This is a genomic window from Bacteroidales bacterium (assembly GCA_014860575.1).
GTDB lineage: Bacteria > Bacteroidota > Bacteroidia > Bacteroidales > JAAYJT01 > JAAYJT01.
Genome location: JACZJK010000043.1, coordinates 1 through 57,671, shown reverse-complemented (window position 1 = coordinate 57,671; position 57,671 = coordinate 1). Strand labels below are relative to the sequence as shown.

Genomic DNA, 57,671 nt, shown 5'->3' with positions numbered 1-57,671 from the left:
CAAAAGCGCGGCAGAAAAGCTTGCCCTTACTGATAGCCTGCACCTTGAGTTTGGCAGAAGGTTCATAGTTCTACCCAATGCCATGTACGGCGACTGGGAAGGAACTCTTTACAATTATAACTTTGCAATCAGCGACTCAGCCAAAATGGCCATCCGAAGACAATGGATGGAATCATTTTGATATTGTGTGAAGCATTGCGTTAAATGGGAGTTAGATCAGATTTAAAAGAAAACTGTATCCGTTATACGCTGTTTTGCACAGGCTTGTTTTATTTAAAGTTCCTTTCAAAAAGATCCTCGTTTTCAAAATAGTTGTCCGTAGTTAATGAGTAGATACAAGGGTCTTCAAATCCTAAATATCCGTCATATTGCTTTGCGAATACACTTACCACCTGGAAGTGGCTGTCCAAATGAATCCATAGCATTGGGTAATGTCTTGAAAATTTCTGTCGTTTGGTGTAAACTAAAGTCACTCTCTTACAAGCAAGGTCATCTTTGTTCCCTTCACAGCAAAAATCAGTTTCAGAAAACTTTTGATTCACGAGTAGTCTAATATCACAATTAGGATTAATCTCTTCTTCTAATTGTGATTTTTGTCGTTTACAAGTCAGGTTGTGAAGTCCTGCTAGTGAAGTGATTTGGTAAGGTTGTCCCAAAATTTCTTGAACATCTTCCAAATTCATTCCAATTTTAATCTGTCTTATTTCAGTCGCGGAAAATTCTCCTGCCAGGTCTCGTTTATCCATTGACAAGTTAACCGTAATAAATGCGATTACGATGAAGACTGAAATTAATATTGTATGCTTAAGTTTCATTTTTCAGTTTGTGCATTACGTTCCGTAACTATACACAGGGCGGGATTTAACCGATGAACATCCTACGAAGAGTTGCTTTTCAAATACTAGTTTCCTGTCAACGAAGCACTGAATCGCGACTTGTGGATAGTTTGCTGATAGCACTAGTTGTTCTTTCCATGTATTTTCATAAGGTTGTTTTCATAGAGTCCACCAGCGTCCACACGCGTAATATCAGCAATGGAAAGCATAAGCATACCTCTATCTAATGTGGACATTGTTCCAAATTCTTTAATAACAATTGTTTCAGAGTCCATTTCTTGAAGTTGTCCAATAATTGTCCAGGCTGAGTTGATGTCCTGAATTTGAAGGCTCACGTAACCAAAAGCCTTGTCAATTGATTTTATAATGCTTTCAATCGAGTCAACACTGATGTCTGCAAGTTCTTTAATCTGCTCTTGTCTTGTGATTATTTTGGAAGCACTTTTTATTTCGTTATTGCCCCATCGAATTCTGGTAATGTCTTGTCGTCTAAAAATTATGACTCCATTATAAAAACCGTCGTCGCTGTAATTCTCCAACAGAATAAAATTGTTGTTAAAAACTCGAATAAAACCAAAAAACGATTCGTCATAATGGTCTGTAAAGACATCGACAAAGATTCCTTTTGTCTGAAGTGTTTCAAGTGTCTTTTCTGCTAAATTCATGGTTGCTATGTCTTGTTACAATTAGTGCTAACGGCCTATGCTCCTCTAAGTGCGGGATTTCGAGGCACTTCACTTCCCGTTTAGTAGTTAGTATACTTGATGTAATTACTTTCATATCAGCACTTTCGCCCGCATTAAGTATAGCCAATGTTGTGGTGTCGTTATTTTTTAACACCATTCAATTAATTTTTTATCAAATTCAATAATCGGAATTTCCGTACATCCACCAATTTCATCAGCATTCACGTCATTTTCGTTGTCGGCTAAAATCCATTTTCCGCTTTTGTGCTTTAATATCAATCCGCTGAAAATTTTGTTTCCGCCAGTCAGATTTGTGTTTTCGGTTTGCTCGACTATTATTTTATTCCCAGTAATCTCAACTTTACATTCTGCATTTTTCATTCGTCCACCGAATTCGGCAAAGTATAATTCGTAAATGAAGTTACCTTGCGGGATTCCATCTTGTAAACTGTTTTGTGGAATTTCGGCAGAATAGAAGTTGCCAAACAAATCTAAACTATCTTTTGGCAAATCGTAATTTACTAAACTCGCATCTTCTGAAGTTATTACAATTGAAAATCGTTCATTCTCAAATTGTCCGATTGCTACCAGTCCGCGTTCAGATACATTTTTAACTGTCAAGCCTTTTGGTATTCGGAATACGGAACTGTCTGATTGAAAATATCCGATTTCAATATCTTTTTCTAATCGACCAAGTTCGTTTGAAGGACTATTCAACCAATTCCATACGAATGCTAGAATGAACAAAACATTCAACAACATCGATATTCCAAAAATCCATTTTCTCATTCGTAATGATTGGTTTTAATGCACCACAACTGGTAATATCCTCAAATGAATCAATAAACCTCCACTTCAAAGGGCATCCTTGCCTGGATTCCGTTGAAACTGGCTGCGTTTTTCAGGTATTCGTAATAGGTGTAGTATTCGCCCATTTCAGTTTTTACAGCCTTTTTTACGCCTGAACCAGAAAAATCTTCCATGAGCATGGTGAGAAAATCTTTTTGCACAGGAAGTTCTGTTACCCGCCAATCTTCAAGACCGGCAAGCTGAGCTGTTAATTCAATGGCGTCATTCAAACCTCCAAGCTGATCTATAAGGCCGATTTCCAAAGCATCGGTACCTATCCAGATACGGCCCTGTCCAATGGCGTCTACTTCTTCTTTGGTCATATTTCTACCGGCTGCCACGTGGGTGATAAACACTTCGTAAATATTGTCAGTCATTCTTTCCATGATCTTTCTTTCCTGATCATTCATTGGTCTGTTGAAAGGTATGAAATCTGAAAACTCATTGGTCTTAACTTCATCGAATGTGATGCCCAGTTTGTTGTTGAAGAACTTCTGCATGTTGGGGATCATACTGATCACACCAATTGATCCTGTTATTGTTGAAGAAGTGGCCACAATCTTATCAGCGCCACAAGCGATATAATATCCACCTGAAGCAGCTACATCGCCAAACGAAGCAACTACCGGTTTCTCCGCTTTAGCAAGCAATACTTCACGAAGTATCACTTCAGAAGCAAGTGCACTTCCTCCGCCCGAATTCACACGCAGGACAATGCCTTTTACATTTTTGTCTTCGCGGGCCATTCTTATCGTTGCCGAAATTTTTTCAGAACCAATTGTGGTCTCATCACCTTCACCTGGTAAAATGGTTCCCTGTGCATAAATAACGGCGATTTTATCACGCGAACGACTACCGGATTCCCTTGCCACCGGGGCGTTCATATATTTGCCAAGTTCCACAAAGCTTATCTTTTCACTTTCGGCGATTTCGAGTCGTTCTTTCAGATCAAGTAATAACTGATCCTTAAAGCAAAGGGCATCAACAAGATTATGTTCAAGCGCATCTTCTGCTTCTTCAATTTTATAGGCGTCAGCAATTGCGTTGAGTTCCTCAACCGACAAATTCCTTGCTTCTGCCATTTTAGCAAGCATTTGCGACCAGGCGCCATTTACATACGCTGAAAGTTGCTCGCGGTTGGCATCGGTCAGTTTATCGAAAATCAAAGGATCGGCTGCGCTTTTATATTTACCGTAGCTGATCACCTGTGGCTCAATGTTTAATTTCTCGAGCATTCCTTTCAGAAACACAGCCCTGGCAGTCAAACCTTTGAGTTCAAACATTCCCTCAGGGTTCAGATAAATCTTATCTGCTACAGTGGCAAGGTAATAGGTGGTTTGAAAATAGTTTTCGCTGTAGCTTATAACGAACTTGCCACTTTCGCGGAATTTTTCCAATGCTTCACGGATCTCGCTCAATGTGCTGAGGCCAGCCGGAATAAGCATCGGTTCAATAAGAATTCCCTTAATGTTCGGATCGTTCGAAGCTTTTTCAATGTTTTCAAGATAGTCGTTAAGACCCGGGTTGGTCTTAAACCCGCTGAAACTGCTTGATGAAAAAGGGTTTTTTGGTGAGCGGTCAATGATTGGCTGATCAAGCTTCAGGTGAAGAACAGTGTTGGGCTTCACAACGGTAGTTTCTTCCGAGAATGAGGCAATGGAAACGAGGATGCCAATAAAGATAAAAAGCAACAGCAAACCGGCGATGATAAATCCCAGCATGGATGCAAACATGAATTTAAAAAACTGTCTCATAGATTTTGATTATTGAGGTTAATAGAGAAAACGAAAGGATACGATTTATTTTGAGCATCCGAAGATAGGAAGTTTTTATTTGGTGGAAGAACCTACAGCAAAATTTAATATTTGCGCAAGAGTTGTATTTTTGACGCCTACAATTCCCTTATGTTACACAAAGCTTATTTATTGTTGGGAAGCAACCGTGGCGACCGCGTCAGTATGCTCAATGAAGCTAAAGTTTTAATTAGTGATCAAACCGGAAAAATCAGTCAGGTATCATCTGTGTATCAAAGTGTTCCCTGGGGTTTTGCTGATGAAACCAATTTTCTGAACCAGGTTATTTGCATTAAAACTCACCTTTCACCTTTTGATCTGCTTGCCGGACTAATGCGCATTGAAACAATCCTTGGACGTACAAGACATTCTGATGGTTATACCAGCCGTTTAATTGATATTGATATTCTGTTTTACGATAATATAATTCTCATTGACGAAAATCTCACAATTCCACATCCACGGCTGCATGAACGTTTATTTACTTTATTGCCACTGGCTGAATTAGCGGAAGAATTAGTACATCCGGTATTTCACCTGACAGTGGGCGAACTTCTAAATAAATGCGACGATGAGTCTGATGTCCGAATATTCAACAACGAAACGATTCCCGATAAGTCTTAATGAATGATGAAGCAGGACACATTGAATTACAAATACATTTGTGTAGAGGGCAATATAGGCGCCGGCAAAACCTCGCTGGCAACCAGGCTTGCCAATGATTTTAACGGGAAATTGATCCTTGAGCAATTTGAGGACAATCCTTTTCTTCCGAAGTTTTATAAAGAGCCGGCAAAATATGCTTTTCCGCTGGAGTTGTCATTTTTGGCTTCTCGTTATCAGCAGGTGAAGGATCAACTGGCGATGATGGATCTTTTCAGATCCTTTATCGTGTCAGATTATTTTATTAATAAATCATTGATATTTGCTCGCAAAACGCTGCAGGATGATGAGTTTGCTTTGTTCAACCGCTTGTTTAACATCATCATAAGCACGGTTCCCAAACCTGAACTGCTGATTTTTCTTTATGTAGATGTGAAACGCTTGCAGCAAAACATCCGCTACCGGGGCCGTTTGTATGAACAGGCCATTGAAGATTCCTACCTTGAAAAAATTCAATCCGGCTACCTCGATTATCTCCGGCAATTACCGGACAGCAGGATTTTATTAATGGATACCAACTCCCTCGATTTTGTTGGCAACCCAACAGACTACAATCGTTTGTTGGAAGTAATAAACACGAAGTACGAACCTGGAATACACACAATAGTTTTCTAGGATCATGCTAAAAAACAGTGGGTTAGTATCAAAAAAGAGCTCATTAGATTATCGGAATAAATTAGGATTGCAAATTGAAAAAAATATTACTTTTGCAAACCCAATTAAGAACGGGGTGTGGCGCATCCCGATAGCTATCGGGAGGCTAGCGTGTCCCGACTGGAGTCGGGAAGGTCGTGAGTTCAGAAATGAGAAGAAATTAAATCGGGGTGTGGCGCAGATGGCTAGCGTGCTTGCATGGGGTGCAAGAGGTCGTGAGTTCGAGTCTCACCACTCCGACAAAATCAAAGAGCAGAAACCCTGCTCTTTTTTTTATTTTCAGCCTTGTAGAGAAGTTTTAACTTTCGGTAAAGAATTCAATGGTATGTTAATTTTCCTTCTGCGGGTAACCTACTGTTTGCGTGAGGATAATGATCATATTTTCATCCAACGCCATTTCCTTTTTCAGGATTTCCGAGTCGAAAAGAGCACGTACTACTGCAACAAGTCCTTCTGAGGCGCAATAGAGATATACATTTTGTGCAATAAAGCCAGCATTGGTATGTGATGCCAGCAGTTGGCGTTCGCTATGCGGGTTCTGAACTTTTTGCTGGTTGGCCACATAAACAAGGTTAAGGGGCGCTTTTCCTACGTAATCCTGCGAACCTGTGTTCGCACGAATATCGCGGTTATGTATTTGAACCAGGGTGTTTTCCCAGGCATCATATACGTACAGCCCCGAAGCTATTGAAACATAAATTTCAATTTCCTGGTAATTTCTTGAAGTAGGAGCGGTACGTTTTCGTTCCTCAGGACGATTGTAGCCAAATCCAGCCCAGAGCAAATCGGAGAGGGTTTGAAGATCTGGTTCGCGCTCGGAAAATGTACGGCTTGAATGCCGTTCATTGAGCGCTTCCATCAGTGGTTTCCCTCCGGTTTTTTGTGGTTCAGGTAAAACTATGTTTTGAGCGGTAATTGAAATTCCTGATGCCATGATCATAAGGATAAAAAGTTTCTTCATTTGAATAAGATTTTAGCGGCTATGATTTAATTAACCAGTATTTCAAAACTATAAGGTTGTATTGTAACAGTTACATGGTTTTCATTTTTGTCAGCCTTGTTTCCAAAATTATCTTTTAATATTGTTTCGTTAAATATTTCAGGTAGTTCAAATGAAATAGTTGCTGGCTGGTTTCCTTTGTTAAAGGCTACAATGGTTATTTCATCAAAATACCGGCGTGAGTATACCCAAGTGTCGTTGCTGAGATGAAGCACATATAAATCGCCATAAATCAATGAAAGCCTGTTTTGGCGCAGTTTTGTCAATTTTGCTGCAATTTCTTTTGTTTCGATTTCTTTTGGCGCCAGGTTTTCAAAGCGCATAGGCCTGCGTGAATCGGGATCGCCACCACCCGGAATGCCTATTTCATCACCATAATAAATGACAGGAACCCCGGGAATGGTCATTGTAAAGGCAGTGAGCATACTCAGTTTAGCATAAGCATTAGGGTTTCCAACCTTGATATCCCTGCTCCAGCCAGCCTCAACGCCGTCTTCATCAAAGCTCAATGATCCACCTGCAAAGGATATAAAGCGCGGCAAATCGTGGTTGCCGGTGATATTGCCCATCAAATGGTTAGATCCGTAATAGTCAAAGGTTTCCATTAAAGAGTTGTTCATCCTGATGAAACTTTCGTTATCGAGAGCAAAGACGCTACGGGCATCAAAGTAAAGGTTAAAATCAAACTGTCCGTCGAGCAAACCTGATCCAACATAACTTCCAATCAGCTCGCGGCCGCCAAAAGTTTCACCGATCTGGTAAAGCCTTTTATTTTGGGGCAACATGACTTCTTCTTTCAGTTTGCGCGTGAGTGTACGCCAGTATTGTTCGGGAATGTGTTTGGTAGCATCGTGCCTGAAGCCGTCGAGCTTGTATTCTTTGATCCAGTACAAAGCGGAATCAGCCAACAATTCAGCTACTTCCGGGTTGCTTAAGTCGAGCGTTGGCAGGAAAGTGTCAAACCAGGTGGTCAGGCGCTGGTCGTCCCAGAGCCGGATATTTTTTTGTCCGTCAGGCAGTGTCAGCTCCGTAGCCCATGCAGGATTTTCTTTTATAAGTTTATTTTCCTCATGCACATGGTTCGAAACAAAATCTAACAGCACATTAATGCCGTTGGCATGTGCTTCTTTAACAAGTTCATGCATTTCGGCGGAGGTACCGAAGCGGTGGTCAACTGTCGTCAATGTGATGGGCCAGTAGCCATGATAGCCGCTGTACTTGCGTTTGGGTTCAGGATACTCAACATAAGCCTGAAGCGGATTTTGGGTAATCGGCGATAACCAGATGGAATTGATGCCAAGGTTCGCAAAATAACCATCCCGGATTTTTTTTGTGATCCCGGCCAAATCACCTCCCCAATAATTTGTCTTTGAATTTACTTCCGGATCATCAATTGGTTCATCGTTTTCCTGATTGCCATTATTGAACCGGTCAATCATCAGGAAATAAAGGATGGAAGCTTCAGCATCATCGCGGGTGAGCATGCTAAGGCTGTCTAATACCTGTCGCTTATGGAGCGGGATCAACAGATCATTTGAAGCACCTTCTTTGTTGTACGACCAGATACGAATAAAGGAGCGATCTGTATTTTCGGCCGCCTTCGGTATTGTAATGACCAGCTTATTGCTTTGTCTGATTATGAATTCAACAGGCAAACGATGGTTCTGCCAGAATACAAATATTTTCTCCGGATCATTCTCAAAGCCAACCCTGATCTGATCCAACTCTGTGCTAGAAGTAAACAGGCGAGGCACGTTTAAGGAATCACTATTTCCGACGTTCAACACCGAATTGAACCCACCGATGTTGTTATCTGTAATATCCGGATTGTTCAGGTCGAGACTTTCTTTCCCATCAAGCATAAGCAGGTATTGATACCTCCCGGGGTTAAGCTCAAGTTCAGTTTGCCAGAGCCCATCCCTGAAAACCATCGGAGTAGCGCTGCGGTTCCAGTTGTTCATCTGGCCAAACAGATGAACACTACGGTAGGCTTTGTTTTTGGGGTCGAAACTGTAAACAAACTTAACTTTTTTCGACTTCTCCACAAGAATTGAATACTTATATCCTGTGACCCAGATTTTGAGTTCAGAGTATTGTGGAATATCATCGTTTTTAGCAGTGATCAGCACTTCACCCGCTTCCTTATTGTGATGAAAAGTAAAAGCTTCATTGCCATTTACTGAATCTACAATTGCAGGGTCTAAAAAGTAATCGGCCAGCAAAAGCACCGATTGGGGCCCTTGTAGTTTAAAAGGTGAAGCCAGGCCGGGTAAATGGCTTTCTTTTGGAAAAATCTCACTCTGTCTTTGGTCAAGACAGGATGTGAATACAAGTAATAAAAGAGAAAGTGGCAACATCTGCTTTTTCATAGTAGTATCAAGTTAGATCCTTATTGAATGGTTATTTATTAAGAAATCTTTTAGTTACTGATGAAGTGATTCATATCAGATCATGCGTTTTAAGCGGAATGAAGTTCTTATGATTTCATTGTCGCGGTTAAGTACGACAACCACCCTGCTTCCCGGTTTCGACCGCAAAATGTTGTTTATGTCGGTTAAAGATATGCTGATTGCGTTTTTCCCATTTATTGCCACAATAATGTCGTCATTTTTCAAACCCGCATGAAATGCAGGTGAACCCTCTATCACATTGATTATCCTGAAAGTATTGAAATCAACTCCATCGGCGATGATGTCAATTCCACCAAGGTTAAACTCAAAAGGATAACTGTAGGCTCTTGATTTTCTCAGGTAAATCATCCTGCCATTGTAATCAATTACAATGGTAAAGCGGCTCAACAGGTCGCCACCAATCGAGCCATTACGGTTGGTCAGCAAATTCACATCCGGGCTAGAATAATCCTCGGTAAATGAAGCCAGCACATCCTCGAATTCAAACTTGTTAATTGAAAGATTCTTAATCCTGCCGAGTGAACCTTTTAATTCTCCTCCGAGTCCCCAACCAATAATGGTCGCAAGATTGTCTTCAGGTAGAAGAATGTCTTCGTCAGAATCTTTTTCCAGAAGCAAACCATGGCTTGCCCCGGAGTCAATCAAAAGCTTCGGATTAAAAACGGATCCCTCGAATTGGGTCATACTTGCTTCAATATACGGACGGCCTTGCTCAATAGTGATGGGAATAGCTGTGAAATTTCTTCGTGGCTTGAAAACATCCGGGTCATAAACAGTAATCAGGTTGCTTTGGTAATCAATCATTACAACAAAATGGTTGAAAAATTCATAACCGATGATGCCATGAACATTCATGCCCAGGTGGGTTCTTAACTCCAGATAATCCTCCTCGAGTACGATAAGTGATTGTCCCTGCCCGTTAATGCCAGGCATTGATAAAGATACATTAGTTGCAAGGTAGGCATTAAGTTCCCGGATGTGACCTGCGCCGGCGATTGTCACGGATCGGTCGTATGAAATATTAACAATATCGCTGATGGTGCGATCAGTGAGAATGGTGGTTCTGACCCCGGTGTCGAGGATGAAATTCAATGGTAACTGTCCATTGAGCATCACGGGTATAATCACAAGGTTATTTACCTTTTCAAAACCGAATGTTGTTTTACCATTTTGATTTATGATCTCAAAACCAATAATTTGCCCAGAGGCAACAAAGCACATTAGCAGCAATCCAAAGGAAAGCAAGCTGGCGATTATATTGGTTTTAAGTTTCTTCATCGCAAAGTGGTTAAGTTACCTGCATATGAACAAATGTCTTGTAACAAAGGTTCTAAATATCGCCACAACCAGCCTTTGCCCATTCCTTCATGAACTTCAGCAATTCTTCTTTATTGGGCGAATATCCATTTCTCACATAAAAGCCGGAAGTGCTGACACCGGTTGCACAGCATTCGGCTGGCTTAAGACCATACATCCATGCATGACTGAACCCGGCATTGAAATTATCGCCAGCGCCTGTAGTGAGTTTCGGTGAGGGTGTGTATGGCCCTTTTACCCACGCTGATTCAGTTTTGGTTGCAACTGCTGCTCCTTCAACAGGGTGAATTACAATGGCAGCCAGGTCAAGCTGTGAGCGGATTTTTATGGCTCTTTCAATAATATCTTTTTCTACGATCCCAAGCACCGAGGCAATAATGGACGATTCGTTCTGGTTCATGCTTAAAATCACATTGGTTTGCATACGGTTAAGGATTTCCAGCACGATGGCAATATCATCGCCTGTACGTTTTGCCGGATCGGCGAGGTCAATGAACAAATCGGGTTTGATTTTCATTGACTCAAAAAGCGAGTTAAATCCAAGCAACACACTGTTGAGTTTGCCGAGCATAGTCCAGTTATTGCAAGCTACAAGGTGGGTTTTTTTGAGGATTTTCTCAAGTTCCGACTGTTGGATAAATGTCAGGAGCTTGCCCCAGCTTACGTCCTCAAGCTTGTTCATCTTGCCAAGCATTAGTTTACCATCGAGAAATTCAAGTGCATCGGTGTGACCCGGGTCTGCCATACTTATTACTTTTTCACAGGCATCGGCGAATTCACGAAATACATGGTGTACTTCGCCTTCACCCAACGCTCCCATATAAACGATCTTATGGTTTTGAGCCAGCAACATATTGGCATAAATTGGGCCATTACCCCCTAATTTAATCTGGATCGGAACCAGTTCAATATTTCCGCTGAGACCCGAATAAGTAGCGATGCGTTTTGAAAATGCTTCAATGGTTTCAATCCGGTTGAATCGCTGCATGTCCTCGCGTTTATCAACCACGTGAATGATTTCATCAACAAACCCATCAAAGCCTGCCAGAACGCTGAAAGTTTCAATCTGGTTCTCCAGTTTTTTAAATGCCGATTTTACAGTTGCAACCTGATCCATGTTAGTTTTATTTTGAGGTTATTAAGTTATTGTTTGTTATCTGTTTGTTGGTAAATTTTGTAAGCATATAGCTTCATCATTCCGACCCTTCGGCCTTTCGCTCGTCATTCCCTTCGTCCCTCGTCCCTTCGCCCCTCGCTAGACCCTGCCAAAAGTTTTCGTGATCTTTTTAAGCTTAAGTGCATGTTCATCTTTCAGGTTTTCAGCCTGGTAGCGCCACTTCCAGTTGCCTGATGACGTTCCGGGCACATTCATTCTTGCTTCGGATCCCAACCTGAGTACATCCTGTAATGGAATAATTGCAAGATCAGCAACTGATGACCAGGCCAGTTTAATGAACGACCAGCTTATATCTCTTTCGTCGGGGTTAAAATAATCACGAAGGATTTGTTTGTCTTTTTCCTTGCTCGATACGTACCAGCCCAAAGTGGTGTCGTTGTCGTGTGTTCCTGTATAAACAATGCAGTTACGCTGATAGGTATGGGGCAAAAAGTCATTTTCCTCCTCTGAATCGAACGCGAATTGAAGTATTTTCATACCGGGGAAACCAAATCCATCGCGCAATTCAATCACATCCGGGGTAATCACACCCAGGTCTTCAGCGATTATGGGCAAGTCGCCAAGCTGGTCTTTTACAGCCTGCAACAAGTCTCTTCCGGGTGCTGGCATCCACTCGCCTTTGATAGCTGTTTTTTCTCCAAACGGAACTGCCCAGAATGCAGCTAATCCACGGAAATGGTCAATTCGCAAATAATCGTACAAAATGAAATTGGCTTTCACACGCTCAATCCACCATTTGAAATCGGTTTCCTTCAAATATTCCCAATTGTAAAGCGGATTTCCCCAAAGTTGTCCGGTTTCGCTGAAATAATCGGGTGGAACTCCGGCAACATTTACAGGGTTGCGTTGCTTGTCGAACCAGAAATTATCATGATGGCACCATGCATCTGCACTGTCGTGTGCTATATATAATGGCATATCACCAATTATACGAACTCCATTGCGGTTGGCGTAAAACCGAAGTTCAATCCACTGTGTGTAAAAGAAATACTGTATAACCTTTAGAACCTGAATGGAGCTGTTGAGTTCGGAAAAAATATTTTCAATTGCTTCCTGTTTCCGCAAACGAAGGTCAGCATTCCATTCCCACCAGGGTTTGCCATCATGTTTATCCTTAATAGCAATGAAGGTAGCGTAGTCGTCAAGCCAATATATGTTTTCCTGGCAAAACACCTCGAATTTGGTTTGCTCAGCCCACGAAGTCTTCTCGAGGAAACGACTGGCAGCAGCAGTAAGCAAAGGCATTTTATGGGCATAAACTTTGTCGTATTCAACAACACCGGGATTGAATGGCTGATTAATTTCTAGTTCTATTTCTTTCAGATAGCCTTGTTTTACAAGGATTTCAAGGTCAATCAGCATAGGATTGCCTGCAAAGGCTGAGTAACATTGGTAAGGGGAATCGCCATAACCAGTATGCCCCAATGGTAGCAACTGCCAGGTTTTTTGCTCCGATGTAATCAGGAAATCAACAAATTTGTAAGCTTCGTCGCCGAAAGTGCCGATACCAAATTTGCCTGGTAATGAAGTTATGTGCAAAAGAATACCACTACTACGTTTCAGTTTCATAAATAAGTTGTTTTTGTTTGTCCTTAATAATTTTCTCGTCGGCATCTTTTACAAAGAATACCATGATGGCGGCTATCAGGAAGGAGAAACCACCAAGTACTAATGCGTAAATGGCATGTCCACCGGCTAAACGGCTTACAAAGAAGCCCAGGATGCTCGCTGCCAGTATTTGTGGGATCACGATAAAGAAATTGAAAATGCCCATATAGGTTCCCATTTTATGCGAAGGTAGCGAACCGGTGAGGATCGCATAAGGCATGGAGAGTATGCTGGCCCAGGCCAGCCCAACGCCAAGCATGGAAATGATAAGCAGGTATTGATCTTTGAAAAAATATACTGAGATCAATCCCAGTCCGCCGGCAATCAATGAGATCATGTGTGTGACCCTGCGGTTGGTGTAGCGTGCAATTACCGGCAGCAGAAAAGCCACAGTAGCAGCAAAACCATTATAAACGGCGAACATAACTCCGACCCAGTCGGCGCCCTCATTATAAAGTTGGGATTCAGTATCGCTGGTTCCAAAAACATGGCTGGTGACTGCAGCGGTGGTATAAATCCACATGGCAAAAAGTGCGAACCATGAAAAGAATTGCACTATTGCCAATTGCGCCATGGTTTTAGGCATTCTGAAAAGATCGTTGATCACTACCACGAAACCATTTTCTTTTTTCCCGGCATTGATCAACAGGCCTGTAAGCAATTGTATGACCCCAAAGGCAATGATGCCTGCGGTGAGTATGTAAAGTTCCTCTTTTAAATGATAGATATAAACTCCGGAAGTAAGCAATAAGCCAATGATGACCCAGAACCAACTTCCTTTGATGTAATTGGATGCAGGGAGCAATTCTTCGCTATCGTGGATATCAGCAGCACCGTGATGTGATTTTTCAAGTTCTTCAAACGATTTGAGCTGTGCCGGAGAATATTCCCTGGTTCGGATCACAGTCCAGAGCACTGCAAGAAAAAATACGAGGCCGCCAATATAAAAGGAGTATTTCACTGATGGCGGAATTATACCTTCGGGGGCGACATTTGGGATGTTCAACAAGTTTGTCATGATATATGGAAGGCCGGATGCAACTACGGCGCCAATACCAATGAAAAAGCTCTGCATGGCAAAACCCTTGGTGCGCTGCTCAGGTAAAAGCATGTCGCCAACAAAGGCACGGAAAGGCTCCATAGAAATATTGATGCTTGCATCCATGATCCAAAGCATACCGGCTGCAACCCAAAGCGCCGGTGAGTTTGGCATGATAAACAGAGCAATGGATGCCAAAATAGCCCCTACCAGAAAATAAGGCCTTCTGCGGCCAAACCTCGTCCATGTATTATCGCTCATATGCCCGATGATCGGCTGTATAATCAGGCCAGTGACCGGGGCAGCAATCCAGAGTATGGGTATAGCATCAATGCTGGCGCCCAGTGTTTCAAAAATACGGCTTACATTGGCATTTTGCAATGCGAAACCAAATTGTATTCCCAAAAACCCAAAACTCATGTTCCAGATTTGCCAGAAATTGAGACGTGGTCGTGCTTTCATAAGTGTTTGTTATTCAGAAGAACCGAAATGAAATAATATTTAAGTGTGCACCCGGAAAACGACAATTAATTATTAGTAAGCGAATAGAGGCTGTCTCAATTGGTCAAATCTTGTCATCCTGAACGAAGTGAAGGATCTTTATTTGTCTGTAGGATAGATTCTTCGCTGCGCTCAGAATGACAAAAAACAGTAAACTCACTAGTTTGAGACAAACTCATTAAAAAGTGCTAAAATTAGTACTTTTTTAGTAACAAGATTGGTACCGGTATGAATGTGGTTTAAATATTCCTGAATATTGATTGAACTCTTATGAACTATTGCACAGCATTAAAAGAAACACTACTTTTGCAGCCGCAACGAAAGGTCCACCCTGGAAGTAAAGGTTCTCAAAGCCTGGTTATTATTAACGATTGCTTCCTCGGGGTGTTTAAGATAAGATGGAGAAGGGGACTTTAGTCCCCTCTTTTATTAGATATAGCTTATGATTGACGAAAGGTTTATAAGAAAACTTGCTGAAGAAAAGCTCGGTGAAAGCGGGGTTTTTCTTACCGATGTTATTGTAAAACAAGGCAATAGTATCCATGTTTTTATTGATGGTGACCAAGGAGTTACCATTGATGAATGTGTTGCCCTTTCCCGCCATATCGAATCGAACCTTAACCGCGAGGAGGAAGATTTCAACCTTCAGGTTTCGACAGCCGGTGTGGATCAACCGCTCAAATTCGCCAGGCAGTATATCAAGAATATAGGACGTAAGCTTAGCATTGAGCTAAAGAATGGCGAAGCGATTACCGGCAAACTTCTTGCTGCCGATAATGAAAAGATTCAATTACAGACCGAAACACAAAAAGGCCGGAAAACTATTACCGGCGACACCATAGAATTAAATTATACAGAGATTGTAAGAGCCTTGTGCCTGATTTCATTTAAATAGAAAAACAATTTTTTACACCAAACTGAAATGGAACATATAAATCTGGTCGAAACTTTTTCGGAATTCAAAGAGTTCAAAAACATTGAACGCGAAACCATGATGCGCATCCTGGAAGACGTTTTCAGAAGCATGCTGGTAAAAAGGTATGGCAGCGATGAAAACTTTGATATCATTGTGAATATCGACAAAGGAGACCTGGAAATCTGGCGCAGCCGCACCATTGTTGAAGATGGGGAAGTTGAAGATGAAAACATGCAAATAGCATACTCCGAAGCCATCAAGATTGAACCCGACTTTGAAGTTGGTGAAGATGTTTCGGAAGAAATCAAGATGCTGGATTTTGGCAGGCGCGAAATCCTCACCATACGCCAGAACCTGATTGCCAAGATTCAGGAATATGAAAAAGACAACGTTTACAAAAAGTATAAAGATAAAGTTGGCGAAATAGTAACCGGCGAAGTTTACCAGGTTTGGAAAAAAGAAATCATGGTACTCGACGACGAGTTCATTGAACTGGTTTTACCCAAAAGCGAGCAAATTCCATCAGACTTTTTCCGTAAGGGAGATTCCATCAAGGCTGTTGTTTCAAAAGTTGAAATGCGCAACAACCTTCCAGTAATCATCCTTTCACGCACTTCGCCGGTATTTCTCGAAAGGCTCTTTGAAATGGAAGTTCCCGAAGTTTACGATGGACTTATTACCCTGAAAAACATTGTCCGTGTTCCCGGCGAAAGGGCTAAGGTGGCTGTTGAATCATATGATGACCGTATTGATCCGGTTGGAGCCTGTGTAGGTATGAAAGGATCGCGCATTCATGGCATCGTTCGCGAATTGCATAATGAGAACATTGATGTGATCAACTATACCACGAACCCAACGCTTTATATCCAGCGTGCACTCAGCCCGGCCAAGATTACCTCAATTACTTTTGACGAAGAAAACAAACGCGCCGAGGTGTATATGAAACCCGACCAGGTTTCGCTGGCTATAGGCAAGGGAGGTTACAATATCAAACTTGCGAGTAAACTTACCGGCTATGAGATTGATGTTTACCGCGATACCGAAACCTATTATGAAGATGTTGACCTCACCGAATTCTCAGATGAAATTGATGAATGGATCATCAACGAACTTAAAGCCATCGGTTGTGACACTGCAAAAAGCGTATTGGAATTAACTATTGATGAACTTGTAAGTCGTACAGATCTTGAGGAAGAAACCATCAGGGAAGTGGTCAGGATTTTGAAAACTGAGTTTGAATAAGGATTAATGATTGAATGATCAATCAGATAGATAAATTAAGCATTTACTTTTGAACTGCTGTAATTGAAAGCATTTTTTAAAAAGGTGTACTTTTACACAGCCAAAAGTCTTAGAAAATTAAGGAGTTATATGTCGGAAGGAAATATTGCAGTAAGGCTGGCCAAAGCAGCGAAAGAGTTCAATATTGGGATTGCAACAATCGTTGACTTTCTCTCAAAGAAAGGTCATAAGGTTGATAATAGCCCCAATGCCAAACTTTCGCCTGAGATGTATGTACTATTGGTTAAAGAGTTCCAATCCGAGAAAACTGTTAAAGAATCAGCAAAGAAAATTGAACTTGAATACATCCATCATCAGCAATCTAAGCCTGCTGCTTTCAAAAAGCCAAAGGTTGAGGAAGAGGAAGTTGATGAAGTGGTAATCAAAAATATGCCACATGATGCCAAGGAACTGCTGAAACCCGCAGCTGCTGAAAAACAAGCGGTTCAGACCGAAAAACCCAAAGAGGAACCTGAAAAAATTGCTGAACCTGCTAAGAAAGAGGATGAAATTGTAGCTGTTGAACCAGAAAAACCTGTAGCGGAAGTTGTAAAAGATGAAAGCGAAGTTTCGAAAACCGCGGCAGAGCAGCCTGTATCAGAACCGGAAAAATCTGAAACTTCTGAAGTTCCTGAGAAAACATCTGAAACTGAAAGCAAGGATAAAACCCATTTGAAGATCGTTGGCCAGATTGACCTTGACGCAATGAACACAAGGACCAAACCCGACAGGAAATCAAAAGCTGAAAAAGAGAAGGAGAGGAAAGAGAAATCAGCCCAGCAGAAAAAGAAAGCAGAGCCTGAAGCCAAGCCAGCAGAGAAGCCTGCAGAAACTATTGAGCCAACAGATCCACAACCTGATCCACAACCCACGGCCACACATGAACCAGAGGTACAAAAACCCGAGGTTCCTGCTGAAAAAGTTGACCCCCGGTTTATGCCACGCGAAAAAATCAAGCTTAATGGACCAACCATCGTGGGTAATATCAAGCTTCCCGAACCTAGAAAGCCCGAGCCTAAAAAGCCAGTGGCTTCGTCTTCTGATGATCAGGTTGGAAGCAGGAAAAAGAAACGCAGGCGCATCAAGAAGCAAACGGAGGCAGCTCCTGTTGATACAAAAACTGAAAAATCAGAACCGCAAAGAGGCAAACCAAAGGATCGCAGAGGTGTCAAAAGAGATGTTCATAAAGTTGAGCCTACGGAGGAAGAAATCCAGCGTCAGATCCGCGAAACCATGCAACGCCTCAGCCCAACAGGAAAGTCAAGGGCATCGAAGCACAGGCGTGAAAAACGCCAAATGGTTAGCCAGCATAAACTCGAGGAGCAAGAAAGATCAGAACACGATCAAAAACAACTCAAGGTTACTGAATTTGTGACCGCCAACGAATTGGCAACTATGATGAATGTTCCTGTGAACCAAATTATTGCTGCCTGCCTGAGCCTGGGATTGTTCGTTTCAATCAACCAGCGACTCGATGCTGAAACCCTGGTTCTCGTTGCTGAGGAGTTTGGCTACAAAGTTGAATTTGTGAGCGTTGAAGTGCAGGAAGCCATTGACGAGTCGTCTGAAGTTGACAAACCGGAAGATCTTATTGAAAGGCATCCTGTTGTTACCGTGATGGGCCATGTTGACCATGGCAAAACATCGTTGCTCGACTTTATCAGGCATAGCAATGTTATTGCAGGCGAGGCCGGTGGCATAACCCAGCATATTGGCGCTTATGAAGTTGTGCTTGATGGTGGCCGGAAAATCACCTTCCTCGATACCCCGGGTCACGAAGCCTTTACAGCTATGCGTGCCAGGGGAACCAAGGTCACCGATGTGGCTATCATTGTAGTTGCTGCCGATGATAATGTGATGCCTCAAACCGTTGAGGCCATCAACCATGCACAGGCTGCAGGGATTCCAATTGTGATCGCAATAAACAAAATTGATAAGGGCAACGCTAATGTTGAACGCGTTAAGGAAGAACTTTCAAAATTGAATATACTGGTTGAAGACTGGGGTGGCAAATACCAAAGCCAGGAAATATCAGCCAAAATGGGCGTGAACATCGAATTGCTGCTTGAAAAAGTATTGCTTGAAGCCGAGTTCCTCAATCTCAAAGCCAACCCAAACCGCCTGGCCAAGGGTTCGGTAATTGAATCAGCGTTGGACAAAGGCCGTGGTTATATGGCAAAGATATTGGTTCAGAACGGAACCCTCAGTATAGGCGATGTGGTACTGGCTGGTACTACCTATGGCCGCGTAAAAGCCATGTACAACGAAAGAAACATGGCAATTACCAAAGCAGGCCCGGCTACTCCGGTGCTATTGCTTGGATTGAACGGAGCGCCGCAAGCCGGCGATCAGTTCAATGTATTGGCCGATGAACGTGAAGCTAAAAATATTGCACTTAAACGTCAGCAACTACAACGTGAACAGGGACTCAGAACACAGAAACATATTACCCTTGATGAAATTGGCCGCCGTATTGCCATCGGTGATTTTAAGGAACTGAATATTATTGTTAAAGGTGATGTGGATGGTTCTGTTGAAGCTTTGTCTGATTCCTTGCTTAAACTCAGCGCCGAACAGGTACAGGTGAATGTGATCCATAAATCAGTGGGCGCTATCACAGAAAGTGATGTGTTGCTGGCAAGCGCTTCAAATGCGATCATTATCGGTTTCCAGGTACGACCCACACTTAGTGCACGTAAGCTTGCCGAATCGGAACAGATTGATATCCGCTTGTATTCAATCATCTACCAGGCCATTGATGAAATCAAGGCGGCCATTGAAGGCATGCTATCGCCCACCTATGAAGAAAAGATTCTGTGTAATCTTGAGGTACGGCAGGTGTTCAAAATCACTAAGGTTGGAACCGTAGCAGGATGTATGGTGCTTGACGGAAAAATTATGCGTAATTCCAAGATCAGGTTGATCAGGGACGGCATCGTTGTATATACCGGAAAACTTGGCTCGCTCAAACGTTTCAAGGATGATGTGAAAGAAGCCTATGCCGGCCAGGATTGCGGACTTAACATTGATAACTTCAATGATATCAAAGTTAATGACATCATTGAGGCTTACGAAATGATAGAGGTAAAACGCAAGACCTAATTATCTAAGACTTTCCGTTTCAGAAATCTGCCCTTCAGCGATGAGTTGGCAGTGGCAGTTGGCAGTAGCAGTAAGCAGTAGCAGTAAGCAGTTGGCATCCGAAACCCAACTTGGCGACAAGCGGACCCGAAATCCCCAAACTGACTGCATTCAAAGTTCAAAGTGCAAAGCCCAATATCCAAATAGCTGTCGTTTGTAGATTTGCGAATCTTAAATCTGGAATTTTGAATCAATAATTCCAACACTCCAGGCTTCGACAAGCTCAGCAACCGGAATCCATCACTCCACCATTCCGTCACAAACATATTAAGTAATTCAATCCCCCTAGCCCCCTTTTTCAAAGCGGACTCGCTCTTCGCAAACTTTGGCACAACATGCCATTACTCCATTACTCCATTACTCCATTACTCCATCCCTCCATCTGCATTACTGTATCACTGCATTACTGCATCACAAAACTTGCTTAATCCTTCAGGAAAGTAGGCTTGATGATGGTTTGTGTGCGGTCGGGTCCAACAGAAAGTACGGGTATTTCAACCATACACTCATTTTCAATAAATGCTATGTATTCTTGCAGCGTCTGAGGCAAATCCTGAAAACTTTCCAGTCCTTCAAGCGTTTGCTGCCATCCCGCTTTTTCCTGATAAACCGGCTCGATTTTTTGTTCCAGCACTTCCCAGGCCATGCGATTGACTTCGCCGAAAGGAGTTTTATAGGCTTTGCAAATTTTAAGCGTTTCTACCTGGTTAAGCACATCGGCCTTCATCATCAGCAGATGAGTGACGCCATTAAGCATGATGGCATATTTGAGGGCAGGCATGTCAAGCCAGCCGCAACGGCGAGGGCGACCGGTGGTTGAACCGAATTCATTACCTTGTTGCCTGAGCATTTCTCCCTGCTTATCGAAAAGTTCAGTCGGGAATGGTCCGCTGCCAACTCTTGTGCAATATGCCTTAAAAACGCCAAATACCCTGCCAATAGCTGTTGGCGGAACACCAAGACCCGAGCAAACACCGGCAGTTATTGTATTGGATGAGGTCACAAAGGGGTAGCTTCCAAAATCCAGGTCAAGCAAAGTGCCCTGGGCACCTTCGGCCAATACACGCTTTCCCTGCAAAATGCAATCGTTGATAAAGTATTCGCTATCGGTTTTTTCAATCTTTTTTAGAAGTTCCAATGCTTCCATCCATTGCGCTTCATATTCCTGAAGGCTCTTACCATGTATGATAACTTCATTAGGGTTCGCACAAAACAATGTAGCCAGTTGCAGGTGCCTCTTGCGCGATTCCAGATATTTCACAGTGAAAGCCGGTGAAGTAATATCTCCGACCCTTATCCCGTTACGTGCCGTTTTATCAGTATAGGTGGGGCCGATACCTTTGAGTGTCGAACCAATCTTGGCATCACCTTTTGATTGTTCATACACTGCATCGAGAAGAAGGTGGGTTGGAAGGATAAGATGCGACCTTTTTGAAATCAACAAATTATCAAGTGGTTCAAGGCCATGCGCTCGTAATTGACTGATCTCTTTTTCGAGCACAACAGGATCAATGATCACACCATTGCCAATAACATTTATTTTCTTTTTATGAAAAATTCCCGAAGGGATTGTGTGCAATACCTGCTTTTTCCCTTCGAACTCAAGAGTATGGCCGGCGTTTGGGCCACCCTGGAAGCGGGCAATCACATCATAATGCGGAGCAAGAAAATCAACGATCTTCCCTTTTCCCTCGTCGCCCCATTGGAGGCCTAACAACACATCAATTTTCATTTTTTCATCAGGGTTTATAATGATGAGCATTAAAAAACACTGCTCTGCTAGATGTTGCCTGGAAGTGCGGGTTTTTTTGAAAACAATGTGGTAAAATTATGAAACCTGAAGGACAACGCCAAAAGAAACAGCTGAATTTATTCGCCTTGATTTTTATAAGGTACACAACTGAGGATTGCGAGGATGTTGACAACGGAAAAGATGAATCCTTTCAAAAAAAGTAGTGAACCACTTAGGTTTCTTCTCCTGCTGAAGGTTCCACACCGTTGCGATAGCCATAAAAAGTCAGGCTGCGGTTGGTAACCTTTACATTGAGCATTTTTTCCATGGATGTTTGTATCTCATGTATTCTTGGATCGCAAAATTCCAGGACCTCACCGCTGTCAATACAAATGAAATGATCGTGCTGCCGGAACTTATATGATTTTTCGTACTGAGCTGAATGATTGCCAAACTGGTGCTTGGTTACGAGGCCACAACTTTGTAACAGTTCAACTGTATTATACAATGTTGCACGGCTAACCCTGTACTTATTGTTCTTCATTCTGATGTAAAGGGTTTCTACATCAAAATGTCCGTCAGTGGCATATATTTCGCGAAGTATTGAAAATCTTTCGGGAGTTTTCCGATGCCCGTTCAGATTCAGGTACTCAATGAAAATTCTCTTTACTGTCTCAAATGTTTGCTTATCAGTTTCCTTAGTTTTTATCATAAAACGTTAGATAGCTGGTTTGCGCGCTAAAGTAATAAAATTCTATCACTATTTAGAACAAATAAAAATAAAATATTTTTATTCTGCTGGTTTGCAAGTATAAAGCTAATGAGAATCAGGCCTGGTTTTCGGTGAGGCGGTCAATGCGAGTTACTGTTTTGACATCTTTGATCTTTTTTAAATCATCCATAACAGCCCTCAATTTGATGGTGTCGTGAACGTAGAGCATGATGCTTGCCTGCCAGAAATCACCAGAACTGTCCAGTACGAATGATTTGATGTTAACTTTGTGTTTATCAGAAACCAGGTTAACAATATCGAGTAAGAGTCCTGCACGGTCAATTCCTGATATTTTCAATCCTGCCAGGAAAGCAATTGCTTCTCTGCTTTTCCATTTGGTTTTTACGATCCTGTTACCGTATTTAGAACTCAATTGCACGGCTTCCTGGCAATTGGTACGATGAATGCTAATGCTTCCCTGCTGTGTGATGAAACCCATAACATCATCGCCGGGAATAGGATTGCAGCATTTGGAAATGGTGTAATTAACTGAAGTAAAATCTCCACCCAGTAGCAATGCTTCAGGTGTACTCTTTACTTTTTCAGCAATCATTTTTCCGAGAGGTTTTGATTCATTCGACTTTGACTTCGAGAAAGGAAAGCGCACAAAGCTAAACCATCCTGCCTTTTGCTGATCCTGACAACAATCTTTCACGTCCTTTTGAGTGATATCGCCTTTAGCAACCATATAATAAAGATCAATGTTGCTGGCGATTCCTGAATAGTCCATGAATTTGTTGAGATTGTGTTTGGTAAACTCAACATCAAGTGCTTTAAAATATGATACAAGCTTTTCTTTCCCCTCTGCACTATACAATTTCTTCTCTTCACGAACCGCATCTTTTATTTGCATCCTGGCGCGGGCGGTTACAACCCAATCCAGCCATTCATCACGGGGTTTCTGCTTTTTTGAATTGATAATCTCAACCTGGTCGCCGCTACGAAGTTTATGGTGAAGCGGGACCAATTTGTGGTTTACTTTTGCCGCGATACAGGTGTTTCCTATTTCGGAGTGAATGGCGTAGGCAAAGTCAAGCGCTGAGGAATGAAACGGCAGGGTGCGCAACTCACCTTTGGGTGTAAAAACAAAGATTTCATCAGTAAAAAGGTTGAGTTTGAAATCCTCCAGAAAGGCCAGAGCATTTGGATCGGGCGATTGCAACAAATCACGAATGCGAAGTAGATAACGATCGAGTGTTGTAAGCCTTGCAGAGTTGCCATTGTCTTTTTCCTTGTATTTCCAGTGAGCAGCATAACCTCGTTCGGCCACTTCGTTCATTCTTCGGGTGCGTATCTGAACCTCCACCCATTGCCCTGTCTGGCTCATTACTGTTGTGTGCAAAGATTCATAGCCATTGGCCTTGGGCGTTGAGATCCAGTCGCGCAGACGATTCTGCTGGGGGCGATAATGATCGGTTACAATTGAATAAACCCGCCAGCAATCAACTTTTTCTTCTTCAGGATCGGAATCAATAATGATACGGATCGCAAAAACATCAAAAACCTCCTCAAATGGAATTTCCTTTTCCTGCATTTTGCTCCAGATCGAATGCACAGATTTTTCGCGGCCCGAGATTTCGTATTTAATACCTTGCCTTCCCAGCGATTCTTTGATGGGCATCACAAATTCATGAATGAATCTTTCGCGGCCCGATTTAGTTTCATTCAGTTTCTGGTTGATGGTTTCATATACTCCAGGTTCAGTATACTTTATCGAAAGATCTTCGAGTTCACTCTTGATCTGGTACAAGCCAAGGCGAAGGGCAAGTGGTGCATAAAGAAACAGCGTTTCTGAAGCTATCTTCATTTGCTTTTCGGGTGCCATTGAATCCAATGTACGCATGTTATGAAGGCGGTCAGCGAGTTTCACGAGTATGACCCTGACGTCGGCTGAAAGCGAAACGAGCACTTTTCTGAAGTTTTCAGCCTGCATACTGGGTGTTTCAACCTCGGGAATTTCTTCGATTTTAGTAAGCCCGTCAATGATATTCTTTACACGTTCGCCAAAGTGCAACTCAATGTAATCGAGGGTATAGTCAGAGTCTTCAACAACATCGTGTAAAAGCGCACAAACTACTGCTGTAGAGCCAAGTCCGATCTCAGCGACAACAATTTGCGCAACCTCCAATGGATGATATAAATATGGATCACCGTTTTTGCGGCGGGTGTTTTTATGGGCATCCTGTGCAAGGTTAAAAGCTTTCCTGATCAAGCGCTTGTCTTTCAAAGTTGCATCAGAAGGCAAGGCCTGCAAGATATTCCGGTAGCGTTTGATTATTTCCTTTTTCTCGCGATCAGGATCGGTTTGAAACATAAAAGATGGCTGTCGTTTGTAATAATATCCTGCACAAAGTTAGCAAATATAATCCTGAGCGGTGAGCTGGTTGTATTGTTTATGAAGGAAGCGGCCACAATATTGATTGAAAATTTCAATAAAAGAGCGCTGTTCTGATTTAATTACTACTTTTGAAATGTATCGTAGCCATGAAAAAAATTCTACTTCTCAATATTATTCTTCTGATGTGTCTTGCTGCTCATGCAACACATCAACGTTCCGGCGAAATCACCTACCGTCATATTTCCGGCCTCACGTATGAATTTACCATTGTAACATACACTTTTGCGCCAAGCCAGGCTGACCGCTGTGAACTTGAGATTCTCTGGGGGGATGGTATATCTTCGATGTTACCAAGGGTAAACGGGCCTTCAGGTTTAACACCGGCAGGAACCTTTTGCGATCATATAGGAGAAATCATCGCAATCAATGTTCGAAGAAATGTATATACAGGTTCACACACCTATACAGGCGCTGACACCTATACCATTTCAGTTGAGGATCCGAACCGGAATGCCGGTGTGATCAATATTCCCAATTCAGTGGATGTGCCTTTTTATGTGCAGACAACCCTGGTGATTAATCCATTTCTTGGCCCAAACAATTCTGTTCAGTTGCTGCTGCCTCCTATTGATAATGGTTGTGTTGGCTATACTTTTATCCACAATACCGGGGCATTCGATCCGGATGGCGACAGCCTCTCATACAAACTTGTTGAATGCAGAGGCTTTAATGGCCAGCCAATCCCTGGTTACACTTTGCCGGCTGCATCTGATTTTATTACAATCAACCTCGAAAGTGGAGACCTGGTGTGGGAAACTCCGACCATGCAAGGCGAGTTTAATTTAGCAATTCTCATTGAAGAGTGGAGAAATGGCATTCTGATTGGAACCGTAACCCGGGATTTGCAGGTGATTATAGGTTCATGCGAGAATAACCCGAACCCACCGATTATTCAAGCTGTGAGCGATACATGTGCAGTTGCTGGTGAAACACTGATCTTACCAGTAATTGCTACCGATGCTGACGGCGATGTGATAACATTGACCGGAGTAGGACAACCGCTGTTACTAGCCGTTAATCCTGCAAGTTTTCCCCAGCCGCTTGATTCAGCAGCCCAGGTTACTTCTACCTTTATCTGGTCACCTCATTGCACACATGTAAGGTTGGAACCATACTTGTTGTACTTCAAAGCACAGGACGATGGAACCCCTATCAACCTTATTGATTTAAAAACAGTCAGCATAAGAGTAATTGGGCCGGCGCCTGAAAATCTTATTGCTGAACCCTTTGGGAACAATATTAATCTGAATTGGGGAAGCAGCATTTGCGAAAATGTTATTGGCTACCGGGTGTATCGAAGAACCGGCGCAACCGGGTATTCATCCGGAAATTGCATCACCGGAGTCCCAACTTCATTAGGATATCAGCTTGTTTCAGGGACTGAACCCTGGCCTGACAATAGTTTCAGCGATGATGGACAAAATCAGTCGCTCATTCATGGCCTTGAGTACTGCTACCTTGTTACTGCAATATTCCCTGACGGATCAGAAAGTTATGCTTCAAATGAAACTTGCGCCTCGCTCAAGCGTGATGTACCAATTATTACCAACAGCAGCGTAATGGAAACCTCAACTACAAGTGGCGCTGTTTACATTGCATGGTCGAAACCAACTGAGTTGGACATGAGCCAGACGCCCGGGCCATTTAAGTATATAATCCGCAGAGGAACCGGTTCGGAACCTCTTCAAGTTATTGATTCGCTAAGCAGCCTGAATGATACTATTTATGTGAATTACAACCTGAATACCGTAAACAACCAATTCCATTATGTAATTGACTTAATCAATAACACACCTGGTAACCGGTTTTTAGTCGGTTCATCTCAATCAGCATCAACAATGTTTCTCGAAATCCAGCCCGACGATGAGAGACTAAACCTAAGCTGGAATGTGAATGTGCCATGGATCAATGATTATTACATTATATTCCGCCAAAACCTCGAAACTCAGACGTTTGATTCGTTAACTGTGGTTTCCACAAACTCATTTTCAGATACCAATCTCCTGAACGGTTCAAGCTACTGCTATAAAATAATGAGTGTTGGTGATTATCAGATTGGCGGCCTTGTTTCACCTATAGTGAATTACTCGCAGGAAAACTGTGGCGTTCCTTCCGATCATACACCTCCCTGCCCTCCTTTCCTTGTGGTGGAAACCGACTGTGATGTCCTGGAGAATATTCTTCGCTGGACCAATACCGATAATTATTGCCCGGACACTGATGATACAGAAAAGTATTATATCTGGTTCCGCCAACAAACTAGTGGCGATTTTACAATCCTTGATTCAACAAATATTGCAACTGACACCATATTTATTCATAGCATGCCTATATCAGTAGCCGGGTGCTATGCCATTACAGCCTTCGACTTCAATGGCAATATGAGCGGATTCTCCAATGAAGTATGCATAGCTTCCGATGCTTGCCCGTTGTATCGCCTGCCCAATATGTTCACACCAAACGATGATGGTTACAATGATTACTGGGAACCATTTCCTGGTTATGCAGGAGTTGAACGAATTGATTTGGTCGTATTTAACCGCTGGGGTACACAGGTTTTTGAATCCAATGATCCTGGTATCAGATGGGATGGGCGAAATATGAGCACCAATGCAGATTGCCCGGATGGAGTATATTTCTTTGTTTGTGATGTATTCGAAATCACACTTGAAGGGAGTAGAAAACGCTCAATTTCGGGCAGCGTTCATATTTTAAGATGACTTATGAGCCATAATCTGGCCTTTTCATAACTAAAATTCGTAGCGATTTCATAAAAAATGACCATAAACGGGCATTTTCAATTTTACGAATAATAAATAAAGTGCTACGAATACTGGCAAAACCCATACGAATAATAAATAGATCGCTACACCGCGTATAAATATTTGCTATAGCTCATTTGGTGAACTATATTTGTTGCGGGAACGGTCGAATTTATATTAAAGAGTTTGAGAAGGTCATATCCTGACTTTTAACGACTTTTTATCAGTTTAAAGTTTTTTGAGCAGATATTTCAGTTCAAGCTGAACAGGATGATTAACGGATCATCATCTGCCCAAACCTTAAACCAAATCCTTTCCTGTTTATTGCTGATCTTACGGAGTTGCCCCGCAAGATCAGTTTTATGGAAAATTTGAAAGTTTATAATGCTTTTGTATTATTCAAGCCCCATCAACGCTTAATAACCATATGAAGAAAACAAAAATCCATATCCGGAAACCTTCTGAGTTTCTCGTTCTGCACCCCGGGGCTATTCTTGCTTTCCTAATGACACATCAATCAAACCACAAACCTTCATCAGATGGAAACCATCATCAGTTATTCACAAAAAGAGGATTTACATGAGTTTTTGCCCATGAACATTCCGAAGAATTTACCCATGGGCTTGATAATTTACGATAAGGATCTGAACATTGCTAAATTGAATCAGCAAGCAGAAAACTTATTTGGCTATACCGAATCGGAGATTTTAGGCAAGAGCCTGCTTGGTTCGATTGTTCCAAAGGATCAAAGCACATCAGTAGATTTATGGAGAAGAAAGATAGCCTTCAGCACTTTCAATATTACTACCTTTTACCGGAACATAAACAAACAGAAGGAATTTATCGCCTGTAACTGGCATACCACGCCAATCATTGATGATTCGAAGCAAATTTCAGGTTATATTTCATTGGTGGAGAAAGCCATTCCTGATCATTTAAATCTTAACTCATTCGACCATACTGATATCTTAAAGTCATTTATTGAGAACACAAGTTTCAATGTAATCGTGAATTTTGAAACCCAGGAAATAGAGTATGTTAACCCAGCCGTGTTGTATTCATACTCTTTACTGAATAATTTCCACATGGAAAAAGGTTTTGAAATATTAAGGTTTATTCCTCAAAATGAACGCTTCAGAATAATAAGACATTTTAAAAGCAGGGCAGCCGATAGAAAAAATGTTAACATCTCCTTTCACTTGCAAGTAGGTTATAGCGTGCTTTTGCCTATACATTTAACAGGCCACTATCTTAACATTAATAGCAAGACTGTGTATGTTTTAACAGTCACATTGCCTAAAAATGACAACCTCCTCCGAAAATCAGCCACGAATGCAAAAAGCTATTCGAGGCAACTGTTTAGCAATGACATAGAAAACCTTCAGAAAAGAAATAATCTTGAATTGTTGGGCGACCTTACTGCAGGGGTAGTACATGAAATAAACCAGCCATTGGGTGTGTTAAAAATTATTCTTGACAGTTTTAAGCAGAAACTCGAGGCAGGTTCCATGTCACGGGAGTTTCTGGCCGAAAGGTGTGAAATGGCTCAAGCCAATATCACCCGCATCAATGAGCTGATTGATGAAATCAGGATTTTCAGAAAAGAAGTGCGATGCAACGATATTAAAAAAGTAAACCTTATCAAACCTTTGTGTCGGGTTCTAGACCTACTTAAAATGGCCTTTGCCTCAAATAAAATAAAAATTGTTACAGATATTCAGGCCGATTTACCTGTTATCGTTGCAAACGAGAAATGGCTCACAACCATTTTTACAAACCTGCTTGCCAATGCCAAGTATTCTCTTATTCAAAAAGGTGCCATGCAAAATGATCTTTCTTTTAACAGGGAAATAAAAATCACTACTTGGTACGATGAAGAAAGGGTCAATCTGCAAGTTAGCGATAACGGTATGGGAATTAAGAGTAAGCACTTTGATAGCCTTTTCGATCCGTTCTTTACTACCAAAGGTAAGCAGGGCAGCGGACTTGGACTTGCAATTGTTAAAAATTATATAAAAGAACTAAATGGAAGCATCGAAGTTGATTCACAGGAAGGCTTATATGCAACCTTCACTATTTCTTTTCCCCGGATTGATTAATTAATTGTATAAAATTTAAAAACAGAAAATTATGGACGCATTAAGAATTCTCGTTCTCGATGACGAAGCAATTTTCAGAACGTTGCTGGGTGATTATTTCAACGAAATCGGACACACAGCCTTTACAGCCGAAAGACCATCGCAAGCCTTTGGGATTTTAGATGAACAAAACATTGACGTTGCACTAGTAGATGTTTATTTGCCTGAAATGAGTGGCATACAGGTAATACAGCAAATCAAAGAACGGTACACCAATGTTGATACCGTTGCCATTACCGGAAATGGTGACATGGACACTGTTATTGATGCGCTTAGGGTCGGGGCAAACGATTTCCTTACCAAACCATTTAGCCTTGCTGAGATCAGACAATCATTGGAGCGAACACATAAGTTTGCCGAAACCCTCAGTAAGCAAAGGCAGGCAGAGCTTAATTACAGCCTTGTTTCAACAAAGCTGAAAGAAAAATTTGGACTTGAGATTGTAGGTGTTAGTGGGGCAATGAAAGAAATCATCAATATTGTTTCCAGGGTTGCTGATACTGAATCAACTACCGTGCTGATTACAGGCGAAAGCGGCACCGGAAAGGAATTGATTGCACGCAGCATACATGCCATGAGTAAACGCAGGGATAATTTTTTCCACAGTGTAAACTGTTCGGCAATTCCCGAGTCATTGTTTGAGAGTGAATTTTTCGGTCATAAAAAAGGTTCTTTTACAGGCGCAGTCGAAAACACATCAGGTTGGTTCGAAATTTCACATCACGGAACGCTTTTTCTCGATGAGGTTGGTGAGTTGCCCTTAAGTGTTCAGGCAAAATTTCTTCGTGTGCTCGATGACAAAATTATCAGCAGGGTTGGAGCGAAAAAAGAGATCAGCCTCGACTTGCGCATCATAGCAGCCACTAATCAGAAACTGGAGGAAATGGTTGGAGAAAAGAAGTTCCGCGTTGACCTTTACCACCGTCTTAATTCATTCGAAATCCATATTCCGCCATTGCGTGAACGCAAAGAAGACATACCTGAACTTATCAACTATTTTGTTCAGCATTTTGCCAAAAAACTTGAGAAGAATATTATTGGAGTCGAGGAGAAGGTTTACGAAAAACTAAAAAATTATCATTTCCCGGGTAATGTGCGTGAACTCAGGAATATAATTGAACAGGCGATGATACTCTGTGACGACAATGTGCTTCAGTACAGGTATATGAACTCAATTCACAAATGCCCTGGCAGTGCAAACCCTGCAAAAACTGCAAACCAAAACTTTGAATTGGATAACGTTGAAAAGACTGCTATAACCAATGTGTTGCTGCAAAGCAAATTCAATAAATCCAAAGCTGCGCGAATCTTAAATATATCCAGGCAGGCACTTGACCGGAAAATCCTGAAATACCAGATTAAGGAAGAGGCCAAATTCTTACCTGATAAGAATATTATTCAATAGAACGTAATTCACCGTTACCTGAAAGATGAGAAATCAATGTGTTCGGGTTCCCGGCATAAAGTACTTTACCATTTCCGTTGATGTTAACAGTAAGTTCATCAATACTGTTAACCTCGCATTTTCCTGATCCTTTGATCCATACATTTCCGTATTTGGTAACTAAACCGGAAGTTGCAACATAGCCAGGCCCGCTAATCACCACTTTAAGTTCGTGGGATTTACCATTAAGGGTTATATAGCCTGAACCTGTTACACTGGTGCTTATTTCTTCAGCATCTTCAATGTCCATACTTATTGTGCCCGAACCATACACTTGAATGATCATGTGGTTGGTGTTAAATGTGTTCAATGACCGTATATGCGCCCCGCGGGCCGTTGAGAGGTTTTCAAGATTGGGTAGATTGATATAAATCTGCAGCCTTTCATGCGTGTTGACGTTTTCGATATAGTTTATTCTTAGAGTCATTTCGCTAACGCTAATGTTAAGGTTGCTGAGAATATTGCTCTGGCCACTTATAAGCAAAGGTTGTGTGTCGCCCTGGGTGAGGAATACATCGGCATCAACATCAACTTCGATGTTTTTGTAACTACCAGTTTGATGGGTTTCTTCCAGCATTGGCCCCTGGCCGGTGATTCCAATACCTTCATCCAGTTTTGAGCAAGCGCTGCAAAGAGCGAGTGTTGTTAATAACAAAAAGAGTGTTAAAAGTTTCTGTGTTTTCATGGCGTTATGTTTTCAGAGGGGTTATGCGGCAAAAGTATACCGGTAATCATGCCAGTGAAAAAGAATTTCGGTAGAACCTTATTTCTTAATGATGAATGGCGGAAGTTGCGATGTGTAGTGCCGGTTTAATTTCCTAAATCCAGATTTGAGCACACAAAATTCATTTGTACTTAAGTTTTGTTTGCATATATTTGGTCAATCATTTTAAAACAAATAAATCATGAAGGAACAAAATTTAAGATTCATTTTAGTTGCATTTTCATTGCTAACGGTATTCATTGCTTGCGCACCTGGAACAAAATCTGAACCTGAAGCAGTTCGGAGTCATGTGATTAATCCGGACTGGAGCATAAGTGCGAATATTTATGAAGTGAATATCAGGCAATTTACACCCGAAGGCACTTTTAACGCGTTTCGTGAGCACTTGCCCCGATTGAAAAACATGGGTGTGAACATCCTATGGATGATGCCAATAACCCCTATTGGAGAACTGAATCGAAAAGGAAGCCTTGGAAGTTATTATTCTGTGAAGGATTACATGGCAATAAATCCGGAGTTCGGAACCTTTGATGATTTCAGGCAACTGGTTGATGAGGCGCATTCAATGGGTATGTATGTGATCATAGACTGGGTTGCCAACCACACTGCCTGGGATAATAAACTTGTGCATGAAAAGCCTGAATGGTTCACACGCGATTCTTTAGGGAATATGGTCTCGCCTTTTGATTGGTCGGATGTAGTACAACTTAATTACGAGGTTCCTGAAGTGTGGGATTACATGATTGATGCATTGATTTTTTGGGTTAAGGAAGCAGATGTTGATGGTTTTCGATGTGACGTGGCTTTCATGGTTCCAACAGAATTCTGGAACCGCGCCCGCAAGGAACTGGATCAGGTAAAGCCTGTTTTTATGCTTGCTGAGGCCGAGGTTCCCGAGCATCATGAATTTGCTTTTGATATGTCGTACGGCTGGGCTATGCACCGTGTTATGAACGAGGTAGCTGCAGGGAAGAAAAACGCAAACCACCTGGATTCAATGATTCGTGTGAACCAGGAGAAATTCCCACCTGAAGCCATTTTGATGCAATTTACCTCCAACCATGATGAAAACTCCTGGGCAGCAACGGAGCATACCCGTTTGGGTGAAGGGCTTCTCACTTTTGCTGTGCTAACGACTACCATACCGGGCATGCCCTTAATTTACAATGGGCAGGAAGCTTCCATGAACAAAATGCTAGCTTTTTTCGAGAAAGATGAAATTGACTGGTCAGAAATTCCTTACGAAGATTTTTACCGCGAATTGCTAGCCCTTAAGCACAATGTGCCTGCTTTGTGGAATGGTATCCATGGTGGTTCTTACACAAGGATCAACACCGGTGACGATGAGAAATTATTTGCTTTTATGCGCCAGAAAGGCAAATCAGAAGTTTTTGTGATCCTTAACTTTTCTGATGAAGTGGTTGAAACTATTCTGAAAGGCGATCTTTACGTCAGGGAATATAAAACGGCTTTCATCTACGAAAGCATGAGGTTCGAACCAAATACGAGTATAACCATAGCGCCCTGGGAATACCGGGTGTATTACAGTTAAAGGTAAATTGTCAACGTTTTATGGTATAAACAAAAGAGGCTGCCTGTTAGGGCAGCCTCTTTTAATCTAGCAACTTTAATGCTTAGAGTATAGTTCCAGTATTATCGTCGAACATTAGGGTAATAACCTGGCCGGTAGTACCTGCAACTGCAGCCTGGTCGCCACCATCATTACGATATTCTATTTTTCCTGTAAATACATTGAACTCAGCATTCCACCAATCAGGAATCCATGCATGTGAAGCATACATACGAATGTTACCATTGGCAACGAGTGCCGGTGAAGTGAGTGTTTTAGCTGTATTATCCACAATAAATTTGTTGGCTTCAACACCAGCATCCCAACCGCCAAATGCATCACCAATTCCATAAACGGCAGCTTCTTTAATTGAAACTTTGATCATTTCATTCCTTAAGTCCAGAACAATCATGTACATTCCGCTTGTTGCGATTGACATATTGCCACCGGCTTCGGTAACAACAATACCATCTATGTCAAATTCATTAACATCAGCGAAGCCCAAATTCGGATTGCCCCAGTTTTCGGCTGCCAGTTTGAATCCAAGGCCAGCTTCGAGGTGTGCAATTTTCCAGAATAAACCTTCAGTAGGAACACCACCGGCAGCTTTGTGCATCAATGCTTCATCGGTATTTCCTGGTGCATCCCAGCCATAGGCTGTAGCATCACCAACAAGGAACATGGCTTCAGGGTATTCTGGAAGTGGTTCAACATCACCGGTTTTGGTAAGGGTTGATTTGAAGCCATCGGCAACAGTCCAGTCCAGTGTAACAGTATACACACCTTCGTTTGCAGCATCAAAAAGATAGTCAGGTCCACCAGGAACTAGTGTAGTGGTAAGGTTAGGCAGTGTTCCGCTAACTACGCCACCAAAATTGGTATTAATTTTTATGGTATCGCCATTTATTTCAAGCTTCCAACCACCACCATAGCGGAATTTGAAATTACCGGCCCTCAATTCAAGGTTTTCAATTTTGAAGGTCATAGCCGTCATACTAAAAGCACCAACAAGTGGCATTTGGCTATCTGACCAGCCTAAAGCAGTCGATCCACCTAAGATTGCCCAATAAGGAACTGGTGCAATTACGAAAACACCTGTTTGGGTATCAATGATCACATGGTAGAGTCCATCTGTAGGAACAGTGAATACACCGGTGTTTCCAAGTGTACCTTTCTGAATTGTGATATTGGGCTGCTCGTTTAAACCATCGGTTGAAACTGACTCAACGGTAGCTGGCCCCCATGTGGTTGTAGTCTGACCGGCAACCTGGACAATGTTGAACCCCGTTGCTCCGGCTTGCAGGGCGACATATTTTTCAAACATGCCTGGTCTCATTACCTGCCCAACTTCGTTTTGACCGGCGGCAAGAATGCCTTTAAAATCGAGATCTGCAAATGGAGTCACAGCACCTTTAATGTAGAATCCATCTTCTACAAGAATTGGATCATCGTCATCGTCATCATCTTTACAAGATACCATAACCATTGCTGCGAGCATCAATACGCTCATAAAGTACAACAATTTTCTTAACTGATTCTTTTTCATTTTTTTAAGATTTAAATTTAGTTAGAAATACAGGACATTTTTAAGTGCAAATATATGATTAAATTAATTAAGTGAAACTGGTTCCAATGCAAGATTTGGGTTAGAGTCAATGGTCCATTGTGGAATTGGGAAAGTGTTACGGTCGGGGGTAGAGGCATCTTTTTCCCACCATGCCTTGTTGAACTCTCCAAACCGGATAAGATCCTGCCTGCGGTGTGCTTCCCAGAATAATTCCCTGCCGCGTTCTTCGAGCAGCATAGGTAGAGTTACCCCACTCCAGTTTCCCAGTCCAGCACGGTTGCGTATCATATTCACATCAGCATCACCGCTTTTGCCTTGTCGGATCAATGCTTCAGCCCTCATCAGATAGATGTCTGCAAGTCTGAAAACGGGGAAATCGTTGCTAAGGTCGGCTTTAGCACCACGCTTGATTTCAAATTTGGCAACCCTGACACCTGACATGCGTATCTCCTGTGGAGTATTTCCGGCACCCATTGTTAATGCTGGAATTGCCGGTGAGAATACGAGTGGAACTCCACCAGCGCCCTGATCACTGATAGGAAGGCCGGCGTACGTGTACTGCTGTCCGACCAAGAAATAATCATGGCGCAGGTCGTCGGCTTCGTAGGTATTGTAATGTGCCTCTATCACTGCGAAACCATTCCATGGGCCCACGACCATTTCAAAAGTAAGATTGCTGTTATAGTGCAAAGTTCTCATGTGTAAGTTATTGCCTGTATATGTATCCTCGTCGTAGGGTATTGCCCATATATTTTCAGAGGAGGATTCATTGGTTGTAATAAATGGAGCAAGTGGGTTTGATTCTAACGCAAACGAACCTGAAGATATTATGCTATCGCATACAGCCTCTGCTTTTTCCCAGTATTGAGGATTTGCACTACCAGTATACACAGCATGATTCAGGTACAACTTGGCTAGCAAACTCCAGGCCATAGCTTTGGTAACTCCAGTTTTTGACGAACTTGGACTCAGCAAAGGCACTCCCTCTTCAACTTCGGCTACTATCCGCTGGAATATTTCATGCCTGAAATTGCGCTTTGGTTGAGGGTCGGCGGTCAAATAGGTGGTTACATAAGGAACATCCTTGTAATTATCAATGAGCAGGTAATAGTAATAGGCCCTGAGGATTTTTGCCTTTGCAAGCGCTTCATCAATAATGGGGTTGCCTGCAAGATCCTGTTGCTCTTCAATAAATTTATTGGCTTCAACAATTCCGCCATAGAAGCGGCTCCACATGCTGTTTATTGCTTCGGTATTATTGTCCCAGGTATGTTGATGCAACACCCGCCATTTTCCGCCATCATCCCAGTCTCCGGCACGGGTAGGGCCAACAACTTCGTCGCTTGTAAGTTCCTGTGCGAACCACCAGCCACCCCCGTCGAGAAGTTCACGCATGGGGGCGTATATTGGGCTCATTTTCAGGATAGGGTCGGCTATATATTCGTCAGCAGGAATCCGGTCATAGAGCGTGTCATCCAGCTTGGTGCATCCAAAAGTCGCACCGATCAGTAATAAGATTGCAAGTATTCTTTTCATCGTTGTACGCTTTAAAAATTATAATGTAACATTTACACCGAAAGTGAATGTCCGGGTTTTGGGGTAAATATTGTATTGATCCAATCCGAACGCCCTTCCTGAATAGTTTATTTCTGGGTCAATGCCGCTATAGTTGGTAAGGGTCAACACATTGTTGGAGGCAATATATAATCTGATTTTTTCGAAGCCTGCAACATTGCGTATGTTATAACCCAATGAAATGTTGTCGAGGCGCACAAAAGAGCCATCTTCAAGATAATAACTGCTCACCTTGGGATTGTCTCTTAAACCCCGGTCATATTCATCAACTGCTGAGCGAAGTACGTTGCGATCAGGCAGGAATATCGGGTTGCCAAGAATAAGTCGTGTAGTGTTGAAAATTTCATGTCCATACACCGCCCTGACGGTAAAACTCATATCAAAGTTTTTATAGAATTCAAAATAGTTTGACCAGCCTAGTTCAAAATCAGGTTGAGCTGATCCGACATTGCGACGTTCTGCCAGGGTAATATCACGGGTCACACCACCAGCTGCGGTGTAAAACAGAAACATGCCATCGGCAGTAAGGCCGGCATATTCGGGCATGTACCAGGTACCTATAGGGATTCCTGGCTCTACAACCTGAGTCCAGTTGTCAGCTCCAACAAGGCCCGGTCCTGATAGATAACTTTCTTTTAACTGTGACCAGGGATAGGTATCGTTTGAAAGACTAATTACTTCTTGTTTGTAGGTTGAGAATACAATAGATGTCCTCCAGTCGAAGTTGGTGTTTCTTACAGGGTAGGTTTGTGCATAAAATTCAAAGCCCATTACTGCAAATTCGCCAACATTAGCCCAGGTTCTGTCAACTTTGTTAGGTGGTACGGGAACGGAGTATAAGCCAAGCAGGTCATAGGTTCTTTTATCAAAGAAATCAAATGAACCGGAAACCTTATCGTTCAGGATTCCAAAATCAAGGCCGATGTTTAATTCAGCATTTTCTTCCCATTTCAGATCAGGGTTAGCATTGTGTGCAAAAGCAAAAAGGATAGCGGTTTCCCCGGTTTCAAAGTTAAAGGAATTGCCTGCTGAACGGTAATATTCTATATCGTTATACACACCAATTTCCTGGTTACCGGTGATTCCATAACCTACACGGAGGCGAAGGTTGTTCAGGAACGAAACATTGCTCATAAAGTTCTCGCCTGTGATGTTCCACATGGCCGATGCTGAAGGAAACCATCCCCATTCATTGTTTATACCAAATTTTGAAGATCCGTCGCGACGTATAGTGGCGGTGAGGAAATATTTTCCATCCCAGTTATAAATTCCACGGCCAAAAAAAGATATCAGCCGGCTTGACCACTTGTAGGAAGTGATATCTCCGGCAACAACATTCTGAAACAATGAGAGATCGTGCATTTTTGTAAAGTTCACAAAAGGTTGCCTGCCCTGGGCCTGAAAACCGGTTCCAAAATCTTCCTGGAATGAATATCCGGCAACTGTCTGAAGGCTATGCTTGTTAAATGTATTATTATATCTCAACGTCGCTTCCAGAACTCTTGATTCAAAATTGTTGTAGGACTTCCTTCCGTAGCCGTCAAAACTATTGAGATACATTGTCGTTGGCATAAAGTACGAGCCTTCATCATCGTTCCGCGTATAGGCCAGGTTTATTCCGGCTTCAAATCCTTTGAAAATTTCCAGGTCGGCTTTTACGTAACCAAAAAACCTTTTGGCATCTCTTTCGTTATCAATTTGCTCTATTAAAGCAACCGGGTTGTAATACTGGAATACGCGTTCGATTTCATAATAATTGCCGAAATAAGGACTTTCGGAGTCTTTGAGTGGGTCAGTAGGATTACGTTGGTAGGTTTGAAACAGCACCTGGTCGGCACCCCAACTACCATAATTGATATAGTCGTTATTTTCAAAAGTACCAGCGAGCCCTGAGGAGATGATAAGCTTATCATTAAGCGCTTTTTGGTCGAGGTTGATGCGGCCTATTGTCCTGCTTTTTGATGAACCCAGAATTACACCTGTAAAATCGCTGTGCGAAACCGAGGCACGATAGTTTGTATTGCCATCACCGCCTGAAAATGCCAGGTTATAATTTTGAGAAGAACCTGTACGGAAAATTTCATCCTGCCAATCGGTGCTTGCCCCGCCGTCAATAAAGAATGTCTGGAACTGGGGATTATTCTCAATAAACCCGCGAAATTCATCAGCCGGTAGCAGGTCGAGGCGTTTGGCAACATTCTCGTACGAAATAAAACTATTGAAATCAATTCGCGTTCCTTTGCGCTCTGTACCACGCTTGGTAGTAATAATAATTACACCGAAAGCGCCCCTTGAACCATAGATTGCTGCTGCAGAAGCATCTTTGAGAACATTATAAGATTCAATATCTTCAGAGGCAATGGTGGTGGGATCGGCACCAGGAACACCATCAATTACATATAATGGACCAGTGTTAGTTGATAAGCTTGAAGCTCCCCTGATTTTGATGTTAAACCCTGAGTTGGGGTCGCCACCTTGTTTTGTGATCAACACGCCTGCAACTTTACCCTGTAATCCCTGGATAGGATCAGTAAGTACACCTTTGTTCATGTCATCAGCGGTGATGCTTGCAACAGCACCCGTTCTGTCGCTTTTTTTCTGAACACCATATCCAATTACCACCAATTCATCAAGAGACGTAGATTCGGGCTCAAGACTGATGTTAATGGTGGCTGTTTGGTCGGCCGTTACCCTTACAGTTACTGTTGTTGGGAGGTAACCGATGAAGCTGGCGTTAAGCCTTACTTCGCCGGCAGGTAAATTTTGCAGCATGAATGATCCGTCAATGCTAGTTGAGGCGCCGGTTGAGGTACCTTCAACGACAACATTTGCGCCAGGCAGGGTTTCGCCAGTGATCTGGTCAGAAATCACGCCAGAAATGTTGCCTGTTTGACCAAAAACCGCAAGCAATGAAAACATCGCAAGCAGGGTCGAAATGAAACGTTTTAAAAATAGGCTCATAGTCAACTTAATTTAAGTTAAGATGTTGTTGTTGAAATTGTGGTTTGTTTTCTGAAATTATTGAAGGAGCGAGGGCAAATATACAACAATTAAGAGTTTGTTAATTATTTGTTAAACCTGATCTTCAATTTTTTGTCTTTTTTTTACGCAAACGATTGCAAAAGTTTAAAACCGGTAAGAATATTTGATTATCTTGGGCTGCTTTTTAAGCCAGACATGGCAGTTGACCTGGTAAACTGTTAATAAAATTGATATTTGAGCGAATGAAGTCACACCTTATCTCCATCAGTGATATTGCCCGTAACCTGGGCATCAGTGCATCTACTGTTTCCAGGGCACTCAAAGATAGTCCCAGCATCAGCGCCAAAACCAAACGCAGGGTGTTGGAAATGGCGCAGCAATCAGGATACCGGCCAAACATCCTTGCCATGAGCCTGAGAAAACAGAGTTCCCGCACAATCGGCCTTATCATTCCAGAAATTGCCCACCATTTTTTTTCTTCGGTAATCAGTGGCATCGAGGAGTTGGCTTATGCAAGCGGCTACCGGGTAATGATTTGCCAATCCAATGAAGACCAATCGCGTGAGGAACTCAATTTAACAGCCTTGCTCGATCATCGTGTTGATGGTGTGCTTGTTTCGGTCAGTAAGAACACTCTCGGCTTTGATCATTTTAAAACGGTAATAGAACAAGGCGTTCCGATCGTTTTTTTCGACCGCATCAGCCAGGAACTGGCAACTGACCGCGTAGTTACCAACGATTATGAAGGCGCACGGGCAATTACTTCACATTTGATTGAGAAAGGTCACCGCAACATTCTTCATCTGGCTGCACCCCGCTATTTGCTTGTTGGGAAGGAAAGACTGAGGGGATATGAGCAGGCCCTTTATGAGAACCATATTGACCGGCATATTGATTTTGTGTTGCAATGCGACACACGCGAACAGGTGAGAGCGCTACAGGACGAAATTCTCAAGCTTGCACCACGTATTGATGCAATATTTGCCGTTAACGATTTCACGGCTATCGCTGCCATGCAACTGCTCCAGGCAAATGGGTATGCCATACCTGCTGACATTGCCATTGCAGGTTTTGGCGACGACCCGATAGCATCCATCGTTACCCCCAGGTTAACAACAGTTGAGCAGAAAGGCTATGAAATGGGCAGGGAAAGTGTTCAGTTGCTGATACAGCGAATTGAAAATCCTGATAAGGAGATTCAGCCCAGAACCAGGATTTTTGAAAGTACTGTTAAAGCGAGAGAATCAAGTTAGAGAAAAAAAGAAATAAGCGAACCAGACGAACGAAGTAAACCTGGAAACTGTCTCAAAACCTCGGAGTTTACTTTTTTTTCATACTGATCAGCCGCGTTAGATCAGTATGACTAGATTTGACCTTTAGAGAAAGCCTCTTAATGTGAGAAGCCTTCCTACAGCTTGCGCTTGGTGGGGCAGCTTACCTACTGCACCAATGGTCGGCCAGGGCGATATTGAGTTCAGACATTATTGGTAAGCTGGAAATACGAATACTTTACTTATCCAGATCCACTGGCTTAATTGTATTTTATTCAGGAATCCACACAGAAACAGAACCGCCTTTGCAGCGGAACTCTCCCCATCCATCCCCATTGGTAGTTACCGTGCCATCTATTTGTTTAGTAATATCAACATAAGTTGTTTCAGGAGAGCCTGTTTCCATATACTTTACGCCATCATCTCCATTGCTGATTAAGACAGCCATTCCACGCTGTTCACCTTCTTTTCCCATTCGTGTCCAGCCAATACAGTTTGGATGATCCAAATAATCGTACTGATCATTGTATGCATATTCCTTTCGAACAAATAAGAACTGGTCAATTAACCATTGATGAGAATCTTTCCAGATCTCATATTCATTTCCATCTCTGCCGGTATCTATATAGTGTGCCCCATAATAATCAGCCGCGAAAACACAGGGATATCCATCTCTTCGTAAAAGTATCAGTGCATAAGCAATAGGTTTGAACCATGCTTCAACTACTGATTCGAGGGATTGTAATGCCTGGGTATCATGGCTGCTAACAAATGTTACGGCAAAGGTGGGGTGATCTGTAACAAGGGCACTGTCGAAAATTGTTTGCATGTTAAAGTTTCTACCTTCTTTGCCAGCACGCGCAAAATTATAATGCAGGTTCACATCAAAGAGCATCATATTCCCGTCAGTTGCTCCAATAAAATGTTCTAAGGCCGAGTTATTACCCGACCAGTACTCGCCAACTGCAAACAGATCGCGGCCGCTGTGTTTACGAACATGGTCCAGCCAGTCGAGAAAAAATTTGGATTTAACGTGCTTGGTTGCGTCAAAACGAAAGCCATCTACACCTGTAGTTTCTATATACCATTCACCCCAGTAAAAAAGTTCCTTTTGCACGTCGGGATTATTGAGATCAAGATTGCAACCCAGCAGGTAATCAAAATTCCCCTTGTCAAGGTCCACACTTTCATCAAATGATTTCCCCTCGAAAAGATAAATGGCATCGGTGTTATCATCCAGCGCGTTGTGGTCCACCGCGTTAAAATGCCACCAATGCCACTTTAATTCCGAGTATTTGTTATTTCGGCCAGGAAATTTAAAATGAGTCCATGCTTCTATGGTTTGTGAATCGCCAATGGCTTCGTGCCGGTTCTGAGGATTGATAGGGGTGGCATTTAGCTTTTCGGACTCATCGGCACCAAGCCTATGATTAAAAACTACATCGGCATAAACCTGCATGCCGGCATTTTGTGCAGCTTTAATTGCAGCCAGGTATTCCTCACGCGTACCGTATTTAGTACGTACAGATCCTTTCTGATCAAACTCACCAAGGTCAAAGAGATCATATACACTATAACCAACATCAAGTCCTCCCGCGGCTCCTTTATATGCTGGTGGCAACCACATAGCAGTTATTCCGGCTTCAGCCAGGGTTTTGGCATTTTCTGCCAATTGTTTCCACAACTCCCCATCAGCAGGAGTGTACCAGTGGAAGTACTGCATCATTACACCATTAGAAGTTGACATACTTATATATTTAATAAGTGTTGGTTTTGTTATAATGTTTTACAGTTTACCTTCAAAGTGATGCGGGGCATGGTATATCGCGTCAGTGCAGGTGAATCAGTTCTTTTGCAAGTACTTCCGGGATGTTTTATTTCTCATCTCTCTTCTGAAATGAATTGTTGAACTCTTCGCGGTCATAAAATCCGTCAGCATCATTCGAGTTCTGTATTGTTTTATCTCCCCTGTAATGGCGAACCACATCTAATTCATAATTAAAATCAAGATCATCTCCCTTTCTGAACCGTTTGGTTTTCGCAAAAGTTGAACTATCAATCTGGTTGGTATTCACCACTTTATTATCCTCATTTATAACTGCCATTCCTATTGGGATAATCAAGTGATTTTCCCCATCCTTGTTTAAAAATTCATGCACACCCTCGCTTGCAGGATTTTGATATGTATTATGCTCATTCTCAATCAACGATTTATCAACTTCAACATCGAGATAAACCACACGTTCGGCAGCTTTATTTACCAGCAGATGATCTACTTTGCCAATGGTGCGGTTGTTTGCATCTTTTACATCCCAGCCTCTTACATCGTGGTAATTTTCGGCCACTTTATAACCGGATAATTCGTCCAGATTAAAAAGATTTTTATTTGTATCTGTCATAATTTTAATTTTTTGAGATTAATCAATTCATTTTTTGAAGAAGGTCAGAAGCTTCTGCAAAGTAATGCTTAACAGCATCCTTTTGATCAAGCACCAGTACTCCCGGTTTTATTGAGGTTGATGCGCTCTTTAGTTCCTCAACGTCATCTGCCAAATCTGGATATTCTGCCTGTTGTATGTTTTGCAATACATCGCTTAAAATATCAGCCGCCTTTCTGATATTATCCGCATGTGTTGTTTCATGAGAGTCGTTGGTAATTCTGTTTGCATATTCCTTTACGGTTTCCATATCTGCCCGAACTTCATATCCAACCTCATTGGCCTTGGCATTGGTAGCCTCAATTAGTTTTAATAAGGCTTCATTTGTATAATCATGGTGTAGCCCCATGTTTTCCTTATTGTTTTCTACAAAAGTTACATAAGTTGCAACAGCGCCGTTATCACCATTTACCCCTGAAGGGGCAGGTTCGTTCGTATTGCTGATATAATCTGCGTCAGATACTGCCTCTGTATTTCTGTCGCTATCATGAAATACGAGGAAATAAATAAGCAATGCTGCAACGACAAGGCCTGCGATTATCCACAGCCAACCCTGTTTTTTTTGTTCAATTTTAATTTCTGCCATAATAATTTATTATAAGTAATGAATATATTGAAAAGACAAAGTTCATGACCTTTAAAGTAATAAGTGTTACATAATTTTTGTAAAAGGTTGCATAAATCACATATTAACCCTTTTAAAATTAATCAGTTCGTTGCACAAAAAATTCAATTCTTATCATCCTCCCAGTGTAACATCCTGATCGTTGTACCACTTTAATGCGTTGTAAAAATGATCTGGATTAAAATTGGGCCAATAATCATCCAACACATAGAAATCTGAATAAATAGATTGTACCGGCAGAAAACCACTTAAGCGGCGTCGGCCACCCCAACGTATAATCAGATCTATTCTGGATACATCAAAGGATTTAATATTACTGGTGATGTTTTTTTGAGCAGAATCAGCCAGTTTTAAATTGTTTAAGTCCCATTCCCAACCGTAGTTAACTAAAAAATTTACTTTGATACCTCCCTTTCCAAAGGTATGTCGTGTGGTAAATTTGCTCAACTCTTTGGGAAACATCGGCGATTCAAAATCTCCAACAACCAATAATTCAGCTTCTTCTTTGGACAAAATATTTACTGCATTTACACAGGCTTTGGTGAAGGCTTCACGCTGTTTTACCGGCCTTTTAACATTATCAGTAGTAAATCCATAATAGGTTACTTCTTTAATTCCAACCTCTTTGCATAACTTAAAAAGTGCTAAGCCAGGATCCAAGCCATTCTCATAACCCTTTTCTTTGGTCATTTTTTTCTCTTCAGCCCATCTCCTGTTCCCGTCGGGTATTATTCCAATATGTTTTGGCGTTCTCATTGCTTATGCCCTCATATTGATTGAATTTTTAATTAAACATATGTAACCTGTTTCCGGGCATTGAGCTAACTGCATTGTCCAAGCACAACCCAGATAATTATGAATACTACAATAGTTCCTAAACAGCCACCGCCTAATTTTTTTGCGCCGTAACCTGCTATCAATGCCCTGAATATCTTGTTCATTGTGTGTGAGTTTTATTTTTTCCTGATCTGCGTTTTATTAAATGGCTCTTTTACTCCGCTGGTAATCTATCTCCATTGTGTCCGCCAAACTGCTCTAACAGAAGTTTTGCAAAACGCACATCAGGTTTGGAAACCCTTGCGTTGAACTGTAATTCTTTTATGTGATGAAACATGGGCTCTTAATTTTTTTGTGAAGTATGTGCTGTTAAATTGTTTTGTAGGTTAACTGAGTGATCAAGATGTTTACGCAGTTCAACCAATGAAGTTGTTGCCCAATTCTTAATTTCTGAATCGTAGCCGTCTGTGGATGCTTTGTTGTAAGTGTCAATTGCATCTTTGTGTTTGCTTACCATCAGATCAACATACGCATTGTCGAAATCATTTCCTGATTTATCATTTAGTTTTGTGTAAGTATCCTTGGCATCATTGGTTGCTGAGGTTGGAATGCTTATCATTTTACTTTTAGCAAGTGCAGCTATATCATTAAGCGATTTAGTGTGCGCATCTTCCATCATTTTTCCCAATTCCTTAACTTGAGTTGTGCTTCCTTTTTGCTGAGCCAGTTGTCCTAACTGAATTTCTTCGAGGTTGATTTCGGCAGCGTTAACAAGGAACTGTGCGTCATTTTCTTGCTTATTGTTATCAAATTTTTCTTCGTTTTGTTCTTCGGCAATATCTTTGGTATCCTCCGTTTGCTGGTTAAAGCCGCATGAGGCAACGAGTAAGATCGTGGCAACGAATGTTACCTGAAGCAATGCTCCTTTAATATAATTTGTCTTTCTCATGTTGTTTTATTTTTTTGTTTAACTATTATTTTTCATTTTGTTTGAAAACGGAATGGCCTTCATTGTCATTCCGTGTTTTATTATAATTTTAATTCTACCTGTGAATTTCTTCGGCATTGTTTGAGCGCCAGTTTTCTTCAAAGTATTCAGCATCTTCATCATTACGGGGATTTACTCCTATAACAATTTGTCCGTTTTTGATTCCTGATTCATATAACTGAGCGCGCGCTTCAGGAATTCCTGAACCTACGAGAGCTCCGATTACTCCGCCGGTAATACCGCCTGCACCCGCACCTGCTAAGCCGGCAGCAATGGGTCCGGCTATAATAATTCCAAGCCCTGGTATCACCAAACTTGTTCCGATTGCGGCTATAACTCCTGCAATTGCTCCAACGGTGCCGCCAATAGCTGAACCTTTTCCAGCACCTTCCGCAGCTTTGGTTCCAATTTCGGTTTCTTTGACATCATCACCTGAAAAATGGTTTTTGCGCGTATCGTCTGACATAACTAAATTGATGTCGTCTTTTGTGTAACCTCTTTCCTGTAATGTATTGTAAGCATGTTCTGTGCTTTCACGATCACGAAACATACCTGTTAGCATGCCACGGTCTGAGGTTCTGTGCTGGTCCAGGTTCTCGTCTGGATTATTATAGTTGTTCTCGTCTTGAAGTTGATCGTGAAGTTCCTCCTCTGGATGATGTTGATTGATCTCGTCTACCAGTTGATCTTTGTTGATATCGTCTGAATGATCTTGATTTTGATTATGATATACTGTCATTTTGTTTAAATATAAATTGTAAATAATTAGTAAATGAACTGAGGCCGGTAAGCCGTGCCTTTTAGAATTTTTTGTTTTTAATGCTATCGGGAACGAGGTACATGTTTTTATCTTTATTTGTTTTGAGGAAGATCAGGTTACCTGCCATATCCATATGTTGACCTTCCTTTATCATCAATTTCGTGCCGTCTTTTTGAATATAATACCCATCGCTCATTATTCTTGTTCCGTTGCTCATGGTCATATCATTATCATGCAGGATGGTCATTTTACCATTTTGCACCCTCATCAATTTACCATTTTGCATCAGGACACCATCGGGATGTGATGCGTTAACGGGATTGTTTTGCATGCTTTGATGATGGTTGTTGACAGGTTCCCGCGGACTCATTTTTCTATTTGTTGAATCGGTTTGCGCGTAAGCACCAACGGTGATTGCAATCGCTGCAAGTACGAAGATTATTTTTTTCATTTTTGATTTAATTAAAGATTATTAATGTTTTTAACTTATTCATCTGCTCTATCATTTTAATTATCGGATGATGTGGATACATGTCGTCACACTGCTTCCATTTTCCGCATCGATGTTGCTAATATGCCACAGTCACTGATCAAGTATCTATCACCACCTCCATTGTATAAAGTACTGAATTCATACATTTTGCAAAGGTGATAAGTATAAAATCGGAGAGTCTTACATTGTTCTTGGAAAATGTTGCATGATTCACACCTTCCACTTCTGGTAAATCACAAAATGCGCTTGATGATGTGGTAGTATTCAGTTAGTTATACAAAGTCTGACAGTTGGTACAGATATAGCTTCGACGTTATTTGAGTCCGGTGTGTTTTTTAATGATCGGGGAGTCGCATCTTAAGCAGATTTTTTGGTATGCGCCAGCCAATTTGCTTTTAACTCATAATTTCTTTTCCAAGCTCAAAATTGAAAACTGTAAATACGCGTTTCATCAATGAGTTTGTTGATTTTTTGCAGTTGGTATTTTACGCACAATGGAGAGGGGATGTATCCGTACCAGATAAAGAACTTCATTCTTTATAATGTTTCCAACACCAGCAAAGATGTCTTGATCTAACACTTCATCACAAATTAATTGGTCAGCTTTAGCTTTTAATTTGACCCTGGCATTTTTCTTATTCCAGTGGTCATTCATAACATCCGCACTCCAGTCATAATAAGTGTTTATGTCTCCTTCAAGATATTTCAATGAGCAAGTATACAAATTTATTTCCCCGTTTTTACAAGTGAGATTATTCTTATTGCTCTGTCGGGTTTCTTTTTATCTACGGTACAACTGCCAAACATTAAGAAATGCACCCTTAGTGTAAGTCCGTCGAAGCAAATGAGGAAATGCTTTCCCCAGCTTTTAAACTCAACTATCTTTTTATTAAGTAAGATACACTGGTCAATTTTGCTATTGCCACTAACAGCAATAATTTTTTTTCCGGCAAATTTTGCAGTTGCTTCTTTGACTAAAATTATCGAGGGTCCTTCGGGCATGTTTTTAAGCTGATTTACTTTTCTTACCTGATAAACTTGCTTTCAACATTTCCATTAAATCATCACTTTGTTTATGCACGACTTTCATTTTTGGAGTGGCGATCTTTTTGCCTTTCGATTTTGCCTTAATTCGCTTTAGCAGCTTGGCCGTGTAAGTATCTTTATATGCTTCAATGCTGAATTTTTCCGTTAACTGCTCAACTAGTTTTTTAGCCATATCCATTTCCCTGGATTTTGTTTTTGACACGGGCGGTAGCTTTAAATCAGAAGGATCCCTTATCTCCTGGCTAAAGCGTATGCGATTTAGCACAATCACATTTTTATAAGGTTTTAGTATTGCCAGGCTTTCCTTATTTCGTAATACAAATGTTGTAACTCCAACCTTGCCAGAGGATTCTAAAGCATCACGCAACAGGGCATAAGCCTTCATTGCTTCTTTTTGTGGTTCGAGATAATAAGGCTGTTCATAATAGAGACTATCTATTTCTTGCTGGTCAACGAAGTTTATTATTTCAATCATTTTGGTTTTAACGGCGTCGGCTGCTTCAAAATCTTCATCATCTAAAATCACGTAGCCACCTTCCAGTTTATAACCCTTCACAATGTTTTCGTAAGCTACTTCTTTACCCGTGCTTTCATTTATCCTTTTGTATTTGATATTGGAGTGGTCTTTACTGTCAAGCATGTCGAGGTCCAGGTAGCTTTCCTGTACTGCCGAAAATAATTTTACGGGAATATTTATCAACCCGAAGCTGATAGAGCCTGTCCATATTGCGCGCATGATATCTTAATTTTAGTATTTTAATAACTCAGAGAAAAATTGCTTTTCATTGGTTCACAGCGTTTTTATTCTTTATTAAAAGCTTTAATTTCTTTTTCCAGATTAATTCCTTTACCTAGAACGGGTTTAAAAATATCACCTTTGCTTTTTATTCGGTCCAAAGCATTATAAATGTTGAAATCACTCATTTTTAGTCCTTTCTTTACTTCATCCCACATGAGTGGCATTGAAACCGTTGCACCGGGTTTGGGTCTTAAAGAGTAAGGCGCTGCAACGGTAGCTTGTGACCGGTTCTGTAAAAAATCAATGTACATTTTTCCTTTTCTTGCTTTTACGATCCGCTCAATGCTTGTATATTTTGGAATTTCCCTTTGCACCAATGTTGCTATTACCCGTGCAAATTCTTTTGATTGTTCATAGGTGTATTTTGCACCCATCGGAATGTAAATATGCATGCCGCTGGAACCACTTGTTTTTGGATATGATGAAACGCCCATAGCCTCCAGAATATACCTGCAAACATTTGCTGCTTCTATAACCTGGTCAAAAGTATTTTCTGCAGGGTCTAAGTCTATGATGCACCAGTCGGGATAATCTTCTTTTTCCACTTTGCTATGCCAGGGATTCATTTCAATGCATCCAAGGTTTGCCATGTATAAAAGGCTTGCTTCATCCTTTGCTACCAGATATTTTCTTAAGCGATTATCAGCATCGCTTTTATAATCAAACTTTTCGACCCAGTCAGGAGCGGTTGCTGTTACATCTTTAAAATAAAAGCTTTTACCGTTGATGCCGTTCGGATGACGGTTCATAGCTTGAGGCCTATCTTTCAAGTAAGGGAGAATAAAAGGTGCAATCTGATAGTAATAGTTGAGCATATCACGCTTCGTGATTTTTTCTTCCGGCCTGTATATCTTATCCAGGTTTGTGAATTTTATTTCATTTCCATTAATTTTCCGAACCTGGGTTTTATCAGCGGGGTTTAAAAATGTTTTACGGTCTTTTGACCCAACTGGTTTTATGATTGGTTTTGACTTTGTGCCTTTCTGCACTATAATTTCGCCTGTGTTCATAGCTTCTTTAGTAACGTCTGTTGCTTTTTTGTCGCTACGCATAGCTTCAAATGATGGATGCCGCATAATTCCTTCAGTCGTCATTTCAGTAAAACCTACTTCGCACACCAATTCAGGTTTCATCCATACTGCTGTTGCCTTTGGCGGATTGTTCCGGAAGCGCGAAGGTTTGTTTATTTCAGGCAATTCGGTGAAAGGCGAAGACTTCGTAATGTAAGGTTTGAATTGTTTAAGCATATCCAGTTGTTGTTTATCGCTAAACCCTGTTCCTGCTTTGCCTGTATACATCAACTTTCCTCCATCATAAACGCCTAGTAATAATGAGCTGAAAGACTTAGGTGTGTCTTCATTTTTTGTATAACCTCCAATTACCATTTCCTGTCTTTTATTGGCTTTTATTTTAAGCCATTCTTTGGAGCGAATTCCAGGGGAATAAGTGCTGTCCGATTTTTTCGCCATAATTCCTTCCAATCCCATCTTCTTTGCGGTATCAAAAAATTCTGTTCCGTTTACTTCAAAATTTTCACTAAAGCGAATAATACTATTCTCAGGAATGATTTGTTTCAACATAGTTCTTCTTTCACTCAAGGGGATTTGCATCAGGTCTTTACCATTTATCCAGAGTAAATCAAATACATAAAAATAAATTTCTCCATCGGCTTCGCTGCGCCAGTTTTGCAAAGCGCCAAAATTTGGTTTCCCAGCTTCATCCAGCACTACTACCTCTCCATCCACCACAGCATGAAGGTTCCATTGCTGAATGGCTTTATGAACCGGATAAAACTTTTCGTTAAACGATTTATCGTTTCTGGATTTTAAGTCCACCTTCTCTTTATTGCAGAACGCTACTGCCCGGTAGCCATCCCATTTTATTTCGTATTGCCAGCCATCTTTATCAAATGGTTTATCAACCACAGTTGCAAGCATGGGAGCCAATTTAGAAGGAAACTTTGCAGTTTTCCCTGAAGATTCGATTGCATCACCCGCATCCTTGTTTTCTTTTTCGCTCTTGTTCTTTGTAGAAGTAGCTTTTACATCGCTGCGTTTTTTGAGCGGAGTTTCTTTTTTGCTTTTCGACGAGGAATCTTTTACCCGATTATCTCTATAAAAATTAGTTGAGGTTTTTTCTATCTCTGCCAATGTTTTTTTTGAGATAACAGATTTGTCTTTCAGCGTGATATCTTCCCTGGAAACGAATTTATCTTTTACTTTAAACAATAGCCAGGCGTTCTCCTCTTTCCCGCGGGTTTTTACCAGCGCATATTCACCTTTCAGCTTTTTGCCATGCAGTACAAGTTGCAACTTACCGGCATGAATTCCTCTTCGTAATTCTTTATCCTGTGCAATTTTATCCTTTCCGTCCGCATCAGCAGGCTCGTAAAAACCTTCATCCCAAACGATCACCGTTCCTTTACCGTAGCCACTCGGAATGATGCCTTCAAAGTTTATGTAATCATAGGGATGGTCTTCCACCATCATGGCAAGACGTTTAACATCCGGATCTGTAGATGGCCCCTTAGGCACGGCCCAGCTTTTCAAAACACCTTCCATTTCCAAACGGAAATCATAGTGCAAATTCCTGGCATCATGCTTCTGAATTAAAAATCGAAGTTTATCATTATCAGGGCTGCCACCGGTAGGTTCCGGACTTTCATTGAAATTCCGTTTCTTTTTATATTTAGTAAGCGCCATTTTAGGGTTGTTAATATTTATGCCACACTGCTTATATCAAAAATTAAACCGTTCAGGATTTTTAATTTGTTGATGGCGTCACCCATTGTATTGTTAAAATATACAAATAGGGTTCTACCTTCTTAAATACACTATGCAGCATGATTCACACATTCCCTTCGAAGAAATCATTGAATTTCTTGCTGTTGTGATGGCCTTCTATTCTATAATGTTTAAGCGGAAAAGTCTTTTCCTATCATGATGAAGAAACAAAAAATCGGTTTCTGATTGAGTTGTGTGAATAATGTAATCTTTCCAAATAATTATGTAACACGTCTCGGTGTTGATGCACTTAATTTCGGGGCCCGGGTTTTTTCTAACCAGATTTTAGAATCTTCTTCAACTGGAAAACGCAGAAAAAAACCGGTAAACAAAATAATGTATATAGGTCACGCAGTTAAAAACTGGCTTTGTACTTCTCTTATTTAAAAGCATTCCTAATATAAAAATAGATAATAAAATATGTGGTTTACCAAATCAGCTGAAGCAGTTTTAAAAGAACTAAGTGTTGATCCGTCAATTGGTCTTTCTGACGAAGAAGCCTCAACCAGATTGAAGAAATCCGGTGCGAACAAACTGCTTTCAAAAAAAAAGAAAAGCATATTCCTGATGTTTTTTCAACAGCTTAAAAACTGGCTGATTTATATTTTGTTAGGTGCGGTGGTAATAACCCTGTTTATGGGGGAGTATGTTGATGTGATTATCATTTTATTGGTTATAAATATTAATGCTTTCTTAGGTGTTTTTCAGGAAGTCAAAGCCGGAAAAGCAATTGAAGCCCTACAGAAACTAACACTGCTTAAAGCGCTGGTTCGCCGAAACGGAGTAGTTAAGGAGATAGATTCTGAGAAAATCGTTCCCGGGGATATTCTGATCCTTGACGCCGGAAGAATCATTTCCGCAGATATTCGCCTGCTTGAATCCATTAATCTCCAGGTAGATGAATCATCATTAACAGGCGAGTCAGTTCCCTTAGAAAAAGATGCAACCTTAATTCAAACCGACCAGAAAACCGCACTGGGCGACCGCTTAAACTCAGGTTTTATGTCCACAGTTGTTACAAGCGGAAGGGGAATCGGGGTAGTAGTTGGCACGGGGATGAATACCGAAATTGGTAAAATTGCTTCCATCATTAACACGGAGGTCAATTCGAGAACCCCATTGGAAATACGCTTGGATAAGCTGGGAAAAACCCTTGGCATAATTGCAATTGTAATTTGTGTGTTTATTTTCATTGTTGCGATCCTTCAGGGAAGGGATTTGTCTGAAATGTTCATGATGTCAATTTCCCTGGCTGTAGCTGCCATCCCCGAAGGACTGGCCGCTATCGTAGCCGTTGTGCTGGCAATAGGTGTAACCAAGCTTTCAAAGAAAAATGCCATCATAAAAAATCTATCCGCTGTCGAAACCCTGGGTTCCCTCAATATTATCTGCTCCGACAAAACCGGAACCTTAACACAGAATAAGATGACGGTAACAAATGTCTTCACACTCGAAGGGCTTGTGAGCGAAGGCATGGAGAATAATACTTCTGAAGAATTATCATTGCTGGCAAAGGCCATGATCCTTTCCTCGGATGCAAGTTATGATAATGGCGAAGGGACAGGAGATCCAACCGAAATAGCCTTACTTATTATGGGCGACAAGCTGGGGATTGACCGGAAAGAATTGCAAAGCAGCAGTAAGCGTATCGCTGAATCGGCATTTGATTCTGATCGTAAGAGAATGTCAACACTCATTGAAGATAACGGGAAATTCATGGTTTATACGAAAGGCGCCATCGGAAACCTGATTGAAATTTGTACCCAGGTTTTAGACGGAGGCAAACCGATTCCATTAACCAGGGATCATAAAAATAAATTTCTTGTTGCAGCAGATAATATGGCTGATCAGGCCCTGCGTACACTTGGGGCAGCCAATAAACCGGTAAATGGGAAAATTGACCCTTCTGAGATGGAAAAAGATCTTATTCTTATTGGCGTGGTGGGAATGATAGATCCACCAAGGGCAGAGGTTAAAGACTCTATTTTAAAAGCAAAAAGTGCAGGAGTTAAAACGCTGATGATTACCGGCGATCACAAGAATACTGCTTTCGCCATTGCTGTTCAGCTTGGAATAGCAGAAAAAATTGAGCAAACCATTACCGGGCTGGAAATTGATGAACTTAGCGATTTGGAATTCGCAGCGCAAATTAGCAATTACCATGTTTTTGCGCGTGTTTCCCCCGAACACAAAGTAAAAATTGTGCGGGCCCTGAAATCACAGGGAAACATCGTTTCTATGACCGGTGACGGGGTCAATGATGCCCCTTCATTAAACACAGCCGATATAGGAGTGGCGATGGGCATTACAGGCACTGATGTTGCCAAAGGCGCTTCGGATATGATACTTATTGATGATGATTTTTCAACCATTGTTGCAGCCATCGAGCAGGGAAGAAATATTTACAATAACATTAAAAAGTCAGTAATTTTTCTGATCACCTGTAACCTGGGCGAAGTGATTACCATTTTCATTGCATTGATTATAGGTTGGAAAGCCCCATTGCTTGCAACACAGTTGCTGTGGATAAACCTGATCACCGATTCCCTCCCTGCCATAGCCTTGGGAATGGATCCCGGAAACCCGGATGTGATGAAAGAAAAGCCACGACCTGCAAAAGAGAGTTTTTTTGCAAACGGTGCCGGCATGCATGTTTTGCTCGGGGGATTTTTAATTGGGGCCTTAACTATCGCCGCTTTCTTTTATGGATATTATGAGCATGGATATTCCCCGTTTGATAAGCAGGTACCACCAAACACCTTAGAATATGCCCGAACCATGGCATTCATGGTGTTGGTAGTCAGTCAGCTGGCCTATTCACTGGCGATGAGAGATAAACGGAAATCCATTTTCAGCATTGGAATCTTTTCAAATAAATACCTTGTGGGAGCAATAGTTGCTGGCCTGGCACTTCAACTGATTGTGGTTGGAATACCGGTAATTCAAAAGGCCTTTCACTTGCAGATGCCTGATTTAAGGGCTTGGGGAATTATTTTTGCCCTGGGAATTATTCCCCTGGTTTTAAATGAGTTTTTTAAGCTGTTTATCAGGTTTCGAAGAAAGAAGGATGAAAAATAGCTGCTGAGTTGCCCTTTTATAATTTTCGCGTTCTCAAAAGCGGTATTGGGCAACAAATTTCATAATAGCTATCCATTATTCTGCTTTTTTAGGTTTTTCCAGTTCTCTCACAGGTTTAGTTTCCAAAGCGGCTTCTAAACGCCGTTTTTTTAATTCCATGAATTGAGCGCCTGAGGTGGCTTGCTCTTCTTTTGATAAGATTTTTTCGGCTTCAGGGAATAATTCCTCTTCCTCTTCGCTCAAATGGTGTTCGAGGATTTCTTCAAATACTTTGAACTTCACTATCCATCTTGAATTGTCTTTCGGGAAATCCTTCAAATCCAGTAGTAAAATATTCAGGACAAAATGTTCCTCCTGCGATTCAAGCGATTCGTCTTTAATTTCTTTTTTAGAATGTAATTTGCTCAACAGCAAATCTTCTTCCAATTCGTGATGAACGTCCAGATGTTTACCCAGAAGGTAAAATCTTGATGGATCTTGTTTAATTTCTTCAACCAATTTTCGCATTTCGTCATGGTGGGCAATCAGTGCCTTTGTTATTGTTTTCATAATATTCTGCTTTTTTTTTAATTTTAATTTTTTTGAAAATTTTTGCATGGTAGTTTTAGCCAGAAAGTATTACCAAATGAAGAAAAGTGTTACATCACTCACATGTGCAATGCATTTTTATATGGCAACAAACGTACCCTTGAGTTCTGCGTGAACGGGGCTATGATTTGACAAATATTTACGCATCGCATCTATAACCCTCTCTGAATGATTTTCACGATTACGGCCATATTTTTCAGGTACACCTTGCATTGTGACGAATGTTGCAGTGTAGTATTTATCAGCCTGAACCTCTTCATTGCCAACAAATATTTTTTGAATACGATTGCCTGAGGAGTTTTCAATCTTAAAATAGATATTAAGACCGAGACAACGTTTAACATATCCACCCATTTGATTGTAGGGGTCGCACGAAAAAGTCCTTTCAAGATTCTCCTCCAACATTTCCCTGAGTTCCTCCCCGGATATTTCTGTAGTTGAAACAGGCGGGTTCATAGGGATAATATTGTAAAGGTCGTTTAAGGTTATCTGTCCCGGAACTATTGGCGCACCGTAGCGCCAGCCATTTGAAAATGCCAGTTGAGCACTGGTGCTTTCAAGTAAAGCCTGGAGCATGAAATTATCCATAGTAGACTCCATACTTGTTCCCCGGTTGAGTGCTGTGGATGTTTCACCAACAACCTCCGCGAGTTCATTCTTGTATGGTGCAAGGGCATGCCTTACCAGTTCAGCTACTATTGGGTCAGGTTGTATAGCTGCTTCTACCTCTATCAACCGATGCCGGTAATCAACGATTTGCCCGCCGCTCAACTCCAAGTCCAGACGACCTAAAAATGAACCATGACAGCCTGATTGGATAACAATCGTTTTACCATTAAGAACCGGTTTACAAAGACGGTTATGCGTATGGCCGCTGAGACAAACATCTATGCCTTGTACTTCAGATACAAGCTTCATATCCTGAGCGAAGCCAAGATGAGAAATCAGGACAATCAAATCAATATTTTCTTTACTGCGCATCAAATCAATAATTGGCGGAAGTTCATCTTTACCCAATGTAAAGTATATACCTTCGCTGAAGGATGGCGGCATGGTCTTGTCCACAATATTCGAGGCTATTCCAATGAGTCCGATACGCAATCCGCCGATCTGTTTTATAGCATAAGCCGGAAAAACTAGTTTCTTAGTCGCTTTATCAAATACATTATTCGCCAGCATGGGATAATTAAGCTCAGCCACCCGCTCGTTAAAAACTGCCGGCCCATAAGCAAATTCCCAATGCGCTGTCATGGCATCAAGTCCCAATGCATTTAATATCGGGATCATTGCTTGGCCTTGTGTAGTTATGGCAGGATAAGTGCCATGCATCGTGTCACCGCAATCGCAAAAGAGACAATTCCCAGGATTTTCAGTCCGAATTTTTTGTACAATTGCAGCAATACGGGCATAACCTCCAACCTGTCGGTATACAGCATGGTCACCCTGCCAAAACATTTCCTGATGCACATCAAAATAAGCATGGGTATCATTCATTTGAACTATGGTGAGTCTTGCCTTATTTTTAGATTTCATTTTGATACTACTATTATATACTATTAAAAAGATACGATCCAAGGAACTTACCATACCAAAGAGCTGGCTAACTCTCCTTCATAAAAAGCCTGCTCTTTGGTAGAAATCAGCAAACTCCTATTTCAGGTTATTGGCAGCAAACTCCCAATTAATCAGCTTATCCAGCAGGGTGCTTACATAATCGGGTCGCTTGTTCTGATAGTCGAGATAATAAGAGTGTTCCCACACATCAATGGTTAGCAGTGGTGTTACACCCATGGTAAGTGGGGTTTCGGCATTTGGGGTCTTCATCACCTTTAATCTACTGCCATCAAGCACCAGCCATGCCCAACCACTACCAAACTGGGTTTTTGCGGCTTCGGTGAATTCAGTCAAAAAAGAGTCGAACGAACCAAATGAATCCTTTATCTTTATCATTAAAACCTCTGAGGGTTCTCCACCGCCATTTGGGCTTAAGCTATTCCAGAAAAATGTGTGATTCCAAACCTGTGCAGCATTGTTGAAAATGCCTGAATGCTCCGGTTTGCCAGCGGTTTTTTTGATAACTTCTTCCAGTGGCAAGCCTTCAAACTCGGTTCCTTCAATCAATTTGTTCAGGTTATCCACGTAAGCCTGGTGATGCTTTCCGTAGTGGAAACCAATGGTTTTTGCCGAAATTACCGGCTGCAGTGCATTCTCTGCGAATGGCAGAGGGGGTAGCATGATTTGTTTTTTGTTCATTTACTTATTTTTTAGTGGTTAGCAATTGTTCCTACTCGTAAAGCTTTTCGGATTTCGCTCCTTTTAAATGTTTGGTCATTGGTTTTATAAAGCTTATCATTACTGTCCCATTAAAATCTAAAAAAGTTCTTTGATATATTTGAAATTTAGTTTGTTACAGGCGTTTTTCAATTAAACGGATTTCAATTTGCATTTTCGCTATTCTTAAAGAGAATAGCAAATGCATAAGGATAAA

General features: G+C 41.5%; 39 protein-coding genes, 1 tRNA gene and 3 pseudogenes (1 of these 43 running past the window's edge). 12 read left to right on the top strand and 31 right to left on the bottom strand.

Features of this window, described 5'->3' with window-relative positions; all coding sequences use genetic code 11:
- On the top strand, nucleotides 1-181 hold the final stretch of the coding sequence (locus IH597_11920; GenBank protein ID MBE0663158.1) for a 5'-nucleotidase, lipoprotein e(P4) family. Its footprint begins 698 nt before the window's first position; the window shows 181 of its 879 coding nt (coding positions 699-879); its start codon lies off the left edge, out of view; its stop codon occupies nucleotides 179-181.
- Between the two features lie 88 nt (nucleotides 182-269).
- Here the strand turns inward: IH597_11920 and IH597_11915 are convergent, their stop codons facing one another.
- The 4 genes from IH597_11915 to sppA form a co-directional block, all read right to left on the bottom strand.
- Nucleotides 270-815, bottom strand: coding sequence for a hypothetical protein (locus IH597_11915; GenBank protein ID MBE0663157.1), 546 nt, complete (start codon nucleotides 813-815; stop codon nucleotides 270-272).
- A gap of 143 nt (nucleotides 816-958) precedes the next feature.
- Entirely contained in the window at nucleotides 959-1,501 is a 543-nt protein-coding gene (locus tag IH597_11910) for a hypothetical protein (GenBank protein ID MBE0663156.1), read from the bottom strand.
- A 168-nt stretch (nucleotides 1,502-1,669) separates the two neighbouring features.
- A complete protein-coding gene (locus IH597_11905; GenBank protein MBE0663155.1) occupies nucleotides 1,670-2,311 on the bottom strand; it encodes a hypothetical protein in 642 nt (213 codons plus the stop codon).
- Between the two features lie 50 nt (nucleotides 2,312-2,361).
- Nucleotides 2,362-4,125 (bottom strand): signal peptide peptidase SppA, encoded by a 1,764-nt coding sequence (gene sppA, locus IH597_11900; protein ID MBE0663154.1) that lies wholly within the window; start codon nucleotides 4,123-4,125, stop codon nucleotides 2,362-2,364.
- Between the two features lie 150 nt (nucleotides 4,126-4,275).
- On the opposite strand from sppA, the pseudogene folK reads away from it, so the two are divergent.
- Both folK and IH597_11890 read left to right on the top strand, forming a co-directional pair.
- Nucleotides 4,276-5,442 (top strand): annotated as a pseudogene (gene folK / locus IH597_11895) (2-amino-4-hydroxy-6-hydroxymethyldihydropteridine diphosphokinase).
- 205 nt (nucleotides 5,443-5,647) lie between these two features.
- A tRNA-Pro gene (locus IH597_11890) sits at nucleotides 5,648-5,721 on the top strand.
- Between the two features lie 88 nt (nucleotides 5,722-5,809).
- On the opposite strand, the gene IH597_11885 is transcribed toward IH597_11890, so the two are convergent.
- From IH597_11885 to IH597_11860, 6 genes are all read right to left on the bottom strand, one after another.
- A complete protein-coding gene (locus IH597_11885) occupies nucleotides 5,810-6,442 on the bottom strand; it encodes a SagB/ThcOx family dehydrogenase (protein MBE0663153.1) in 633 nt (210 codons plus the stop codon).
- Between the two features lie 26 nt (nucleotides 6,443-6,468).
- The gene (locus tag IH597_11880; GenBank protein MBE0663152.1) at nucleotides 6,469-8,850 is read right to left on the bottom strand and encodes an alpha-glucosidase C-terminal domain-containing protein; all 2,382 of its coding nucleotides are present in this window, start codon (nucleotides 8,848-8,850) and stop codon (nucleotides 6,469-6,471) included.
- Between the two features lie 75 nt (nucleotides 8,851-8,925).
- Nucleotides 8,926-10,170: an aspartyl protease family protein gene (locus IH597_11875; protein MBE0663151.1), complete on the bottom strand. Its 1,245-nt coding sequence runs from the start codon at nucleotides 10,168-10,170 to the stop codon at nucleotides 8,926-8,928.
- Nucleotides 10,171-10,222: 52 nt separating this feature from the next.
- On the bottom strand, nucleotides 10,223-11,326 hold the full coding sequence (locus tag IH597_11870; GenBank protein MBE0663150.1) for a carbohydrate kinase family protein: 1,104 nt from the start codon (nucleotides 11,324-11,326) through the stop codon (nucleotides 10,223-10,225).
- 138 nt (nucleotides 11,327-11,464) lie between these two features.
- Nucleotides 11,465-13,000, bottom strand: coding sequence for a 4-alpha-glucanotransferase (gene malQ / locus IH597_11865; protein MBE0663149.1), 1,536 nt, complete (start codon nucleotides 12,998-13,000; stop codon nucleotides 11,465-11,467).
- Nucleotides 12,939-14,495, bottom strand: coding sequence for an MFS transporter (locus tag IH597_11860; protein ID MBE0663148.1), 1,557 nt, complete (start codon nucleotides 14,493-14,495; stop codon nucleotides 12,939-12,941). The genes malQ and IH597_11860 overlap by 62 nt, the downstream gene beginning before the upstream one ends.
- A gap of 481 nt (nucleotides 14,496-14,976) precedes the next feature.
- Here IH597_11860 and rimP point away from each other — a divergent pair, with 481 nt between their 5' ends.
- The 3 genes from rimP to infB all read left to right on the top strand — a co-directional run bounded on the left by rimP (nucleotide 14,977) and on the right by infB (nucleotide 19,833).
- Entirely contained in the window at nucleotides 14,977-15,429 is a 453-nt protein-coding gene (gene rimP, locus IH597_11855; protein MBE0663147.1) for a ribosome assembly cofactor RimP, read from the top strand.
- A gap of 27 nt (nucleotides 15,430-15,456) precedes the next feature.
- Nucleotides 15,457-16,692: a transcription termination/antitermination protein NusA gene (gene nusA / locus IH597_11850; GenBank protein MBE0663146.1), complete on the top strand. Its 1,236-nt coding sequence runs from the start codon at nucleotides 15,457-15,459 to the stop codon at nucleotides 16,690-16,692.
- A 144-nt stretch (nucleotides 16,693-16,836) separates the two neighbouring features.
- Entirely contained in the window at nucleotides 16,837-19,833 is a 2,997-nt protein-coding gene (infB, locus tag IH597_11845) for a translation initiation factor IF-2 (GenBank protein MBE0663145.1), read from the top strand.
- A gap of 463 nt (nucleotides 19,834-20,296) precedes the next feature.
- Here the strand turns inward: infB and IH597_11840 are convergent, their stop codons facing one another.
- From IH597_11840 to IH597_11830, 3 genes are all read right to left on the bottom strand, one after another.
- Entirely contained in the window at nucleotides 20,297-21,604 is a 1,308-nt protein-coding gene (locus tag IH597_11840) for an adenylosuccinate synthase (GenBank protein ID MBE0663144.1), read from the bottom strand.
- A gap of 232 nt (nucleotides 21,605-21,836) precedes the next feature.
- A complete protein-coding gene (locus IH597_11835; GenBank protein MBE0663143.1) occupies nucleotides 21,837-22,316 on the bottom strand; it encodes a transcriptional repressor in 480 nt (159 codons plus the stop codon).
- A gap of 115 nt (nucleotides 22,317-22,431) precedes the next feature.
- Nucleotides 22,432-24,690 (bottom strand): bifunctional (p)ppGpp synthetase/guanosine-3',5'-bis(diphosphate) 3'-pyrophosphohydrolase, encoded by a 2,259-nt coding sequence (locus IH597_11830; GenBank protein ID MBE0663142.1) that lies wholly within the window; start codon nucleotides 24,688-24,690, stop codon nucleotides 22,432-22,434.
- 170 nt (nucleotides 24,691-24,860) lie between these two features.
- Between IH597_11830 and IH597_11825 the strand changes: the two genes are divergently transcribed.
- From IH597_11825 to IH597_11815, 3 genes are all read left to right on the top strand, one after another.
- Nucleotides 24,861-27,494: a gliding motility-associated C-terminal domain-containing protein gene (locus IH597_11825; protein ID MBE0663141.1), complete on the top strand. Its 2,634-nt coding sequence runs from the start codon at nucleotides 24,861-24,863 to the stop codon at nucleotides 27,492-27,494.
- Between the two features lie 581 nt (nucleotides 27,495-28,075).
- Nucleotides 28,076-29,635 (top strand): PAS domain S-box protein, encoded by a 1,560-nt coding sequence (locus IH597_11820; GenBank protein MBE0663140.1) that lies wholly within the window; start codon nucleotides 28,076-28,078, stop codon nucleotides 29,633-29,635.
- Between the two features lie 31 nt (nucleotides 29,636-29,666).
- Nucleotides 29,667-31,079 carry a sigma-54-dependent Fis family transcriptional regulator gene (locus tag IH597_11815; protein ID MBE0663139.1) on the top strand — a complete coding sequence of 471 codons (1,413 nt, stop codon included), beginning with the start codon at nucleotides 29,667-29,669 and terminating at the stop codon, nucleotides 31,077-31,079.
- Here the strand turns inward: IH597_11815 and IH597_11810 are convergent.
- On the bottom strand, nucleotides 31,069-31,803 hold the full coding sequence (locus tag IH597_11810; GenBank protein MBE0663138.1) for a DUF2807 domain-containing protein: 735 nt from the start codon (nucleotides 31,801-31,803) through the stop codon (nucleotides 31,069-31,071). The genes IH597_11815 and IH597_11810 overlap by 11 nt on opposite strands.
- A 220-nt stretch (nucleotides 31,804-32,023) precedes the next feature.
- On the opposite strand from IH597_11810, the gene IH597_11805 reads away from it, so the two are divergent.
- On the top strand, nucleotides 32,024-33,394 hold the full coding sequence (locus tag IH597_11805) for an alpha-amylase (protein ID MBE0663137.1): 1,371 nt from the start codon (nucleotides 32,024-32,026) through the stop codon (nucleotides 33,392-33,394).
- A gap of 82 nt (nucleotides 33,395-33,476) precedes the next feature.
- Here IH597_11805 and IH597_11800 read toward each other — a convergent pair whose 3' ends face one another.
- The 3 genes from IH597_11800 to IH597_11790 all read right to left on the bottom strand — a co-directional run bounded on the left by IH597_11800 (nucleotide 33,477) and on the right by IH597_11790 (nucleotide 39,515).
- Nucleotides 33,477-34,958, bottom strand: coding sequence for a SusF/SusE family outer membrane protein (locus IH597_11800; GenBank protein MBE0663136.1), 1,482 nt, complete (start codon nucleotides 34,956-34,958; stop codon nucleotides 33,477-33,479).
- A gap of 63 nt (nucleotides 34,959-35,021) precedes the next feature.
- Complete coding sequence (locus IH597_11795) at nucleotides 35,022-36,515, bottom strand: RagB/SusD family nutrient uptake outer membrane protein (GenBank protein ID MBE0663135.1); 1,494 nt, start codon at nucleotides 36,513-36,515, stop codon at nucleotides 35,022-35,024.
- Between the two features lie 18 nt (nucleotides 36,516-36,533).
- Nucleotides 36,534-39,515 (bottom strand): SusC/RagA family TonB-linked outer membrane protein, encoded by a 2,982-nt coding sequence (locus IH597_11790; GenBank protein MBE0663134.1) that lies wholly within the window; start codon nucleotides 39,513-39,515, stop codon nucleotides 36,534-36,536.
- A gap of 263 nt (nucleotides 39,516-39,778) precedes the next feature.
- On the opposite strand from IH597_11790, the gene IH597_11785 reads away from it, so the two are divergent.
- On the top strand, nucleotides 39,779-40,789 hold the full coding sequence (locus IH597_11785) for a LacI family DNA-binding transcriptional regulator (GenBank protein ID MBE0663133.1): 1,011 nt from the start codon (nucleotides 39,779-39,781) through the stop codon (nucleotides 40,787-40,789).
- A gap of 289 nt (nucleotides 40,790-41,078) precedes the next feature.
- Here the strand turns inward: IH597_11785 and IH597_11780 are convergent, their stop codons facing one another.
- From IH597_11780 to ligD, 11 genes and pseudogenes are all read right to left on the bottom strand, one after another.
- Nucleotides 41,079-42,554 carry an alpha-amylase gene (locus tag IH597_11780; protein MBE0663132.1) on the bottom strand — a complete coding sequence of 492 codons (1,476 nt, stop codon included), beginning with the start codon at nucleotides 42,552-42,554 and terminating at the stop codon, nucleotides 41,079-41,081.
- A gap of 127 nt (nucleotides 42,555-42,681) precedes the next feature.
- On the bottom strand, nucleotides 42,682-43,206 hold the full coding sequence (locus IH597_11775; GenBank protein ID MBE0663131.1) for a PRC-barrel domain-containing protein: 525 nt from the start codon (nucleotides 43,204-43,206) through the stop codon (nucleotides 42,682-42,684).
- A gap of 22 nt (nucleotides 43,207-43,228) precedes the next feature.
- Nucleotides 43,229-43,831: a hypothetical protein gene (locus IH597_11770; GenBank protein ID MBE0663130.1), complete on the bottom strand. Its 603-nt coding sequence runs from the start codon at nucleotides 43,829-43,831 to the stop codon at nucleotides 43,229-43,231.
- A gap of 153 nt (nucleotides 43,832-43,984) precedes the next feature.
- On the bottom strand, nucleotides 43,985-44,626 hold the full coding sequence (gene uppS, locus IH597_11765) for a di-trans,poly-cis-decaprenylcistransferase (protein MBE0663129.1): 642 nt from the start codon (nucleotides 44,624-44,626) through the stop codon (nucleotides 43,985-43,987).
- A 253-nt stretch (nucleotides 44,627-44,879) separates the two neighbouring features.
- Nucleotides 44,880-44,984: pseudogene (locus IH597_11760) on the bottom strand (manganese catalase family protein).
- 6 nt (nucleotides 44,985-44,990) lie between these two features.
- Complete coding sequence (locus IH597_11755) at nucleotides 44,991-45,596, bottom strand: DUF4142 domain-containing protein (protein MBE0663128.1); 606 nt, start codon at nucleotides 45,594-45,596, stop codon at nucleotides 44,991-44,993.
- A gap of 94 nt (nucleotides 45,597-45,690) precedes the next feature.
- Complete coding sequence (locus IH597_11750; protein ID MBE0663127.1) at nucleotides 45,691-46,197, bottom strand: hypothetical protein; 507 nt, start codon at nucleotides 46,195-46,197, stop codon at nucleotides 45,691-45,693.
- A gap of 238 nt (nucleotides 46,198-46,435) precedes the next feature.
- Nucleotides 46,436-46,846: a hypothetical protein gene (locus tag IH597_11745; GenBank protein MBE0663126.1), complete on the bottom strand. Its 411-nt coding sequence runs from the start codon at nucleotides 46,844-46,846 to the stop codon at nucleotides 46,436-46,438.
- Between the two features lie 355 nt (nucleotides 46,847-47,201).
- Nucleotides 47,202-47,890: pseudogene (locus IH597_11740) on the bottom strand (endonuclease).
- A gap of 4 nt (nucleotides 47,891-47,894) precedes the next feature.
- Nucleotides 47,895-48,671, bottom strand: coding sequence for a Ku protein (locus tag IH597_11735; protein ID MBE0663125.1), 777 nt, complete (start codon nucleotides 48,669-48,671; stop codon nucleotides 47,895-47,897).
- 65 nt (nucleotides 48,672-48,736) lie between these two features.
- Complete coding sequence (gene ligD, locus IH597_11730; GenBank protein MBE0663124.1) at nucleotides 48,737-51,436, bottom strand: DNA ligase D; 2,700 nt, start codon at nucleotides 51,434-51,436, stop codon at nucleotides 48,737-48,739.
- Between the two features lie 501 nt (nucleotides 51,437-51,937).
- Here ligD and IH597_11725 point away from each other — a divergent pair.
- Nucleotides 51,938-54,595 carry a cation-translocating P-type ATPase gene (locus IH597_11725; protein ID MBE0663123.1) on the top strand — a complete coding sequence of 886 codons (2,658 nt, stop codon included), beginning with the start codon at nucleotides 51,938-51,940 and terminating at the stop codon, nucleotides 54,593-54,595.
- A 75-nt stretch (nucleotides 54,596-54,670) separates the two neighbouring features.
- Here IH597_11725 and IH597_11720 read toward each other — a convergent pair whose 3' ends face one another.
- From IH597_11720 to IH597_11710, 3 genes are all read right to left on the bottom strand, one after another.
- Entirely contained in the window at nucleotides 54,671-55,144 is a 474-nt protein-coding gene (locus IH597_11720; protein ID MBE0663122.1) for a hemerythrin domain-containing protein, read from the bottom strand.
- A 117-nt stretch (nucleotides 55,145-55,261) separates the two neighbouring features.
- A complete protein-coding gene (locus IH597_11715; GenBank protein ID MBE0663121.1) occupies nucleotides 55,262-56,677 on the bottom strand; it encodes a 5'-nucleotidase C-terminal domain-containing protein in 1,416 nt (471 codons plus the stop codon).
- 156 nt (nucleotides 56,678-56,833) lie between these two features.
- A complete protein-coding gene (locus IH597_11710; protein ID MBE0663120.1) occupies nucleotides 56,834-57,418 on the bottom strand; it encodes a superoxide dismutase in 585 nt (194 codons plus the stop codon).
- Nucleotides 57,419-57,671 lie beyond the last annotated feature (253 nt).

Excerpts from the sequence above, each read along its gene's own strand:
- IH597_11915 (MBE0663157.1), bottom strand. The coding sequence starts at position 815 with ATGAAACTTAAGCATACAATATTAATTTCAGTCTTCATCGTAATCGCA.
- IH597_11910 (MBE0663156.1), bottom strand. The coding sequence starts at position 1,501 with ATGAATTTAGCAGAAAAGACACTTGAAACACTTCAGACAAAAGGAATC.
- IH597_11905 (MBE0663155.1), bottom strand. The coding sequence starts at position 2,311 with ATGAGAAAATGGATTTTTGGAATATCGATGTTGTTGAATGTTTTGTTC.
- sppA (MBE0663154.1), bottom strand. The coding sequence starts at position 4,125 with ATGAGACAGTTTTTTAAATTCATGTTTGCATCCATGCTGGGATTTATC.
- IH597_11885 (MBE0663153.1), bottom strand. The coding sequence starts at position 6,442 with ATGAAGAAACTTTTTATCCTTATGATCATGGCATCAGGAATTTCAATT.
- IH597_11880 (MBE0663152.1), bottom strand. The coding sequence starts at position 8,850 with ATGAAAAAGCAGATGTTGCCACTTTCTCTTTTATTACTTGTATTCACA.
- IH597_11875 (MBE0663151.1), bottom strand. The coding sequence starts at position 10,170 with ATGAAGAAACTTAAAACCAATATAATCGCCAGCTTGCTTTCCTTTGGA.
- IH597_11870 (MBE0663150.1), bottom strand. The coding sequence starts at position 11,326 with ATGGATCAGGTTGCAACTGTAAAATCGGCATTTAAAAAACTGGAGAAC.
- malQ (MBE0663149.1), bottom strand. The coding sequence starts at position 13,000 with ATGCCGACGAGAAAATTATTAAGGACAAACAAAAACAACTTATTTATG.
- IH597_11860 (MBE0663148.1), bottom strand. The coding sequence starts at position 14,495 with ATGAAAGCACGACCACGTCTCAATTTCTGGCAAATCTGGAACATGAGT.
- rimP (MBE0663147.1), top strand. The coding sequence starts at position 14,977 with ATGATTGACGAAAGGTTTATAAGAAAACTTGCTGAAGAAAAGCTCGGT.
- nusA (MBE0663146.1), top strand. The coding sequence starts at position 15,457 with ATGGAACATATAAATCTGGTCGAAACTTTTTCGGAATTCAAAGAGTTC.
- IH597_11840 (MBE0663144.1), bottom strand. The coding sequence starts at position 21,604 with ATGAAAATTGATGTGTTGTTAGGCCTCCAATGGGGCGACGAGGGAAAA.
- IH597_11835 (MBE0663143.1), bottom strand. The coding sequence starts at position 22,316 with ATGATAAAAACTAAGGAAACTGATAAGCAAACATTTGAGACAGTAAAG.
- IH597_11830 (MBE0663142.1), bottom strand. The coding sequence starts at position 24,690 with ATGTTTCAAACCGATCCTGATCGCGAGAAAAAGGAAATAATCAAACGC.
- IH597_11825 (MBE0663141.1), top strand. The coding sequence starts at position 24,861 with ATGAAAAAAATTCTACTTCTCAATATTATTCTTCTGATGTGTCTTGCT.
- IH597_11820 (MBE0663140.1), top strand. The coding sequence starts at position 28,076 with ATGGAAACCATCATCAGTTATTCACAAAAAGAGGATTTACATGAGTTT.
- IH597_11815 (MBE0663139.1), top strand. The coding sequence starts at position 29,667 with ATGGACGCATTAAGAATTCTCGTTCTCGATGACGAAGCAATTTTCAGA.
- IH597_11810 (MBE0663138.1), bottom strand. The coding sequence starts at position 31,803 with ATGAAAACACAGAAACTTTTAACACTCTTTTTGTTATTAACAACACTC.
- IH597_11805 (MBE0663137.1), top strand. The coding sequence starts at position 32,024 with ATGAAGGAACAAAATTTAAGATTCATTTTAGTTGCATTTTCATTGCTA.
- IH597_11800 (MBE0663136.1), bottom strand. The coding sequence starts at position 34,958 with ATGAAAAAGAATCAGTTAAGAAAATTGTTGTACTTTATGAGCGTATTG.
- IH597_11795 (MBE0663135.1), bottom strand. The coding sequence starts at position 36,515 with ATGAAAAGAATACTTGCAATCTTATTACTGATCGGTGCGACTTTTGGA.
- IH597_11790 (MBE0663134.1), bottom strand. The coding sequence starts at position 39,515 with ATGAGCCTATTTTTAAAACGTTTCATTTCGACCCTGCTTGCGATGTTT.
- IH597_11785 (MBE0663133.1), top strand. The coding sequence starts at position 39,779 with ATGAAGTCACACCTTATCTCCATCAGTGATATTGCCCGTAACCTGGGC.
- IH597_11780 (MBE0663132.1), bottom strand. The coding sequence starts at position 42,554 with ATGTCAACTTCTAATGGTGTAATGATGCAGTACTTCCACTGGTACACT.
- IH597_11775 (MBE0663131.1), bottom strand. The coding sequence starts at position 43,206 with ATGACAGATACAAATAAAAATCTTTTTAATCTGGACGAATTATCCGGT.
- IH597_11770 (MBE0663130.1), bottom strand. The coding sequence starts at position 43,831 with ATGGCAGAAATTAAAATTGAACAAAAAAAACAGGGTTGGCTGTGGATA.
- uppS (MBE0663129.1), bottom strand. The coding sequence starts at position 44,626 with ATGAGAACGCCAAAACATATTGGAATAATACCCGACGGGAACAGGAGA.
- IH597_11755 (MBE0663128.1), bottom strand. The coding sequence starts at position 45,596 with ATGAGAAAGACAAATTATATTAAAGGAGCATTGCTTCAGGTAACATTC.
- IH597_11750 (MBE0663127.1), bottom strand. The coding sequence starts at position 46,197 with ATGCTAACAGGTATGTTTCGTGATCGTGAAAGCACAGAACATGCTTAC.
- IH597_11745 (MBE0663126.1), bottom strand. The coding sequence starts at position 46,846 with ATGAAAAAAATAATCTTCGTACTTGCAGCGATTGCAATCACCGTTGGT.
- IH597_11735 (MBE0663125.1), bottom strand. The coding sequence starts at position 48,671 with ATGCGCGCAATATGGACAGGCTCTATCAGCTTCGGGTTGATAAATATT.
- ligD (MBE0663124.1), bottom strand. The coding sequence starts at position 51,436 with ATGGCGCTTACTAAATATAAAAAGAAACGGAATTTCAATGAAAGTCCG.
- IH597_11725 (MBE0663123.1), top strand. The coding sequence starts at position 51,938 with ATGTGGTTTACCAAATCAGCTGAAGCAGTTTTAAAAGAACTAAGTGTT.
- IH597_11720 (MBE0663122.1), bottom strand. The coding sequence starts at position 55,144 with ATGAAAACAATAACAAAGGCACTGATTGCCCACCATGACGAAATGCGA.
- IH597_11715 (MBE0663121.1), bottom strand. The coding sequence starts at position 56,677 with ATGAATGATACCCATGCTTATTTTGATGTGCATCAGGAAATGTTTTGG.
- IH597_11710 (MBE0663120.1), bottom strand. The coding sequence starts at position 57,418 with ATGCTACCCCCTCTGCCATTCGCAGAGAATGCACTGCAGCCGGTAATT.